Raw genomic sequence first — 56,541 nt, 5'->3', positions numbered from 1 at the left:
TGAAGAAGCCCGCCGCCGCATGCACACCAATCCGCTGCGCGTGCTGGACACCAAGAATCCCGCCATGCAGGACATGGCCAACAGTGCGCCGCGCCTGTTCGATTTCCTGGGCGAGGCGTCGCTGGCCCACTACCGCGGTCTGTGCGACCGTCTGGACGATGCCGGAATCGCCTACACTCTGAACCCGCGCTTGGTGCGCGGGCTGGACTATTACAACCTGACGGTCTTCGAGTGGGTCACGGACCGGCTGGGGGCCCAGGGGACTGTCTGCGGCGGCGGCCGCTACGACGGCCTGATCGAACTGCTGGGCGGCAAGCCCGCGCCGGCGGTGGGTTTCGCCATCGGCATGGAACGCCTGCTCGATCTCTGGCAGCAGGATGCGCCGGGCCAGGCCCCGGCCGAATGCCAGGTCTATCTGGTTCACCAGGGCGATGCCGCGCAGCGGCGTGCGGCGCAGCTCGCCGAGGCGTTGCGCGATGCCGGGCTGCGGGCACTTGTCCACGCCGGTTCGGCTGGGTTTAAATCACAGTTTCGCCGGGCCGACGCCAGCGGTGCCGTGGCCGCCGTCGTCATCGGCGAAGACGAACTGGCGTCGGGCCGGGCCAGCGTGAAATGGCTGCGCTCGGGCGCAGCCGGGGACGGACAGCAGGAATCGGTCGCTTTTGACCAGTTGGCCGCACAACTCCAACAAAGGATCTGAATACAGGCATGGCATACGATCTCGAAGAACAGGAAAAAATCGACGCGCTGAAGGCCTGGTGGGAGCGCTACGGCACGCTTACCATGGCCCTGATCTTCGCCGTGATGGCCGCCTTTGCCGGTTGGCGCGGCTGGCAGTGGTACCAGACGCATCAGGCCAGCCAGGCCATGGGCTACTACGAAGCCCTCGAATCCGCCGCCGCCCAGCCGGGCGAAGACGCCGTGGCCCGCATCAAGGCGGCCAGCGAAGCATTGCGGGACGGCTATGCCGGCTCGGGCTATGCCTCGCGCGGCGTGCTGGTGGCGGCCTGGGCTTTGCAGGAGCGCAAGGATCTGGACGGTGCGCGCGAGCAGCTTGAATGGCTGGCGGGCAACCAATCGGCGCCGGCGCTGCAGGCCGTGGCCCGCCTGCGCCTGGCGGGCGTGCTTCTGGCCCAGCAGCAGTACGAACCCGCCCTGGCCCAGCTCGAGGGCACGCCGCCCGCCGGTTTCGACGGCCTGTATGCAGACCGGCGCGGCGACATCCTCGCCGCCCAGGGTCGGCACGAACAGGCCGTCCAGGCCTGGAAAGAAGCGCTCACGTCTCTGGGCGCAGATCCCGCCGCCCAGATCGTCCAGTTGAAAATCGATGCCCTGAACGGAGCCTGACCCCTATGCGATCCTCCTCCCGCCTGTTTCGCGCGGCGCTCATCGGCCTGCTCGCCGCCGGCTTGTCCGGCTGCGGCCTGTTTTCTCAAACCGACGCCCGCTTCGATCCCGCGCCGCTGACCGACTACACGCCCTCGCTGGCGGTGTCGGCACGCTGGTCGGCCTCGATCGGCAGCGGAGGCGGTTACGGCTTTTCTCCCGAACTGGTGGGCGATACTTTGTATGCGGCGACCCCCTCGGGCACCGTGGCGGCGCTGGACGCCGCCTCGGGCGCGCTGCGCTGGCGCGTCGATGCGGGCCCGTTGTCGGCCGGCGCCGGCAGCGATGGGCGCGTGGTTGCCGTAGCCACCCAGTCCGGCGGGGTCGTGGCCTACGACGCCCAGGGCCGCGAGCTCTGGCGCAGCCAGGCGGCCAGCGCCATCAATGTGCCGCCTGCCGTGGGCAACGGCATCGTCGCGGTGCGCACCACTGATTATCGTATTCAGGCTTTCGATGCGGCCACCGGCAAGCTGCGCTGGAATGTGCAGCGCCCCGGCCCCGCCCTGGCGCTGCGCACCAGCATCCGCATGCTGTCGGTGCCCAATCTGCTGATCGCCGGCATGCCCAACGGCCGCCTGATGGTAATCGATGCGGCCTCCGGCGCCGTGCGCTGGGAAGGCTCCGTCTCCACCTCGCGCGGTGCGTCCGACCTCGAACGCATCACCGACGTGGTGGGCGCGCCCGTGATCGTCGGCCCCCTGCTGTGCGGTGTCAGCTACCAGGGCCGCACGACCTGCTTCGATGTGTCCCAGGGCGGCCGCGCCGTCTGGTCCCAGGAAGTGTCCTCCGCGACCGGCATGAACACCGATGGCCAGCGCCTCTATCTGGCGGATGCGCGCGACACGGTCCGTGCGCTGGACCTGCGGGACGGCCATGAGGCCTGGAAGCAGGCGGCGCTGCTGAACCGGCGCCTGGGCGCCCCCGTGCCGGTGGGCAACGCCGTGGCCGTGGGCGACCATGAAGGCTACGTGCACTTCCTGTCGCGCGCCGATGGCGCCTTGATGGCCCGACTGCAGGTGGGCGGGGGGGCGGTCGTGTCCGCCCTGGTGCCCACCGCGCGCGGCGTGATCGTCCAGACGGGCGATGGCAAGCTGATCCTGGTGGGTGTCGGTGGCTGATACGCGCTTCAAGCCGGTCGTGGCCCTGGTCGGGCGCACGAACGTCGGCAAATCGACCCTGTTCAACCGCCTGACGCGTTCACGCGCGGCGCTGGTGGCGAACATCTCCGGGCTGACCCGCGACCGCCATTATGGCGAGGGGCGGGTGGGCGACTACCCCTACATCGTGGTGGATACCGGCGGTTTCGAGCCTGTCGCCACACGCGGGATCCTGGTCGAGATGGCGCGCCAGACGGCCCAGGCCATCGCCGAATCCGACGTCGTGATCTTCCTGGTGGACGGGCGCGAGGGCATCAATGCCCACGACCACGAAATCGCCCGCCTGCTGCGCAAGTCGGGTCAGCGCGTGCTGCTGGCCGTCAACAAGGCCGAGGGCATGCGCGATCATGCCGGGCTGGCCCAATTCCATGAGTTGGGGCTGGGCGAGCCGCATCCGATCTCGGCGGCGCACGGCGACGGCGTGTCGGCGCTGGCCGACGAGGCGCTCGCTCCGCTGCTGGCCGAGCAGGCCGCCGAAGCGGACGGTCCGGATTCCGGCGCGGCGGGCGAAGAGGGGGCGCCCGACCATCGCATCAAGCTCGCCATTGCCGGCCGGCCGAACGTCGGCAAATCCACGCTCATCAACACGCTTGTGGGTGAAGAGCGCGTCATTGCCTACGATCTGCCAGGCACCACGCGCGATGCGATCGAGATCGAATTCGAGCGCGGTGATCGCCGCTACACGCTGATCGACACCGCCGGCCTGCGCCGCCGCGGCAAGGTCTTCGAGACGGTGGAGAAATTCTCGGTCATCAAGACGCTGCAGGCCATCGAGGCCGCCAATGTCGTGCTGCTGTTGATCGATGCCAGCGACGGCATTTCCGACCAGGATGCGCACATCGCCGGCTTCATCACCGAGACGGGTCGCGCCCTGGTGGTGGGCTTGAACAAATGGGACGCGATAGACCGCGAGCAGCGTGAGTGGGTGCAGCGTGAATACGAACGCAAGCTGCGTTTTCTGTCGTTCGCCCGTGTGCTGAACCTATCCGCCCTGAAAGGGCAGGGGGTCGGCCCCGTGCTCAAGGCCGTGGATGCCGCGCACGCCGCGGCCTTTGCCAAACTCTCCACGCCCAAACTGACCCGCACGCTGCAAGCGGCCGTCGAGCAGCAGCCGCCGCCGCGCAAGGGGATCTTCCGGCCCAAGATGCGCTATGCTCACCAGGGCGGGCAGAATCCGCCGCGCATCATCATCCACGGCAACGCCCTGGACGCCGTGCCGGACTCCTATCGCCGCTATCTCGAAGGGCAGTTCCGCGAGGCCTTCAAGCTGGCCGGAACGCCCCTCTCGGTGGAATTCAAAACCTCGCACAACCCCTATCTGAAGGACGAGTCGTGAGCACGCTCTGGAGCGATCACATCGCCGGTCTGGTGCCTTATGTGCCGGGCGAGCAGGCCCACATTCCGAACCTGCTGAAGCTCAACACCAACGAAAACCCGTATGGGCCTTCGCCCCGGGCGATCGAGGCCATGCGCGCCGCCCTGACCGACGACATGCGCCTGTATCCCGACTACCAGGCGCTGGCGCTGCGCGGCACGATCGCAGGCCGTTTCGGCCTGGCGGCCGATCAGGTGTTCCTGGGCAACGGCTCCGACGAAATCCTGGCGCATGTCTTCAACGGGCTGTTCCTGCGGGGCGGCCGGCCCCTGTGGCTGCCCGACGTCACCTATAGTTTCTACAAGACCTACTGCCGCCTGTACGACGTGCCGCACCGGCTGATTCCGTTGGACGAAGCCTTCATCCTGCGCGTGGCGGACTACACCGGCCCGGCCGATCCCGAACCCGCCGGGATCATCTTCGCCAATCCGAACGCTCCCACCGGCCGCGTGCTGTCCCTGGACGAGATCGCCGCCATCGCGCAGGCGCGGCCCGACAGCGCCGTGGTGGTGGACGAAGCCTACGTCGATTTCGGCGCTGAATCGGCGGCGGCCCTCATCGGCCGGTTTCCCAATATCCTGGTGATCCATACCCTGTCCAAATCCCGCTCGCTGGCCGGCCTGCGGGTAGGCTACGCATTGGGCCACGCCGATCTGATCGCCGGCCTGGTGCGCGTCAAAGACAGTTTCAACTCCTATCCCATGGACCGCGTGGCCCTGGCGGGCGCCCAGGCGGCCATCGAAGACGACGCCTGGTTCGACCGTACCCGGCAGGCCGTCATCGACGCCCGCGAGCAACTGGCGCTGGATCTGCGGGCCTTGGGCTTTCACGTGCTGCCTTCGCGGACCAATTTCGTCTTTGCACGCCATCCGGACCATGATGCCGCGCGCATTGCGGCCGGCTTGCGCGAGAGCGGCATCCTGGTGCGGCATTTCCGCGCGCCGCGTATCGATCAGTACCTGCGCATCACCGTCGGCACGCCAGAGCAATGCCGGCGTCTGTGCGATGCGTTGGGCGCGCTGCTGCGGGCCTGAGCCAGCGGCGGCGGCGCTGCAATGCATCCATATCGAAACGCATTAAAATAGACCCTCCACCATAACTTCAATAACCGGAGCCCCGTCCATGAGCAACAAAGGGCAAATTCTCCAAGACCCCTTCCTGAACGCCTTGCGCAAGGATCACGTGCCCGTATCGATCTATCTGGTCAACGGGATCAAGCTGCAGGGCCAGGTCGAGTCCTTCGACCAATATGTCGTGCTGCTGCGCAACACGGTCACCCAGATGGTCTACAAGCACGCCATCTCTACCGTCGTCCCGGCGCGTCCGGTTTCCTTCCAGGTGGATGACTCTGCCGAATAAGCCGTTGCTGCCTCTTTTACCGGCCCGCCGCGCGCCCTGCCGCGGCGGGCATTCGTTTTGTGGCCTGCGCCTCGTGACGGGCACGATGCCATGAAAGCGCTCGTCATCAGCGTCGACCTGGGCGAGCCCGACTACGCCGCACACGCCGAAGAGTTCCTCATGCTCGCCAGCGGAGCGGGGGCCGACATCGTTGAAGTTCTCACCGCCCGGCGCAGCCGTCCGGATGCCGCCGGTTTCATCGGTTCGGGCAAGGTCGAGGAAGCCGCCGCCCTGGTCAAGGCCACGGGGGCGGAAGTCGTGCTCTTCGATCAGGCGCTGACGCCCGCCCAGCAGCGCAACCTGGAGCGCCAGTTCGAGGTTCGCGTCGTCGACCGGGTTGCGCTGATCCTCGACATCTTTGCCTTGCGCGCCAAAAGCCACGAGGGCAAGCTCCAGGTCGAACTGGCGCAGTTGCAGCACTTGTCCACCCGCTTGACCCGGATGTGGACCCACCTGGAGCGCCAGCGCGGCGGCATCGGCGTGCGCGGCCCGGGCGAATCGCAACTGGAAACCGACCGGCGCCTGATCGGCGTGCGCGTGCGCGCCCTGAAAGAACGCCTGGAGCGCGTCCAGCGCCAGCGCCTGACCCAGCGGCGCGCCCGGGTGCGCGGCAAGACTTTGTCGGTTTCTCTGGTCGGTTATACCAACGCGGGCAAATCCACGTTGTTCAATGCGTTGACCCGCGCCGACGCCTACGCGGCCAACCAGTTGTTCGCCACGCTGGACACCACGACCCGCCGCGTCTGGATCGAGGGCGCCGGCCAGGTCGTCGTGTCCGACACCGTGGGTTTCATCCGGTCGTTGCCGCCGATGCTGATCGCGGCGTTCAGGGCGACCCTGGAGGAAACCGTCCATGCCGATCTGCTGCTTCACGTGATCGACGCGGCCAGCCCGCAGCGCGACGAACAGGCCGCGGCGGTCAATCAAGTCCTGCGCGACATCGACGCGCACGAAATACCGCAGATCCTGGTCTACAACAAAATCGACACGGCGGGATATGAGCCCCGGGTCGAGCGAAATGAACATGGTACGATTGCGCGAGTCTTCGTCAGCGCGCTGCAACGCAGCGGGCTGGACGGTTTGCGGCGGTCGATCGTTGAATTTGGTGGGGAGCCTACGGGAAACAATGCGTTTGATGAAACTGTTCAACCTGAATGATCCGGGCTGGGGACGGGGCAACCAGAACCAGAACGACGACCCTCGCGGCAATAAGCCCGACTCTTCCTCGGGGCCTCCCGATCTGGATGAGGTCTGGCGCGATTTCAGCAAGCGCCTGAACGGCCTGTTCGGCCGTCGGGGGGGCGGACGCGGTCCGCGCCCGCCCTCGGGCGGCGGCATGCCTTCGTTGCCCGGCCCCTCGCCCCGCTTCCTGCTGCTGCTGGTGGTGGCGGCCATCCTGCTGTGGCTGGCCAGCGGCTTCATGATCGTCCAGGAAGGCCAGGTCTCCGTCGTGACCCGGTTCGGGCAATACGTCAAGACGCTCAACCCGGGCCTGCAATGGCGCCTGCCGTATCCCATCGAAGCCTCGCAAGCGGTCAATATCTCTCAGTTGCGTACTTTCGAGGTCGGCTTCCGGGGGTCGTCGCGCAACAAAGTCCTGTCCGAATCGCTGATGCTCACCAACGACGAGAACATCGTCGACGTGCAGTTCGTGGTGCAGTACCGGCTGCTGCCCGACGGCGCGCCCGCCTATCTGTTCAACACCAGCCAGCCCGACGAATCCGTGCGCCAGGCGGCTGAAACCGCCATGCGTGAAATCGTCGGCCGCAAACCCATGGACTTCGTTCTGTATTCGGGCCGGACCGAGGTCGCCTCCGAGGTTCAGGCTCTGGCGCAGTCCATCCTCGACCGCTACGAGACCGGCATCCAGATTTCCACCGTGGCCATCCAGAACGTGCAGCCGCCCGAGCAGGTGCAGGCCGCGTTCGACGATGCCGTCAAGGCCGGGCAAGACCGCGAGCGCCAGGTTAACGAAGGCAATGCCTATGCCAGCAAGGTCCTCCCCGAGGCCGAAGGGCAGGCGGCCCGCATGATCCAGGAATCCGAAGGCTACAGCGCCCGGGTCATCGGCCAGGCTCAGGGCGATACCTCGCGCTTCGACAGCATTGTCGCCGAATACGAGAAGGCGCCCGGCGTCACCCGCGAACGCCTGTATCTGGAAACGATGCAGGACATCCTGAGCGACAGCGCCAAGGTCATGATCGATGCGGCGGTGGGCAACAATATGCTCTACCTTCCGCTCGACAAGATCATGGGCCAGGCCGCGCGCTCGGCCGCAGGCGCCTCCTCGTCGGCGGCGCATGATGCGGCGGGCGGGTCGGCTCCGGCCGCCGCGGGCGCCGCGCAGGCCGCCCAGGGAACGTCCTCCGGCGGCGGCGCCCAGCAGCGGGGCGTGCCGTCCGGCCTGGACGGCCTGATGACCAGCCCGTATTCCAACTAGGAGCCCAAGATGCAACGCTTTTTTCCTGCCCTGGTCGGTCTGGTCCTGCTGGTCGCGGTGCTGTCCTCGTGCATGTTCGTCGTGCGGGAGCGCGACTCCGCGCTTCTGTTCGCTCTGGGCGAGGTCCGCGAGACCATTACCGAACCGGGGCTGTACTTCAAGCTCCCGCCGCCTTTCGAAAACGTCGTCTACCTCGACAAGCGCCTGCAGACCATTGAATCGCGCGATCCGGAGCGCATCCAGACCGCCGAAAAGAAAAACCTGCTGATCGACTCCTTCGTCAAGTGGCGCATCGCCGACCCGCGCCAGTACTACGTCACTTTCGGCGCCAACAGCAATGCGGCGGTCGAACGCCTCCAGGCGCAGATTCGCGATGCCCTGAATGCCGCCGTCAACGTGCGTACCGTCAAGCAGGTCGTCTCCAGCGACCGCGACACCATCATGCGGGAAATCCAGACGGCCGTGGCGCGTCGCGCTCAGCCGCTGGGCGTGGACGTGGTCGACGTGCGCCTGCGGCGCATCGATTTCGCCCCCGAGATTTCCGAATCCGTCTACCGCCGCATGGAAGCCGAGCGCAAGCAGGAAGCCAACCGGCTGCGGGCCAGCGGCGCGGCCGACAGCGAACGCATCCGCGCCGAGGCCGACCGCAAGCGCCAGGAAATCCTCGCCAGGGCCTATGCCGAATCCCAGGCCAAGCGCGGCGAGGGCGATGCCACGGCGGCGGCCATCTATGCCAAGTCCTATGGACAGAATCCCGAGTTCTACAGCTTCTATAGAAGCCTCGACGCCTATCGTTCGGCCTTCGAAGGCCAGGGCAACACGCTGGTGCTGAGCCCGGATTCGGACTTCTTCCGTTTCTGGGACCGCGCCCAGGGCGACAAGCCCGCCGCCCGCTGAACGAGGAACGACAGACCATGATGTCAAGCTGGCTGCTGCCGGAAAATCTGTCGGACGTTCTGCCCGCCGAAGCGCGCCGCATCGAAGAGTTGCGCCGCGAGCTACTCGACCTGTACCGCACCTACGGTTTCGAGCTCGTGGCGCCGCCCATGGTGGAATACCTGGATTCCCTCATGCCCGCCGACGACGAAGCCCTGCGGCTGCGCACCTGCAAGCTGGTCGACCAGCTTTCGGGCGTGACCATGGGTGTGCGCGCCGACATGACCATCCAGGTCTCTCGCATCGACGCGCACCTGCTCAATCGCGAGGGCGTCACCCGGCTGTGCTACTGCGGGCCCGTGGTGCATGCGCGGCCGGCGGGCCTGATGTCGGATCGCGAGCTGCTGCAGATCGGCGCGGAAATCTTCGGCCATGCGGGCGTCCAGGCCGATATCGAATCGATCCGCCTGGCGCTCGAATCCGTGCGCCGGGCGGGCGTGCGCGAGCCGCGCCTGGATTTGAATCATCCCGGCGTGGGGCGGGCGCTGGTGGACGACGATCCGGCGCTGGCCGACGTCGCGGAGGCCATCTTCGAGCTGCTCAGCGCCAAAGACGTCCCCGGCCTGGCGGCGCTGTGCGCCGAGGTCGACGCGCGTCCCGGCAGCCTGACGGCGTTGCGCACCCTGACCGGCCTGTATGGCGATCTGTCGGTGCTGGACCGCGCCCGCGCCAGCCTGCCCGACCTGCCGGCCGTGCGGGCCGCCCTGGAGGCGCTGCAGACCTTGTGCGCCGCCTTGCCCGATGCCCCCATCGCGCTGGATCTGGCGGATATGGGGGGCGGCTACGGCTATCACTCGGGCGCCGTGTTCGCCATCTATGCGGCGGGCTGGCACGACGCGCTGGTGCGCGGTGGCCGCTACGACGGCATCGGCCGCAAGTTCGGCCGCGCTCGCCCGGCCACCGGTTTCAGTCTTGATTTGCGCAAACTGTCGGCTGGCTTGCCGGACGCACGGCCCGTCCAGGCCATCCGCGCCCCCTGGTCGGAGGATCCCGCCCTGGCCGAGACCATCCGCGCTTTGAGAGGCCAGGGGCGCATCGTGATCCAGGCGCTGCCGGGCGAACGCCAGTGTCCGGACGAATTCTTCGTGGATCAGGAGTTGGTCGCGATCGGCGGCGGCTGGGAGCTGCGGCCCCTGGATGGCGCCGCCTGAGGTGCGGCGTTCGTCGCACATTGCTACTGATGGTATAAACTAACCCGTTTCCCATGGCGGCATTCCGCCGCCTATCGCAAGGCTTATGAGCAAGAACATCGTCGTGATCGGCACCCAGTGGGGTGACGAAGGCAAGGGCAAGATCGTCGACTGGCTGGCCGAGTCGGCCCAGGGCGTCGTGCGCTTCCAGGGCGGGCACAATGCCGGTCATACTCTGTGGATCAATGGCCGCAAGACCATCTTGCGCCTGATTCCGTCGGGCATCATGCATCCGCACGTCACCTGCTACATCGGCAATGGCGTCGTGCTTTCGCCCGAGGCCCTGCTCGCCGAGATCGGCGAACTCGAGGCCGCCGGGCTGGATGTGCGCTCGCGCCTGCAGATTTCCGCCGCCTGCCCGCTGATCCTGCCCTATCACGTGGCCCTGGATCAGGCCCGCGAGGCCCGCAAGGGCGAGGGCAAGATCGGCACCACGGGCCGGGGCATCGGCCCGGCCTACGAAGACAAGGTCGCGCGCCGCGCCTTGCGCGTCCAGGATTTGTACGATCCGGCCATCTTCGACGAAAAGCTGGCCGAAGTCCTCGATTACCATAACTTCGTGCTCACCCGGTACCTGGGCGCCAAGCCGGTGGACGCCGCCCAGGTGCGCGACCTCGTCATGGCCCTGGCGCCGCAACTGGAGCCGATGGTGGCCGATGTCTCCAGCAATCTGCACATCGCGCGCCGCGCGGGCCACAACCTGCTCTTCGAAGGCGCGCAGGGCACCTTGCTGGATATCGACCACGGCACCTATCCCTTCGTCACCAGCAGCAACTGCGTGGCGGGCGCCGCGTCGGCGGGTTCGGGCGTCGGCCCCCAGGCCCTGGACTACGTCCTGGGCATTGCCAAGGCCTACACCACGCGCGTGGGTTCAGGGCCGTTTCCGACCGAGCTGCTGGACGACACCGGCCTGCGCCTGGCGACGGTGGGCAAGGAGTTCGGCTCGGTCACGGGGCGTCCGCGCCGTTGCGGCTGGTTTGATGGCGCCGCCATGAAGCGCTCGGTCATGATCAACGGCCTGACGGGCCTGTGCATCACCAAGCTGGATGTGCTGGACGGCGTCGAGCAACTCAAGATTGGCGTGGGTTACCGCTACAAAGGTGAATTCCTCGACGTGCTGCCCTATGGCGCCCATGCTGCCGCCGAAGCGGAGCCCGTGCTCGAGGAAATGGCCGGCTGGTCGGAATCGACGGTGGGCATCACCGAATACGACAAGCTGCCCGTCAATGCACGCCGCTATCTCGAACGCATCGCCGAAGTCTGCGATGTGCCGATCGACATGGTCTCGACCGGCCCCGACCGGCTGGAAACCATCGTCCTGCGCAACCCTCTCCAGGGTTGATACGCCAGAAAGAAATCAGAACCGCAAGCCCGCTTGCGGTTTTTTCATCACCGATTTCAATATCCTTCACTCGAACGGGGAACACCGATGAGCATGCCGCCAAGCACGGAACGCGACCTATGGGTCAGTTGGGAACAATATCACGGTCTGATCGAACGCCTGGCCCTGCAAGTGCATGAGTCTGGCTGGGCTTTCGACAAGATCCTTTGCCTGGCGCGCGGCGGGGTGAGGGTGGGTGACGTGCTGTCGCGCATCTTCGACCTGCCGCTGGGCATCCTGGCGACGAGCAGCTACCGTGAGGCGGCCGGAACGGTCCAGGGCCAGCTCGACATCGCCCAGTTCATCACCATCACGCGCGGCACGCTGGACGGCCGTGTGCTGCTGGTGGACGACATGGTCGATACGGGCCTGACGTTCACCCGGGTGCGCGACCATCTGGTCAGGCAGTTTCCCGGCATCACGGAGCTGCGCACGGCGGTGCTCTGGGTCAAGGGGCACTCCCAGGTGCAGCCGGACTATCATGTCGAGCACCTGCCGACCAATCCCTGGATTCATCAGCCTTTCGAGGATTATGACAGCCTGAGGCCGCATCAGCTCGAATCCTGGATCCGCAAGGGCGTGCGCACGGCGTATCCCGATTCAGAGTGAGCCTGCGCCGGCCGGCGGCCTGGTTGCCGGCTTCGAAAACATGGCTACGGCCATGAATTCATGCTAGAATCTTTCGTCTAACCAGGGATTTTTTAAGATTCCTTGGGGTTTTCCAATCTCAACCATGCGCGCACCGATTGCTTTTGCTTTCGACGCCCATGAATTTACAGGCTTTCAAGGATTTACATGCCGATTGTCCGCCTCAAAGAAAACGAGCCTTTCGAGGCTGCCCTGCGGCGCTTCAAGCGCACGATTGAAAAGACCGGTCTGCTGACCGAGTTGCGTTCGCGCGAGTTTTACGAAAAGCCCACGGCCGAGCGCAAGCGCAAGCATGCCGCCGCCGTCAAGCGTCACTACAAGCGCATCCGCAGCCAACAACTGCCGCCGCGACTCTATTGATTGATTCCTGAATCCTTCATTCAGGAACTGCTTGCGCGCGTCGATATCGTCGACGTGGTCGGCCGGTACGTCAAGCTGCGCAAAGGGGGCGCAAACCTGCTGGGTTTGTGCCCTTTTCACAATGAAAAGACGCCGTCGTTCACGGTCAGCCCGTCCAAGCAGTTCTACCATTGCTTCGGCTGCGGTGCGCACGGCACGGCGCTGCGGTTCTTGAGCGAGCATACCGGGGCGCCGTTCCCGGAGGCCGTGCGCAGCCTGGCGGCCAGTGTCGGCATGACGGTGCCCGAAGAGCCCCGCAGCCCTCGTCAACGCGCAGCCGATCGCGAGCGGCGCGAAGAAGGTTCGCGCCAGCAGCGCATCCTGGATCAAGCGCAGGCGCATTATCGCGCCGCCCTGAAGCAGACGCCGGAAGCCATCGAGTACCTGAAGCGCCGGGGGTTGAGCGGCGAGGTCGCCGCCAGGTTCGGCCTGGGTTGGGCCAGCCGCGACCGGCGAGGCCTGGCGGCGGTCTTCGACCACTACGAGGATCCCGCGCTGCTCGAATCGGGGCTGGTCATCGAATCCGAGGATGGACGGCGCCACGATCGCTTTCGCGGCCGGGTCATGTTTCCGATCCATAACCAGCGCGGCCAACTGATCGGCTTCGGCGGCCGGCTGATCGAGCCGGGCGAGCCGAAATACCTGAATTCCCCCGAGACCAGCCTGTTTTCCAAAGGCCATGAACTCTACGGGCTGCATGAGGCGCGCGCCGGCATTCGCGCCGAAGGCTGCGTGCTCGTGGTGGAAGGCTACATGGACGTGGTCGCCCTGGCCCAGTACGGGCTGAACAACGCCGTGGCGACTCTGGGCACGTCCACCACGCCGGAGCACCTGCGCAAGCTGCGCCGCGCCAGCGACCGCATCGTGTTCAGTTTCGATGGCGACGGCGCCGGGCGCAAGGCCGCCTGGCGGGCGTTGCAGGCCTGCCTGCCCTGGGTGGCCGAAGACATCTCGATGCGCTTCCTGTTCCTGCCGGAAAGCCAAGACCCGGATTCCTATGTGAGGGCGTACGGGGTCCAGGCCTTGCGCGCCTACCTGGATGAAGCCATGCCCCTGTCGCGCTTCATGCTCGACGAGTTGGCGGCCCGCCATGATCTGAACGAAGCCGAGGGCAGGGCGTCCTGCGTGCATGAGGCCCGTCCTTTGTTCGCGCAGATGCCCGAGGGGGGATTTCGCCTGCAGATGGAGCGCGAGTTCGCCCGCCAGGTCCGCCTGACCCCGGAAGAACTGGCGCAGCTTCTGGGCGCCGCGGGGCCGGGGCCGGGCCATGCGGGGCCGATCGCCGGGGCGGGGCAGCGTCCGTCCGGGCAGGGCGTCGCTCCAGGCACCGGCCTGGCGGGAAGGGGCGGCCCCTTTGCGTCGGAGGGCGGGTACGCGCCGGAGCCGGAGGGCGCTCCGTGGCCGGGCAGCGAGAACCCCGGGGCGGGCATGGATCTTGAGGCGGCGCCGCCCTGGCAGGATGCGGCATTGCATGGCTCCGGACGGGCGCGCCGGCGAGGCGGCGGCTCGCGCCAGGTCACCCCCATGGCGCGCCGGCTGCTGCGGCTTTTGCTGGCCCATCCCGCCCTGGTATCGGGCCTGGGGGACCAGCAGCTTGAATTGTTGGCCCATCATCCCCATCTGGGTCTGGTGAGGCAGTTGATCGGTCTGGCCAGTACGTGCGGTGCCGCCCATGCGGGCGCTCTGTTGCAGGCGGCCGATCCCGAATCCGATCTCGCGCGGGCGATCAAGGATTTGTCCACCGAGCTGATGGCTCAGGATCTGCCCGATCCGCAAGCCGAATGGGACGATGCTCTCAGGACCATCGAACGCCAGACGGTGCAGGAGCAGTGCGACAGGCTGATCGAGTCCGGCTTGGCGACGGACGAAGACCGCCGTCGATACCAGGAGCTCAGCCGTCGGCTGGCCCGGCTGAAGGCCGGGGCGGGGTGATTCTTCCCCGCAAGTGCAGTAAACTATATGGTTTTCAATAAGTTGTCGCGTCTACGGAACCCACACATGACCCAAGGAACTGGCAAGGCCCCTGCGGCCGCCAAAAAAACGGCTGTCAAGAAAACCAAGGCGGCGGGCGTTGCGCCCGAAGCCGAGGTGAAGTCGGCCAGGGCGGCTGCGGTGCCCGAAGCTGCGGCAGCGAAAAAGACTGCTCGCAAGGCCACGGCCGTCAAGACGGCGGCCGAGAAGCCGGTCGTTGAAAAGGCGGCAGCCGGAAAAACGGCGGCAAAGACGGCAGCCGCGAAGACGGTGGCCGCGAAGGCCACGGCTGAAAAGCCCGCCGCCAAGAAGGCCGCCGCGGCCAAGCCGCGCGCCGCCAAGGCGGTGCCGTCGGGGCGCAAGCCCGGCCGGCCGGCCAAGAATGCCGGCGGCGATGGGGGCGACTATGTGAACGATGACGCCGAGGACGGCGAGGTCATCCCTGACCTCAAGCCGTTGCCCAAGCGGGGCGGCAAGCGTGCCAAGGGCGAAAAGGACAGTCCTTCGCGCAGCCAGATGACGCCCGAGGAGCAAGAAGCCCGGCGCAATCGCCTGAAGATCCTGATCAAGCTCGGCAAGGATCGCGGCTACCTCACCTACGGCGAGATCAACGATCACCTGCCCGACGATCTCGTCGATGCCGAAGCCATCGACGGCATCATCAGCACCTTCAGCGACATGGGGATCTCGGTCTACGACCAGGCTCCGGACGCCGAAACCCTGCTGATGAGCGACAACGTGCCCTCGGCGGCCAGCGACGACGACGTCGAGGACGAGGCCGAGGCCGCCCTGACCACCGTGGATTCGGATTTCGGCCGCACCACCGATCCCGTGCGCATGTACATGCGCGAAATGGGGACGGTCGAACTCCTGACCCGCGAAGGCGAAATTGAAATCGCCAAGCGCATCGAGGATGGCCTCAAGCACATGGTCATGGCCATCGCGGCCTGCCCGACGACCGTCAACGAGATCCTGGAGCACGTGCGCCGCGTACGCGAGGGCTCCGCCCAGATCGACGAGGTCGTGGACGGCCTGGTCGACGAGGAAGGCGAAGACTACGCCGGTTCCGGCGTGGCCTCGGACGAGGACGATGGTCCGGCCGGCGGCATGAGCAGCAAACAACTGGAATACCTGCGCACCAAGGCCCTCAAGATTTTCGACGAAGTCGAGTCCTGGTTCGACAAGATGCGCCTCGCCTTCGAGGCCGAAGGCTATCGTTCGACGGCCTACGTCCAGGCGCGCGAGGCGATCCACGCCCAATTGATGGGCGTGCGTTTCACGGCCAAGATGGTTGAGCGCCTGGCCGACGCCTTGCGTGCCCAGGTCGCCGAAGTCCGCGCCCAGGAGCGCGCGGCCATGACGTTGTGCGTCACGCGCGCCGGTATGCCGCGCACCCATTTCATCAAGTCCTTCCCCGGCAACGAGACCAATCTCGACTGGGTGGAGGCCGAAATCGCGGCCGGTCATCCGTATTCCGAAACCTTGGCGCGTCATGCGCCGGCCATTCAGGAAGTCCAACAGAAGCTGATCGAGCTGCAGCGCAACGTGGTCCTGCCGCTCAAGGATCTCAAGGACGTCAACAAGCGCATGGCCACCGGCGAGGCCAAGGCCCGCAAGGCCAAGCGTGAAATGACCGAGGCCAACCTGCGCCTGGTGATTTCCATTGCCAAGAAATACACCAACCGCGGCCTGCAGTTCCTGGATCTGATCCAGGAAGGCAACATCGGCCTGATGAAGGCCGTGGACAAGTTCGAATACCGGCGCGGCTACAAGTTCTCCACCTACGCCACGTGGTGGATCCGTCAGGCCATCACCCGTTCGATCGCCGATCAGGCCCGCACCATCCGCATCCCGGTGCACATGATCGAAACGATCAACAAGATGAACCGGATCAACCGCCAGATCCTGCAGGAAACCGGCGCCGAGCCCGATCCCGCCACGCTGGCGCAAAAGATGGACATGCCGGAAGACAAGGTCCGCAAGATCCTCAAGATCGCCAAGGAACCGATTTCGATGGAAACCCCCATCGGAGACGACGATGATTCCCATCTGGGCGATTTCATCGAGGATACCGGCACGGTGTCGCCGTCGGATTCGGCACTGCATGGCTCCATGCGCGACGTCGTCAAGGAAGTCCTGGATTCGCTCACCCCGCGCGAGGCCAAGGTTCTGCGCATGCGCTTCGGCATCGAGATGAGCACCGATCAGACCCTTGAAGAAGTCGGCAAGCAGTTCGACGTCACCCGCGAACGCATCCGCCAGATCGAGGCCAAGGCCCTGCGCAAGCTGCGTCATCCCAGCCGCGCGGACAAGCTCAAGTCCTTCCTCGAAGGGCAGTAGCGGCCTGCGCGGCCGCAGACCGCGCAGCGTGGGGGCCGCCTTTTCCGCCGGGCCGCCCCAAGGAAAAAACGCCCTCTCGGGGGGCAGCAAGCGGCCGCAGGCCGCGCAGCGTGGGGGCCGCTTTCAGCGGCCCCCGCGTCATTTCAGCTTGCGGTACAGCGTGCTGCGATGAATCCCCAGGCGGCGCGCGGCACGGCTGACGTTGCCCTGGCAGGCTTGCAGGGCCTGTTCGATCGCATGGCGCTCGAGCGCGCGCAAGCCGGTGCCCGGATTGGGCCGCGCGCCGGGCGGATGATCCGGCTCGGCGGCGTGGCCCGGGCCGTCCGCCGGCGCGGTCGGCGCCGCGTCGGCCGGCTGCCCGATGTCCACGGGAAGGCTGCCGGCCATCACCGGCACAGGCTCTGGATGCTGGCAGCGCAGCCGCCGCAGCACGCTGAAGAGCTCGCGGTAATTGCCGGGCCAGTTGTGGCGGGCCAGCGCATGCCGGGCGTCGGCCGCCAGGCGGCCGCCCAAGGCCCCGTAAGCTTCGTCGATGAAGGCAGCCAGGTCGTGACGGTCGCGCAACGGCGGCAGTTGCAAGGGCATGTCCTGCAGCCGGTAGTACAGGTCGGCGCGGAAACGCCCCTGGGCCACCAGCGCCTTCAGGTTCTGGTGGCTGGCGCTGACCAGGCCGAATGACAAGGGAACGCGTTTGTCCGACCCCAGGGGCTGCACTTCGCGTTCTTGGAGGACGCGCAGCAGCCGGGTCTGCAGCGCCAGCGGCATGTCGCCGATCTCGTCCAGAAACAACACCCCGCCTTGCGCCTGCCGCAGCAGCCCGCGCGCGCCCTCGCGCCGCGCGCCGGTGAAGGCGCCCGGCTCGTAGCCGAAAAGCTCGGACTCGACCAAGTGTTCAGGCAGGGCGGCGCAGTTGATGGCGACGAAGGGGCCGTCGCGCCAGGTGCTGCGAGCATGGATATGCCGCGACAGGACCTCTTTCCCCGTGCCGGTTTCCCCGCATAGCAGCACGGCCAGGCCCGCATCCAGGGCGCGCACGGCCTGGTCCAGCAAAGGCGCGCTGACGGCGTCGGGCGCGGGCAGGGGGCGTGCTTCGGGGCGCAGGCTGGCCGAAGGCGCCGGCCTGGGGGCGGGCGGGGCGGACGCCGGGCGCGCCGGCATGCGGGGCGGCGCGATGAGACGGCCCGTCAGGGGGCGGCCGTCGTGCCGGTGCAGCGGGGCGTCGCGGGTATGCAGCGGCCCGTCGATCCACTGTGCGCACGGCGTACCGATCAGCCGCTCCCAGTCGGCGTCCAGCGCGTGCAGGGCGGCCTCGTTGGCGCCCGCGATGCGGGCGTCGTCGTCCAGCAGCAGCAGGGCATGCCCGCCGTCCTCCGGCCCCTGGCCGAGGCGGAAGTCCAGTCGGCGCAGCGGGCTCTCGCCGAGGATCTGGTCGGCGATGCCCCGCGCCATGCGCTGCACCAAGGCCAGGACGTAGTCGCGCATGGCGTCGGCCGGGCCGGAGAGGTCGAGAATGCCGAGGATCTCGCCCGTGGCGGAAAAGATGGGCGCGGCATGGCAACTGAGGATGCTGTTGCAGGCCAAGAAGTGCTCCGCGCCGTGGATGCGCACGGCGCGGCCGTCGTGCAGGGCCGTGCCGATGGCGTTGGTGCCGCGCAGAGGCTCGGCCCAACTGACGCCGGGCTGCAGCGCCACGCGGCGCGCCTTGTCCTGAAAGCTGCGGCTGCCGCGCTCGTGCAGGATCAGGCCGCTGGCGTCGGCCAGCAGCACGACGTTGTGCGCCGCGTCCGCCAGGGCTCCCAGCGCCTCAAGGCTGGGCTCGGCGGCATGCAGCAGATGCCGGTGGGCTTCGCGCCGCACGTCCAGATCCGCGCGGGGCAGGGGATTGGGGTCGGCGAGCAGGGCGGGGTCGAGGTCGGCGCAGCGCGCCCAGGACTGGTGGATGCGTGTCGCCGCCTGCGGGCGGGGACCCATCGTCAAATGGATCGAGGGCGGTGTCTGCATGGAATCCTCCGTCCGGGCGACGCGGACTTGTTGCAGTTCGCGCCTCAGGCTGTCGCCGGTTGCGGCGAGACTTGTCGCAAAATGCGACAAGTCCATGTTTTGAAAGCCGTTTCGGGTCCAGTATGCCACCGCTGCACGGTCTTTGAAAGCGGCAGGCGGACAGCCGCGCGCTGCGTGCCGGAGCGCCCGCCGGAGGTCGTCCGCCCGCGCCGGGACGTGCGCTCTTCCGTGAGCGGAAAGCAGGTTGGCACGCTCTTTGCTTGAAGAGAAGAGCGCGCCGCCGCGCCGTGCGGCGGCGCTCCCGGCTCCCGCTCGTGCGGGAGCGGCTCATCGACCCAGGAGACAGACATGAACATGACCGACCTGAAGCACTTTGGCATCGATATCGGCTTTCCCTACAAGAAGCACTACGAGAATTACATTGGCGGACGTTGGGTGGCGCCGGTTTCGGGGCAGTATTTCGACAATCTGTCGCCCATCACCGGGCAGGTATTCTGCGAGGTGCCCCGTTCGGATGCCGCCGATGTCGAGGCCGCGCTGGATGCCGCCCATGCGGCGCGCAAGGCCTGGGGGGAAACCTCTGCGGCGGAACGCGCAGGCGTACTGCTGCGCATCGCCGACCGCATGGAGCAGAACCTGCGCCTGCTGGCGGTGGCCGAGACCATCGACAATGGCAAGCCGCTGCGCGAAACCATGGCGGCGGACCTGCCGCTGGCCATTGATCACCTGCGCTATTTCGCCGGCTGCATCCGCGCCCAGGAGGGCGGGATTTCCGAAATCGACAAGACCACGGTGGCCTACCATTTCCACGAGCCCATGGGCGTCGTGGGGCAGATCATCCCCTGGAACTTCCCGTTGCTGATGGCTGCCTGGAAGCTCGGCCCGGCGCTGGCCGCGGGCAATTGCGTGGTGCTCAAGCCCGCCGAGCAGACCCCGGCCTCGATCCTGGTGCTGATGGAACTGGTCGGCGACCTGTTGCCGCCGGGCGTGCTGAACATCGTCAACGGCTTCGGCAAGGAAGCCGGCGCGGCGCTGGCCTCCAGCAAGCGCATCGCCAAGATCGCCTTCACCGGCTCGACACCGACGGGCAAGCACATCCTGCACGCCGCCGCCGACAGCCTGATTCCCAGCACGGTGGAACTCGGCGGCAAGAGCCCCAATATCTTCTTTGCCAATGTGATGGACCAGGACGACGCCTTCTTCGACAAGACCCTGGAAGGCCTGAGCATGTTCGCTCTGAACCAGGGCGAAGTCTGCACCTGCCCCTCGCGCATCCTGATCCAGGAATCCATCTACGAGCGCTTCATCGAGCGCGCCATCAAGCGGGTCGAATCCATGAAGACCGGCCACCCCCTGGATTCCAGCACCATGCTGGGCGCCCAGGTCTCCAAGGCGCAGATGGACAAGATTCTCGGCTATATCGACATCGGTCGCGAGGAAGGCGCGCGCTGCCTGACGGGCGGCGCCCGGAACGCCCCCGGCGCGGGCCTGGACGAGGGCTTCTACGTCAAGCCCACGCTGCTGTTCGGCGACAACGACATGCGCGTCTTCCAGGAAGAAATCTTCGGCCCGGTGGCCTCGGTGATGACTTTCAAGGACGAGGACGAGGCCATCGCCATCGCCAACGATACCGACTACGGCCTGGGCGCCGGGGTGTGGACGCGTGACGGCTCGCAGGCCTATCGCGTCGGACGCCAGGTCCAGGCCGGCCGGGTCTGGACCAACTGCTACCACCTGTACCCGGCGCATGCGGCCTTCGGCGGCTACAAGCAGTCGGGCATCGGCCGCGAGAACCACAAGATGGCCTTGAACGCCTATCAGCAGACCAAGTGCCTGCTGGTCAGCTACAGCCCCGACGCGCTGGGTTTCTTCTGATGTCGTGAGGCCGTCGGACGGTCATCGGCAATTCCGGCCTTCGGGCCGGCGTTTTTTTTCCGGGGACAGGGCAGCGTGCGGGCGCCGCCTGGGTCAGGCGGCCTGCGCCTGGCCTTCGACTTCGGCCGGAAGGGACGGGTGGACGTCGGTGCCCGGTTCCAACGGCATTTCGCCTGAAGCCAGAGTCGCATCCAGCCGGCGCTTGTCCAGTTCGCCTTCCCAGCGGGCCACGACCACAGCGGCTGTGGCGTTGCCCACCAGATTGGTCAGGGCGCGGCATTCGGACATGAAGCGGTCCACGCCCAGGATCAGGGCTATGCCGGCCACCGGCACCGAGGGGATGACCGACAGTGTGGCCGCCAGCGTGATGAAGCCCGCGCCGGTGACGCCGGCCGCGCCCTTGGAGCTGAGCATGGCCACCAGCAACAGCAGGATCTGGTCGCCCAGGCTCAGGGGGATGTCGCAGGCCTGGGCGATGAACAGGGCCGTCATGGTCATGTAGATGTTGGTGCCGTCCAGGTTGAAGGAGTAGCCCGTAGGGATCACCAGGCCCACAACCGACTTCGAACAGCCGGCGCCTTCCATCTTCTGCATCAGGGTCGGCAGGGCGGCTTCCGACGAACTCGTACCCAGTACCAGCAGCAGTTCTTCGCGGATGTAGCGCGCCAGTTTCAGGATCGAGAAGCCGTTGTAGCGGGCCACGGCTCCCAGCACGAACAGCACGAACAGCACGGCCGTGACGTAGAAGGTGCCCACCAGCAGCGCCAGATTGAGCACCGAACCGATGCCGTACTTGCCGATGGTGAAGGCCATGGCGCCGAAGGCACCGATGGGTGCGGCCTTCATCAGGATTTCCACGATCTTGAAGACTGGGGCGGCCAGGGCGGTGAGCAGGTCCAGCACTGGCTTGGCGCGTTCTCCGATGATGGCCAGGGCGATGCCCGACAGCACGGCGATGAACAGAACCTGGAGGATGTCGCCGCTGACGAAGGGACTGAGCATCGTGTCCGGGATGATGTTCATCAGGAAGCCGCTGATGGTCGAGTCGTGGGCTTTGGACACGTAGGTAGCCACGGCGCCCTGGTCCAGGGTTGAGGGATCGATGTGCATGCCGGCGCCGGGCTGCACGACGTGGCTGACGATCATGCCGATGATCAGGGCCAGGGTCGAGAACGTCAGGAAATACAGCATGGCCTTGCCTGTGACGCGGCCGACTTTCTTCAGGTCGCTCATGGCGGCGATGCCGGTCGTCACGGTCAGGAAGATCACGGGGGCGATGATCATCTTGACGAGCTTGATGAAGCCGTCGCCCAGGGGCTTCATGGCTTCTCCCAGGCCGGGCGCGTAGTGGCCGAGCAGGATGCCGACCGCGATGGCGAACAGCACCTGGACGTAGAGGATCCGGTAGAACGGCAGTGCGCGCGGGGGAGCGGCATGGGGCGGGATGTCGATCATGGTCTGTGTCTCCAGACAAGGCCGGGCGAAAGCCTGCGCAGTCATCGGTCCGGCATTTCTTTGAAAGGGCGGTGGCGCCGGTTTACCGGTGTGCCGGGAAGGATCAAAGCAAACGACATGCCAGTTTTCTTCCGTCCCAGTATTTCTCCTTTATCTATTTGATCTGAAAAGTTATTTCATATCTGTGCGCCGAGCTCTCCGGGGGCTGATGCCATTTTTGTGCGAAATATCGCACAGAGGTGCGTTAAAATGTCCGAAATTCCGCTCATTTTTCTCATGCGCCTGCCCGACCCTTCCGCTTCTTCACGCACCGCGCGACGCCGCGCGCTTGCCTGGGCGGCGCGCTGGCTGCTGGCCGCGGCCGGAGCCGCCCTGCTGGCGGGGGCGCTCTGGGGCGCCGGCCATTGGGCGCGAGAGCGCGCTTTGCGGGATATCGAAGCCCAGGCGCGCGCCTCGGCCCAACTGAGCCTGACCGCGCTCAATCACAAGCTCGACAAGTACTGCGCCATTCCACGTGTGCTGGCGCAGGACACGGCCCTGGCGGGCGTGCTCGAGTCCCCCGAGCCGCGCGCTCTGGAAGACCTGAGCCGCCGGCTGGAAGTTCTGGGGCGGGATCTGGGGCCGGCCATCGTCTATGTGCTGGATGTGACCGGCTGGACGGTGGCGGCCAGCAACTGGCGCGCACCCGATTCCTTCGTCGGCCATGATTACCGCTTCCGGCCCTATTTCACGGAGGCCATGGCGGGTCGGGATGCCGCGCATTTCGCTCTCGGGGTGGTGAGCCACGAGGCGGGCCTGTATCTGTCGCGCCGGATCGATGGCGCGCACGGGCCGCTGGGTGTGGTCGTGCTCAAGATCGGTTTCCGCGATCTGGAATCGGCCTGGGCCCGTAGCGGCATGCCGCAGTTCGTGACCGACAGCCGCCAAGTGGTGCTGCTGGGTTATCCGGACGATTGGCATTACCGGGTGGCGCAGCCGATGTCTCCGGAGGAGGACGACCGGGTTCGGGCCAGCCTGCAGTTCGGCGCGGCGCCGATGGACCTGCTGCCCCTGTCTTCGATGCTGGTGGACGAGGATTGGTCCTCGGCGCCCCTGTGGCGTCTGACGCGCGCGGCGGCCGGCCTGGAAAAGGGCACGCGCGTTCTGCACATCGAACAGCCGGTGGCGCGCATGGACGGCTGGCGCCTGCACCTGCTCAGCCCCGTGTCGGCCGCGCTCACCCAGGCTGTGCTGGCCGCCCAGGCGTTGACCCTGCTGATGCTGGCCGTCCTGTTCATGGCGGGGTGGTGGGCCGCGCAGCGGCGCCGCCGGGCCCGGGCGTTACTGGCCGCGCGCGATGCGCTCGAGGCCGAGGTCCGCACGCGCACCGACGAGTTGCGGCATGCCAACGAACGGTTGCGAGACGAGATCGAGGAACGCCGCCGGGCCGAGGCGTGCCTGCATGAAATGCAGGACGAACTGGTCCAGGCCAACAAGCTCTCGCTGCTGGGGCAGGTGGTGGCCGGCGTGGCCCACGAGATCAACCAGCCGGTCGGCGCGATCCGGGCCTATGCCGACAATGCCGGTGAATTCCTGCGGCGAGGCCGGCCGGACCGCGCGCATGAGAACCTGTCGACGATCGCCCGCCTGACCGAACGGATCGGCAGCATCACCCAGGAACTGCGGGCGTTTTCACGCAAGCGGGCCGCTTGTGTCGAGGCCGTGGATCTCGACGCGGCGCTGGATGGTGCGCTGATGCTGGTCGGCCCGCGCCTGGGCCGGCAGGGCGTGCACCTGGAGGACCGGCGCACCGGGCCGTCGCCCCGGGTGCGGGCGGACGCCATGCGCCTGGAACAGGTTTTCGTCAATCTGCTGCACAACGCGCTGGAGGCGCTGGCGGACACCGGACAGCCGCGCATCTGTCTGAGCGTCGAGCGTGGCGGCGGACGGGTCCGGGTGCGGATCGAGGACAATGGGCCGGGCATCGCCCCGGAGGTGCGCGAACACCTGTTCACACCGTTCTTCACCACCCGCCCGCAGGGCGTGGGTCTGGGGCTGGTGATTTCGCGCGACATTCTCGTCGAGTTCGGCGGCTCGCTCGGTGCGCTGGACGTCTCTTTGGGGGCGGCGTTCGAGGTGGTGCTGGAGCCGATGGAGGAAGCGGCATGAGTCCGATGAATGTGGTGTTCGTGGACGACGACGCGGACGTGCGCCATGCCAATGCGCAGGCGCTCGATCTGCAGGGGGTGTCCGTACAGGCCTGCGCGGGCGCGCGCGAAGCGCTGGACATCCTCACCGACACTTTCCCGGGCGTCCTGGTCACGGATGTGCGCATGGCCGACATGGACGGCCTGGCGCTGTTCAGGCACGTGCGGCGGCTCGATCCCGAAATCCCCGTGATTCTCATCACCGGCCATGGCGACATCGAGATGGCTGTGGGTGCCATGCGCGAGGGCGCCTACGATTTCCTGTCCAAGCCGTATGCGCCCGAACGGCTGCTGGCCGCCATCCGGCACGGCACGGCGCAGCGGCGGCTGGTCCTGGAAAACCGCCGGCTGCAGGCGCAGGCCTCGGGCGCGGGCGGGGCCGATGCCGCCGAATCGATGCTGATCGGCGATGCCCCGGCCATGGTGCGGATCCGCGAACTGCTGCGCCATGTGGCCGATGCCGATGTGGACGTCCTGATCCATGGTGAGACCGGCAGCGGCAAAGAAGTCGTGGCCCAGGTTCTGCACCGGCTCAGCCGTCGGCGGGATGCGCCTTTCGTCGCCATCAATTGCGGCGCGCTGCCCGAATCGGTGGTCGAGAGCGAGCTGTTCGGTCATGAGGCCGGTGCGTTCACCGGCGCGCAAAAGCGCCGCGTGGGCCGCATCGAACATGCGCACGGCGGCACCCTGTTCCTCGACGAAATCGAGAGCATGTCCGCTGCGATGCAGGTGCGGCTGCTGCGGGTGCTGGAAACGCGCCAGGTCGCGCCGCTGGGCACCAACGAGCAGCGGACCGTGGATTTGCGGGTGGTGGCCGCTACCAAGGCCGACCTGGGCGATCCGGCGCTGCGCGCGCAGTTTCGAGAGGACCTGTACTACCGGCTCAATGTCGTGACGGTGAACATCCCGCCCCTGCGTGAACGCCGCGAGGACATCCCGCTGCTGTTCACTCATTTTGCGGCCCTGGCCGCCCGGCGCTTCGGCTGTCCGGCGCCGCAGCCCGATCCCGCGCTGTGGCGTCGCCTGATGGCGCACGACTGGCCCGGCAATGTGCGCGAACTGGCGCATGTCGCGGATCGCTGCGTGCTGGGCGTGCAGCCGATGCCGGCTGGTGCTTCCTGCACAACGGCGCCGGATGCGGGCAGCCTGCCCGAGCGGATCGAGCGCTACGAGGCCGAACTGATCCGCGAGGCCCTGGCCGCGCACGACGGTGACATCCGGGGCGCGCTGGCCGCCCTGGGGCTGCCGCGCAAGACGTTCTACGACAAGCTGCGCCGTTACGGCATCGACCGGCGGGCTTATGTGCGCGGCGAGCCCCGGACCGGGGCCGCCTCGGGCGGCACCTCGTCCTGATCCCAGGCGTGCTGGCGGAACGCCCGGGGCGATTCCCCGGCCGCCTTGCGAAAGAACCGCGTGAAATGGGCTGGCTCTGAAAATCCCAGGGCATCCGAGATCTCGCCGATGGTCATGGATGTGTAGATCAGGCTGCGTCCGGCTTCCAGCGCCAGCCGCTCGTGGATCAGTTGCAGCGGAGATTTTCCGGCGTGGGCGCGGGTGATCACGTTCAGGTGGGCGGCGGTCATGCCCAGCCGGGCGGCGTACCAGGCCACGTCGTGATGCACAGCGTACGAGGCCTCCAGCAGTTCGCCGAAGCGCGTGTGATGTTCCAGGCCCCGGGCCCGGCGCGGGCCTTCGGGATCTGCGCCAGGATGGCGGCTGCGCAGCCGCGCATAGATCAGGGTCAGCCAGGCCTCGATGCGCGCGTCGCGGAAATCGTCGCGGGACAGATACTGGGCGTTCAGGTGCGCGAAGGCGGCGCGCAGGCCGGCGCCGTCATGGCGGTCGAGGGTGTGGATGACCGGCTGGGAGGGCGGGACGGCGCGCGGCCCGAGCAGGTGGATCAAGTGTTGCAGCAGGGGGTAGGCGATCGTGACGACGTGGCCGGCGCAGTCCTCGTCGAACTCGAAGCCATGCACGAAAGCCTGCGGGATTTCGACCCACGCCGGCCCCTGCACGGCGTGCCGCGCCTCGTCCAGGCAGACCACGGCGCGGCCCCGGTGCAGATAAAGGATCTGGTAGAGCCCGGCGTGCCGGTGCGGGCGGATATGCCAATGATGCAAGCGGCTGCGCGAAGCAATGGTTTCGCAATGCACCCGTTCGGACCGGGACCACTCGTCCCGGCCGCCATAGAGCTTGAAGATCGGGGCCTGATCAAAATATTTCATATTGGCAAGTTTAATCCTCAAAAGTCCATTCAAAAAACGGCCGGACCGGTGCACTATCTCTCGCATGCCCGATTCCCGGGGATCCGCAGCGCCGGATCCGGCCTGCGGAGCCTGCGCCTCCCCGGAAGGCCGGGAGCCCTCATCTGAAACAAGCACGGAGAAGACATGAACATCAAGACACAAGTCGCCATCATCGGCGCCGGCCCTTCGGGGCTGCTGCTGGGTCAACTGCTGCATCGCTGCGGCATCGACAATGTCATCCTGGAGCGCCATACCCCCGAATACGTGCTGGGCCGCATCCGCGCCGGCGTGCTGGAATACGGCTTCGTCGATCTGATGCGCGAGGCTGGCGTGTCCGAGCGCATGGATCGTGAAGGCCTGGTGCACGACGGCTTCAATCTGGTCTTCCAGGGACGGCGCCAGCATGTCGACATGAAGGCGCTCACCGGGCAGTCGGTGCTGGTTTATGGGCAGACTGAAGTCACGCGCGATCTGATGGATGCTCGCAAGGCCAGCGGTGCGCCCATCTACTACGAAGCCGATGATGTGCAACTGCACGATTTCCTGGAGGGCAAACCGCGCGTCACCTTCACCCATCAGGGCCAGAAAAAGACGCTGGAATGCGATTACATCGCGGGCTGCGACGGTTTCCATGGCGTATCGCGCAAATCGGCGCCCAAGGACAAGATCAAGGAATTCGAGCGCGTGTACCCCTTTGGCTGGCTGGGCCTGATGTCCGATACGCCGCCCGTCGAGGAAGAACTGATCTACGTCCACAATCCGCGCGGGTTTGCGTTGTGCAGCATGCGCTCGCCCACGCGCAGCCGGTACTACATCCAGTGCAGTCTGGCGGAGCATGTCGATGAATGGTCGGACGACCGGTTCTGGGCGGAGCTGTCGGCCCGCCTGCCCGAGGACGTCGCCGGCAAGCTGGTGACCGGCCCTTCTCTCGAAAAGAGCATTGCGCCGTTGCGCAGTTTCGTGGCCGAGCCGATGAAGTTCGGCAATCTGTTCCTGGTGGGCGATGCCGCCCATATCGTGCCGCCCACCGGCGCCAAGGGACTGAATCTGGCCTCCAGCGACGTATACACGCTCTATCACGCCTTGCGCGGGGCCTGCCTGGACGGGCGTCCCGAGTTGTTGGACCGCTATTCGGAAATCGCCTTGCGCCGCGTCTGGAAGGCCGAACGCTTCTCCTGGTGGATGAGCATGCTGTTGCATACCTTCGATGACGATGCGTTCAGCCAGCGCATCCAGAAGGCCGAGCAAGACTACTACACCAGTACCCGCGCCGGCCTGACCACGATTGCGGAGAACTACGTCGGCCTGCCCTACGAACCGGTGGTCTGATCGTCGCCGGGCGTCAGCGCCCGGCGACGGAAATCCTTGGGCGAAACGCCCGTCAGCCGCTTGAAGAACCGCGTGAAATAGCCCGGGTCCGCGAACCCGAGCGAATCGGAGATCGCGCCGATGGTGCGCGGGGTGTAGATCAGTTCGCGGCGGGCTTCCAGCAGCAGCCGCTCGTGGATCAATTCAAGCGCCGATTTGCCCGCCAGGGCCTGAACGATGGTGTTCAGGTGGGCGGGCGTCACGCCGATGCGCTGCGCATACCAGGCCACCCGGTGCTGGTGCGCATGGTGCTCCTCGATCATCCGGGCGTAGCGCGCCAGGTGCTGGCTGCCGGGATCGGAGCCCGTGGCCGCCGTATCGGCCGGATAGCCTCGCCGATGGATCCAGACCAGGATGCCCGCCAGCAGCGACTCCAGCAGCGGCCCGCGTTGCGGACTGTGCAAGCTGCGGTATTCACGGTCCAGTTGATGGAAGCTCAGGGCGGCGTGCCGGCCTGAATCGTCTTCGTCCATGGCCAGCACGGCGGGATCGGTGGCGGCGCTCAGGGCCAATCCGAAGCGCATGCACAACGCATGCAGCAGCGCGTAGGTCAGCGTCAGGATGTAGCCGCCGGAGCCGGGGCGGAAAATGAACTCGTGGACGACCCGCTGCGGAACCAGCACCAGCCGTCCCGGCCCCAGCGTGCTGGCTTGCCCATCCAGGATCACCGTGACTGCGCCGGATTCCAGGAACAGCACCTGGAACAGGTCCGTGTGCTTGTGGGCCGACACATGCCAATTGTGCAATTTTTCTTGTGCCGCGATGGTTTCGCAATAGAGCGGGTCCGAGGTCGTCCAGACGTTGCCGTAGCCATATAACTTGTAGATGGGGATGGCGGTATGGTCGCGGGCCGGGGGCGCCGGAGTCAGGGATTCCATGGAGGCCTCCGGTTGGTAGGGCGGTTATCTGCGAAATGTACATTTTTAAAAATCAAAAGTCCATTCTCCAGTTTCTCGTCCTGGGTCACCATGAATCCGTCCGTACCCGCCGCGATACCGGCGCGGCGGCACCCTTCTCAAGGAGACACTCATGACAACATCCATCCGCGCGCGCCGGCGCCAGATCCCCGGCACCGTGATCTTCGACGGCGACCTGGCCCGCATCGGGTACGCCCTGAACCGCATGTGCTTCAGCTTCAATGCGGCTGAATGCCGCAAAGCCTTCCTGCAGGACGAAGAAGCCTACATGACGCGCTATCACCTGACGGAAGCACAAAAAGAAGCCGTCCGCAGCCGCCAGGTCCTGCGCATGATGGCCGCTGGCGGACATCCGTACTATCTGGCCAAGCTGGCCGGCATCTTCGGTCTGGACATGCAGGATATCGGCGCGCAGCAGACCGGCGTCACCAAAGAGGCCTTCCAGGCCAAACTCGTTGCAGCAGGAGCTTGATCATGGCACACATCATCGGCAGCATCAGCACATCCCACGTTCCGGCCATCGGCGGCGCGCTGGCCCGCCAGAAGCAGCAGGACCCGTACTGGAAACCCTTTTTCGACGCCTATGGCAAGGCGCGCGAGTGGCTGGGGCGCGAACGGCCGGACGTCGTGGTCGTCGTGCACAACGACCACGGCTTGAATTTCTTCCTCGACAAGATGCCGACTTTCGCAGTGGGCGCTGCGGACGTCTACCGCAACGCCGACGAAGGCTGGGGCATTCCGCCGCTGGCGGCCGCGCGCGGCTGCGTGGATCTATCCTGGCATATCGTCGAGACCCTGGTGGCCGACGAGTTCGACATCACCACTTGCCAGGAAGCCCTGGTCGACCATTCGGTCTCGCTGCCGCTGGCATTGCTCTGGCCGGAAGACAAGGAGGCCGGGGAGTGGCCGGTGGAAATCGTGCCGGTGTGCATCAACACCGTTCTGGCGCCGTATCCCTCGGCGGCGCGCTGCTACCGGCTGGGGCAGTCGCTGCGCCGTGCGATCGAGTCCTGGGACGATGACCGGCGCGTGCTCATCATCGCCAGCGGCGGCCTGTCGCACCAGCTCGACGGCGAACGTGCCGGTTTCATCAACAAACCTTTCGACCTGCAGTTCATGGACAGCCTGGTGGATGATCCCACCTGGATCACCCAGTATTCCAACGAGGATCTGGTCGAACTGACCGGAACACAAGGCATCGAGCTGCTGATGTGGGTGGCGGCGCGCGGCGCGCTGGATGATACGCCGGTCAGGCAGCACCATGCGCACTATCACGTACCGATCTCCAACACCGCTACCGGGCTGCTGGTGCTCGAGCCGGCCTGATCCGGGAAACTCAGCCGGCCAGCCGCCGCCGCGCCAGCCAGCGGGTGATCGCGGACAGGCAGGTCGCCGGCGCCTCGAAGGGCGCCATGTGGCCGGCCCCTTCGATGGCCTCGAGCGCCGCGTCCGGCACCCTGGAGGCCATCTCCGCATGGCGATCGAGCGGGCTCCACCGGTCTTCGGTCCCGCTCATCAACAGCACGGGGCAGGCGAGCCGCCCCAACAGTTCGGTCGCGTCGCGGCGTTCAATCAGCGCCTGGATCTGGCCGGCAAACGAGGCCGGCGTCGAACGCAGGATCATGGCGCGCATCCTGCCCAGCAGGGCCGCGTCGTTGCGGGTCCGGGGCGCGATCATGCCGTCGAGCCACGGTTCGGCGATGGCCTGGATGCCTCCAGCCTGGGCGGTGCGCACCAGGTCCATTCGTTTTTCGGTTTCGCCTTCGCCCAGTCCCTGATAGCCCGTGTTCATCAGGATCAGGGCGCGGCAGCGCTGCGGCGCCTGGCGCGCCATTTCCAGGGCGATGCGTCCGCCCATCGAGTGTCCCGCCACGATCAGGGGGCCCGTCGTGCGGGCCAGCACGTCGCGCGCGGCATCGTGCAAGGCGCCGATGCCGCTCAGGTCGGCGGCCAGGACGTGGCCCAGGCGCGAGAGCGGGCCGATGAAATCGGCCCAGGTGTCCGCGTCGCACAGCAGACCGTGCAACAGGACGAAGGTGGGGCGTTCGTGGTTCATGGAGGGGCTCCTGAAGGCGGGAAAAAGGGCTGGCGCGCGCCGGCGGGTTCGCGCGCGCGGCCCGGTCTGAACGATAATCGAATGCGGGCGCGGGGGTGGCGCCCGCCGGTTTTCTTTTTTGGGTCGCGTGCCCGGCGGCCCCAGGCGAGATGCCCGCATGCCCGATCCGATCTTGCAAGAACCTCTTTATATCCAGCCCGGCCATTTGCTGCGTCGCGCTCAGCAGATTTCCGCGTCGATTTTCCACGATGAGATCGGCAGCCAGGTCACGCCCATGCAGTATGCCGTGTTGTGCGTGCTGCTGGACAACCCGGGGGTCGATCAGGTGTCCGTGGCAGGGCTGGCGGCGATCGATACGTCCACGGCGGCCAGCGTGGCGATGCGGCTGGAGGAAAAAGGCCTGCTCTCCCGGCAGGTGGATCCGGCGAACCGCCGCCAGCGGATCCTGACCTTGACTGGGCAGGGGCGGGATTTGCTGCGGTCGCTCAACGACGCGATCGCCCGCCTGCACCGGCGCATTTTCGAGAAGTTCTCCCCCGAGGAAGAAACCCAGTTCATGACTTTGCTGCAGAAGCTCGTGGATGTGAACAATCACCAGAGCCGGGCGCCGCTGACGACGGCGCGGTCCAGGCTTGCCGCGGAGGCCGCGAAAAACCCTGTTCCAGACAAGGTCTAAGGGAAAGCACCGATAGGGCATCGTGAGATGGGGAAATAAGATACTTCTAAATATTCAGTGTACTGAATGTTGTCTTGAACGAAAGTCCGGGCCGCGCGATCGCAGCCGGCCCGCCAGGAGATCGACGATGTTCCCCAAGAATGCCTGGTACGTGGCCTGTACCCCCGATGAGATTGCCGAAAAGCCTCTGGGCCGCACGATCTGCGGTCTCCCCGTCGCGCTCTATCGGGGCGCGGAGGGCAAGGCCGCGGCGCTGGAGGATTTCTGCCCCCACCGGGGCGCCGCCCTGTCGTTGGGCGTCGTCGTGGACGGCCACCTGATGTGCGGCTATCACGGCCTGGTCATGGGCTGCGACGGCAAGGCCGTCTCCATGCCCAGGCAGCGGGTGAACGGGTTTCCCTGCATCCGCAGCTACCCGGTGGTGGAGCGGCACGGCTTCGTCTGGATCTGGCCAGGCGATCCCGAACGGGCCGACGAAGCATCCATCCCCGAACTGTTCTGGGCCGATCATCCGGAGTGGGCCTATGGCGGAGGGCTTTATCATATCGGCTGCGACTATCGGCTGATGATCGACAATCTGATGGACCTGACCCACGAGGCCTATGTCCATGCCGACAGCATCGGCCAGGGAGAGATCGACGAAGCGCCGGTCGTGACCCGGATGGAAGACGGCCATGTCGTCACCAGCCGTGTCATGGAAGGCATCGTGGCGCCGCCTTTCTGGCAGGCGGCCATGCGCGCCAACGGCCTGGACGACCAGGCGCTTGTCGACCGCTGGCAAGTGTCGCGGTTTTCCGCGCCGGGCCACGTGCTGATCGATGTGGGCGTGGCGCTGGCGGGCAAGGGCGGCATGGAAGCCGATCCCCGCGACAAGGTTTCGGCGATCGTCGTCGATTTCATGACGCCCGAGACCGAGTCCTCGCATTGGTATTTCTGGGGCATGGCCCGTCATTTCAAGCCCGACGACGCCGCCCTGACCCATGCGATCCGCGAGGGTCAGGGCCGCATCTTCAGCCAGGATCTGGCCGTGCTGGAGGCGCAGCAGCGCAATCAGCAGAATTTTCCCGGCCGCCGGCTGCTGGCCTTGAACATCGATGCCGGCGGCGTGCGGGCGCGCCGGGTGCTGGATGAACTGATCCAGGCCGAAGCCGCGGTCGCAACCCGTTGAGGGCTTGATGGCAGGCCCGGCTTGCGCCGGACCGATTGGAAAGAGAAAGACATGATCACCGAATCCCTGTCCGTGCGGGTCGCCGGCAAATACCAGGTGGCTGAGGATGTCGTCGGCCTTGAGCTTGTGGATCCCGACGGCGGCCTGCTGCCGGAGTTCTCCCCCGGCGCGCACATCGATGTGCACCTGCCGGGCGGCTTCATCCGCCAGTATTCCCTGCTCAACGATTGCCTGCAGCGTGCCCATTTCCTGATCGGTGTGCTGCGCGAGCCGCAGTCGCGGGGGGGCTCGGCCGCCGTGCACGATCAGGTGCGGGTGGGGGATCTGTTGCGCATCAGCTCGCCGCGCAACCGTTTTCCGCTGGTGCCGGCCGCGCGCAGCCTGCTGTTCGCGGGCGGGATCGGCATCACGCCCCTGCTGTGCATGGCGCGCCGTCTCCTGGCGACCGGCGCCGCCTTCGATCTGCACTACAGTTGCCGCACCCGCGAGCGGGCCGCCTTCCTGGACGAGATCCAGGGCACGGCCCTGGCGGCCCATGCCCGCGTGCATTTCGACGACGAACCTCAAACCGCTCTGGATGCGCGGGCCGTCCTGGCGGGGGCCGGTGCGGATACGCACGTCTACGTCTGCGGGCCATCGGGCTATATCGATTTCATTCTCGGCCAGGCCCGCGGCGCGGGTGTGGATGAAGCCCGCCTCCATTTCGAGCGTTTCGCCCTGGACGAGGATCAGCGCCCCGCCGCCCCGGCCGAGGGAGACACGGCGTTTCAGGTCAGGCTGGCCAGCACCGGCGAGGTCTTCGACATTCCGGCCGACGAGACCATCACATCGGCGCTGGACCGGCAGGGCGTGTTCATCCCGGTGTCGTGCGAGGAAGGTATCTGCGGCACCTGCCTGACAGGGGTGCAAGAGGGCATCCCCGATCATCGGGACACCTATCTCACGGACGCCGAACACGCGGCCAATGATCAGTTCACGCCGTGCTGCTCGCGTGCGCGAACCCCCATGCTGGTGCTGGATCTCTAGATGCGGGACCGGCGCCTTCGGCAGTGCACGCTTTTCACGATGACAAGACAAGGAGACAACCGTGAAGCATATGATCGGTAAATTGCTGGCCGCCTGCGTCTTTGCGGCCGGCGGGCTGGGCGCGGCCCAGGCCCAGGTCCGGGATCTGAAGGTCGGCATGATCCTGCCGCTCTCCGGGCCATTCGCCTCGACGGGGCAGCAGATGGTCAACGGCGCCCGGCTGTACCTGAAAGAGCACGGCGACACGGTGGCGGGCCGCCGGATCGTATTGATCGAGAAGGACGACACCGGGGTATCGCCGTCGATCAGCAAGCGCCAGGCGCAGAACCTGCTCATCCAGGACAAGGTCGAAGTGCTGGCCGGCTTCGGCCTGACCCCGGGCGCGTTTTCCGTGGCGCCTCTGGCGACGGAGGCCAAGGTGCCGATGGTGGTGCTGAACGCAGCCACATCCTCGATCACCGAGAAATCGCCCTACATCGTGCGCACCTCCATGACCTTGCCGCAGGTGGCTGCGCCGATGGCGAGCTGGGCGGCGGCCAACGGTATCCACAAGGTGTACGTCGCCGTGGCCGACTACGGGCCGGGGCATGATGCGGCGGCCCAGTTCAAGAAGACCTTTGCCGAGGCGGGCGGCGAGGTGATCGGCGAAGTGCATACCCCGCTCACCAGCCCGGACTTCGCCCCGTTCCTGCAAAAGATCAAGGATGCCAAGCCCGACGCAATCTTCCTGTTCGTACCCAACGGCGAGCAAGGCGTGGCTTTTGCCAAAAGCTACACCGAGCGAGCGCTTGCCGATGCCGGCATCCGGCTTCTGGCCACGGGCGACGTGGTCACCGAAGACGTGCTCGCGGCCATGGGCGACAATGCGCTGGGCATGATCACTTCGTTTCACTATTCCCAGGCGCATGATTCGGCGGAAAATGCGGCTTTCGTCAAGGCCTATGCCCGGGCCTATCCCGGCACGCGCCCCAATATGGTGGCTGTGGCGGCCTACGATGGCATGCGGCTGATCAGCGCAGCGTTGGAAAAGACCGGGGGTGACGCCGGAGGCGATGCCTTCATGGCGGCGGTCAAGGGCTTGGCGTGGGCCAGCCCGCGCGGGCCGGTCGAAATCGATTCGCGGACCCGCGACATCATCCAGAACGTCTACATCCGCAAGGTGGAGCGCGTGGACGGCCTCTTGCAGAATGTCGAGTTCGACACGATCGAGGCGGTCAAGGATCCGGGTAAGCAATAACGAAAGGATTGAGTCGGCTTCCATCGCAATCCGGCATAGCTGCTAGTCGGGCGTCAGGCCTTACCGGGCCGGGCGGATACAGGGATAATCGGGTCATGACGACGATCACGACGACACGCGTGCTGGCCGGCCGCCCGATTTTTTCCATTGGCCTGGGCTGCATGAGCCTGAGCCACGGCTACGGCCCGGCGGCCGATGCGGCCGCCGCCGAGGCTCTGCTGCTCGGGGCGCTGGACCGGGGGGTGACGCTGTTCGACACGGCGGCGCTTTACGGCTTCGGCCACAACGAAGAACTGCTGGGCCGGGTGCTGGCCCCGCATCGCAGCCGATTCATGCTGGCGAGCAAATGCGGGATTTTCCGCGAGAACGGCCAGCGCCGCATCGATGGCCGGCCCGACACGCTTCGACAGACGTGCGAAGACGCCTTGCGCCGTCTGCGTACCGACGTGATCGACTTGTACTACCTGCACCGCTGGGACAAGTCGGTGCCGATCGAAGACAGCGTCGGCGCTCTGTCGGATCTGGTTCGGGCGGGCAAGATCCGGCACATCGGTCTGTCCGAAGTTTCCGCCGCCACATTGCGCCGGGCGCACGCCGTCCATCCGGTCGCCGCCGTGCAAAGCGAGTATTCCCTGTGGTCGCGCGAGGTCGAAATCGCCGTCCTGCAAGCCTGCCGTGAACTGGGTGCGGCGTTGGTCGCCTTCAGCCCGCTGGGGCGGGCATTCCTGGCCGATGGCGTGCCGGATGCGGCCGCGCTGGACGCCGCCGATCTACGGCGGCGCATGCCGCGTTTTCAGCCCGGCGCCTTCGAGCACAACCAGGCGCTCCTGACGCCGCTGAGGCAGATGGCCCGCGAGCGGGGCTGCACGCCGGCCCAACTGGCGCTGGCCTGGCTGCTGCACCAGGGCGAACACATCATTCCCATTCCCGGCACCACCCGGCTGGCGCACCTGGACGAGAATCTCGCGGCGGCTGGCGTGCAACTGGACGCCGAGACCTGCGGCGTGCTGGCGCGGCTGTTCAGCCGCGACCGGGTCGCCGGCGCGCGCTACGCAGCCGCGACCCAGGCGGAAATCGATACGGAACAATTCCCGGCGTCCTGATGACGCTTCGCGGTCCGCCGCTTGCGCCGGGCCAGTTTCTGACTCATTGAATGGAGCATCGAGCGCTATGCAAGAAACCCGATTGGGCCTGATCGGCTACGGCGAGGTCGGCGGTATTTTCTGCGGCGGCCTCAAGGCGCAGGTGGGCAGCGTCCACGCCTGGGACATCAAACTGGCCGATGCGGCCATCGCGGCCCCGCTGCGCGAGCGTGCGGCGCACGATGGCGTCGTCCTGTGCGATTCTGCGGCGGCATTATGCGCCGCCGCCGACCTGGTCGTTTCCGCCGTCACGGCGTCGAACACCGTGGCGGTGGCGCGCGAGGCGGCCGCGCACTTGCAGCCGGGCACGGTCTTTCTGGACTTGAATTCCGCTTCGCCGGGGGCCAAACGCCAGGCCGCCGAACTGATCGAAGCGGCGGGCGGCCACTACGTCGAGGCGGGCGTGATGACCTCTGTGCCGCCCTACGGCATCCGGGTGCCGATGCTGCTGGGCGGGCCGCATGCCGAGGCGCTGGCCGGAAGGCTGCGCGCCTTTGGCATGGACGCCACGGCCGTGTCTCCCGAACTGGGCGTGGCTTCGGCCATCAAAATGTGCCGCAGCGTGATGATCAAGGGGCTGGAAGCCCTGGTGATCGAAAGCTATACGGCGGCGCGCGCCTACGGCGTCGAGGACTACGTGCTGCCCACGCTGCAGGAAACCTTCCCCTCGATCGACTGGACGGAACAAGGCCGCTACTTCTACAGCCGCGTCGTGCAGCATGGCCGCCGTCGCGCCGAGGAAATGCGCGAGGTCGCCAATACCGTGCGCGAAGCCGGGTTCGAACCCTGGATGGCCGCCGCGACCGCTGAAAAGCAGGACTGGGTGGCCGGGCTGGCCTCCCGGGGGCTGTTCGCGGATGTCGAAGCCGAGGAGGGGTGGCAAGCCTATGCGGACCGCCTGATCGCCCAGGCGCGCCACTGACGGGGCGCGCGGGCGGGGGCGGACGAGGAGGCCGCCATCCATGACAGAACAGATTCATGTCACGGGGCGCGAGCGTGCCCTGGCGGTATCCGACCGTATCGTCCTGGCAACGGACCTGGACGGCCGCATCACCTACGTCAACCAGGATTTCCTGCGGATCAGCGGCCATGAGCCGCATGAGGTTCTGGGCGCCTCCCAGGCCATCCTGCGCCATCCCGACATGCCGCGCGAACCCTTCGCCGATCTGATGCGCACGGTGCGCGCCGGCCGCACCTGGTCCGGCCTGATGAAGAACCGCTGCCGGGATGGCGATCACTACTGGGTCCGCATCGATGCGGCCCCATTGTTCCGCGACGGGCGGGTTGCGGGCTTCACTTCGATCCGGACGCGGCCGGCTCGCGCGGAAATCGAGCACGCGGACCGCGCCTACCGGGCGCTGGCCCAGGGCGCCGGCAAAGTGCGCATCCACGAGGGGCGCATTCGCGAGGGCGCTGACCGCCTGCGTCGGCCCTGGTCCCTGCGCGCACGGCTGGTCCTTTATGTGGCCGGCGTGCTGGCGGCCCTGGTTGCGCAGGCCGGGTCCGTCCGGACGGACGGATTTTCCGCCTGGCTGCCGGCGGTGGCCGGCGGGCTTTGGGCGGTGCTGGGCGGTTTTGCGCTGCACAGGGCCACGGTCGGGCCTTTGCGCATGATGCGGGTTGAAATCGAGCGCATCGGCGCGGGCGATCTGTCGCGCCGCCTGCCGGTGGACCAGCCGGAAGAGCTTGCGAATCTTGCGCATGGGCTGCGGATCCTGCAACTCAATATGAAGCTTCTGCTGGTGCGCATTCTGGAGTCCACCGACATCGTGGTGGCGGGGGTGCGCGATATCGCGCGCGGCAACGACGATCTGGCGGGACGCACCGACGCCCAGGCCGGTTCGCTGGAGCAGACCGCGGCTTCGATCGAGGAGCTGGCGGGCACGGTGCAACAGAATGCCGGCCATGCGCGCCAAGCGGCGGAACTGGCGGACGGGCTGGAGGGTTTGGTGGGGCGGGGCGAGGCATCCATGGGCGACGTGGCGCGCACCATGGAAGGCATCCAGGGCGAAGCGGGCCGGATCGCGGACATCTCGGGGGTCATCAACAGCATTGCGTTCCAGACCAACATCCTGGCGCTGAATGCGTCGGTCGAGGCGGCGCGCGCGGGTGAACGGGGCAGGGGATTCGCCGTGGTGGCCGGCGAAGTGCGCAGTCTGGCGCAGCGCACCGGCGAGGCGGCGCGCGAGATCGAGGCGCTGGTGGCCGCCTCGATGCGGGCCATCGGCGCCGGCACCGGGCAGGTGGCACAAGCGGGCCGCGTGTCGGCCGGCATCCGCGAGTCGGCCGAGCGGTTCGCCGCGCTGGTGCGCGAAATCGCGCATGCCAGCCGGGAGCAGGAATTGGGCATCGGCCAGGCCAGCCAGGCGGTGGGGCAGATCGACCAGGCGACCCGCGCCAATGTCGCGCTGGTCGCGCAGGCCGCCCAGGCGGCGGATCACATTCGCAGCCAGGCCGAGGCGCTCGGCGTGCTGGTGGATTCCTTCAAGCTGTTTGAGTCATCGACGCGGGATACATCTGCCGCACTGTCTCGCGGATCAGGTCCAGCATCGCTTTCTGCGTCAGGGTCGTGATCCGGCCCGAAGCCGTGGCCAGGTACAGGCGGCTCGGCAGTTCGGGTTGAACGATCGGACGGATATGGTAGCGGTCCGGCTGGGCCGAGGTCAGCACCGCGTGTTCCGTCAGGATGGCATAGCCTTCGCCGTCGGCCACCAGGTCCAGGATGGCGGGCACCCCGTCGATTTCCAGGCGGATGTTCGGTTTGCAGCCGATGAGGGCCATTTGGGATTCCAGCAGCATGCGCACCGTATGCGGGCGGTTGGGGATCACCAGCGGGATGTGGACCAGCGAGCGCAGCGGCATCGGCTGGTTTGAGGGATGCGGCCCCCGGGGGCCGACCAGATACAGCAATTCGCTGGTCAGGGGGCTGAGATCCAGGTCCGCGGATGCGGAAGGGTTGTAGAGCAGGGCGATGTCCAGCCGGCCCGCCAGCAGCCATTCCTGCATCACCAGCGACAGGCCTTCGCTGATCGAAAGCGTGGCGTTGGGCAACTGCTTGCGGAACTGCCGCGTGAGCCGTACGGTCATCATCTTCGAGGCGCTGGGCGCGATGCCCAGCGCCACCCGGCCGGCCAGCGCGCCCTGGACGCGGCCCATGTCTTCTTTGGCGCGCTCCACCTGGTGCAGGATGCCCCGGCAGTGCTCCAGCAGCAGTTTGCCGGCCTCGGTGGTGGTCACGCCGCGTCCGTTGCGATTCAGCAGGTTCTGCCGCAGCTCGACTTCCAGCATGCGGACCTGGCGGCTGAGGGCGGGTTGGGCGATATTCAGCGCGTGCGATGCCTGAGTGAAGCTGCCCAGTTCGGCCACGCGCATGAAGTATTCCAATTGCTTGAGATCCATCCTGGGGTTTACCCTAGTTTTGTGATTGCGCGATCCATATCATAGCATTTCGGCATAGCTGATAGTGGACGTATGCCCTTATGTATTGCATTGCGCCCGTCCATAATGAGCCTCATCAAGCACAGCATGGTGATGTGATGCAGAAGCCCATTCCAGCCTTGTTCATGCGCGGCGGCACGTCGCGCGGGCCGTTTTTCCTGGAATCCGACCTGCCGTCGGACCCGGCGGTGCGTGATCGCGTGCTGCTGTCGGTGATGGGTTCGCCGGACCGGCGCCAGATCGACGGCCTGGGCGGCGCGCACCCGCTCACCAGCAAGGTCGGGATCGTGCGGCCCGGCACGGTGCCGGGCGTGGATCTGGAGTTCCTGTTCGCGCAATTGCAGCCCGACCGCGACACGGTCGACACCACGGCCAATTGCGGCAACATGCTGGCGGCGGTCGTGCCCTTCGCGCTGGAGCGCGGCCTGATCCAGGCCCAGGGCGACGAAACTACCGCCCGCGTGCTGACCCGGAACACCGGCATGCAATGCGACATTACCGTGCTGACCCCGATGACGCCCGAAGGGCGCCGGGTGTCCTACGAGGGCGACGCGCGCATCGACGGCGTGCCCGGCCGTTCTGCGCCGATCACCATCAATTTTCTCGATACCGCCGGCTCGGTGTGCGCAGGATTGCTGCCCACCGGGCAGGTGCGCGACCGGGTGCGCGTCGAGCCGCCCGCCGGCGCCGCTTTCGACGCCTTCGAGATCGAAGTCACCTGCATCGACAACGGCATGCCTCTGGTGCTGTTCCGGGCCGGCGACATGGGTTGCACCGGCCGCGAGACTCCGGCCGAGCTCAACGCCGACGAGGCGCTGAAGGCCCGCATCGAAGCCTTGCGCCTGCTCACGGGCAAGCTGATGGGCCTGGGCGATGTGTCGACGCGCAATTATCCCAAGATGACCCTGGTGTCGGAACCTTCCGAGGGCGGGGCGATCAGTACCCGCTGTTTCATCCCGCACGTCTGCCATGAGGCCATCGGCGTGCTGGCGGCCGTCACGGTAGGCACGGCTTGCGTCCTGGAAGGCTCGGTGCCGCACGATCTGGCGCGCTTGCCCGCCGGCGCCGTCAAGACGGTGTCCATCGAACATCCCAGCGGCGAATTCACGGTCGAGTTGGCGCTCGATCCCCAGGACCCCCAGAAGGTCGAACGGGCAGCGCTGCTGCGCACCGCGCGGCTCATCATGCGCGGAGAAGCCATGGTGCCGGCTTCGGTCTGGTCCCAGGCGCGCTGACCCCTCCGGGCCAGGCGCGACATCGAAAGGTAGAAAAGGAAGCGTACGACATGAGCAGAAAACCCCTGATCATCGATTGCCACGGTCACTATACGACGGCGCCCCAGGCGCTGGCGGACTGGCGCGACCGGCAGATCGCCGGCATCAAGGATCCCGCGCTGATGCCCAGCCCCTCGGATCTGCGCATCAGCGACGATGAATTGCGCGAGAGCATCGAGACCAACCAGTTGCGCCTGATGCGCGAGCGCGGCTCGGATCTGACGATCTTCTCGCCGCGCGCCAGCTTCATGGCGCATCACATCGGTGATTTCCAGGTGTCCAGCACCTGGTCGGCGATCTGCAACGAGCTCTGCCACCGGGTATCGACGTTGTTTCCCGACGAGTTCGCCATGGCCGCCATGCTGCCCCAGTCGCCGGGCGTGGACCCGGCCACCTGCATCCCCGAACTGGAAAAGTGCGTCAGGGAGTACGGTGCGGTCGGCATCAATCTGAATCCGGATCCCTCGGGAGGGCACTGGAGTGCGCCGCCGCTGTCGGACCGTTCCTGGTATCCCATCTACGAAAAGATGGTGGAATACGACATCCCGGCGATGGTCCACGTATCCACCAGTTGCAATCCCTGCTTTCACACCACGGGCGCCCACTACCTGAATGCCGATACCACGGCGTTCATGCAGTGCCTGACCTCGGACCTGTTCAAGGATTTCCCGACCCTGCGCCTCGTGATCCCGCATGGCGGCGGCGCCGCGCCCTATCACTGGGGGCGTTTCCGCGGCCTGGCGCAGGCGCTCAAGAAACCCCTGCTCGACGAGCACCTGCTGAACAACGTGTTTTTCGATACCTGCGTCTACCACCAGCCGGGCATCGATCTGCTGACCCGTGTGATTCCGGTCAAGAACGTGCTGTTCGCCTCCGAAATGATCGGCGCGGTGCGCGGCATCGACCCCGAGACCGGTCATTATTTCGACGACACCAAGCGCTATATCGAAGCCGCTTCGACGCTCAGCGACGCCGACCGCTTCCAGATCTATGAGGGCAATGCGCGCCGCGTCTACCCGCGCCTGGACGCCGCCCTGAAGGCCAAGGGCCTGTAACGTCTCACAAGGAAACATCGACATGAGTACTCCCCTCAACCAGCTCGGCATCGTTCATCGCACGATCAAGCGCGCCGATGCGGCCGCCGTCGAACAACTGTCGCATTTCGGCGTCGCGACCATTCACGAGGCCCTGGGCCGCGTCGGTCTGATGAAGCCCTACATGCGTCCGATCTGGCGCGGCGCGCGGATGTGCGGCACGGCCGTCACGGTGCTGCTGCAGCCGGGCGATAACTGGATGCTGCATGTCGCGGCGGAGCAGATCCAGCCCGGCGACGTGGTCGTGGCCGGTTGCACCGCGGACAGCACCGACGGCTTCTTCGGTGACCTGCTGGCGACCTCGTTCAAGGCGCGCGGCGCGCGCGGCCTGGTGATCGACGGCGGCGTGCGCGATGTGGATACGCTGGAATCCATGGATTTCCCGGTATTCAGCCGCGCCATCAGCGCCAAGGGCACCATCAAGGCCACCCTGGGATCGGTCAACATCCCCGTGGTGTGCGCCGGCGCGCAAGTGAACCCGGGCGACGTGGTCGTGGCCGATGCCGACGGTGTGGTGGTGGTGCCCGCCGCCGCCGCCGCCGCCGTCGCCGCCAAGGCGCAGGCCCGCGAGGACAACGAAGGCGCCAAGCGCGACATCTTCGCCTCGGGCGTACTGGGCCTGGATTACTACAAGATGCGCGAAGGCCTGGAAAAGGCCGGTCTGAAGTACATCGACTGAGGAGCCACGATGACGACCGCCGAAACGTTCACCAAGACACCCGGCTGGCTGGATTACTACGACGGTCCGAGCCGTCCGCGTTTTCGCCTGCCCGCCGGGGCGGTGGATGCGCATTGCCACGTCTTTGGCCCCGCCGCGGTGTTTCCCTACGCGCCGGAGCGCAAGTACACCCCTTGCGATGCGCCCAAGGAGGCCCTGTTCGCCTTGCGCGACCACCTCGGGTTCGAGAAGAACGTGATCGTGCAGGCGACCTGCCACGGCACCGACAATCGCGCGCTGGTCGATGCGCTGCGCGCCGCCGGCGGCCGGGCGCGCGGCGTGGCGACCGTCTCGCGGGACGTATCCGACGCCGAGCTGCGCGACATGCACGAGGCCGGGGTGCGCGGCACGCGGTTCAATTTCGTCAAGCGCCTGGCCGATTTCACGCCGCGCGAAGTGCTGGCCGATATCGCCGCGCGCATCGCCCCCCTGGGCTGGCACGTGGTCGTTTATTTCGAGGCGCAGGATCTGCCCGAACTGTATGATTTCTTCACCACCCTGCCGACCACGGTGGTGGTCGACCACATGGGCCGGCCCGACGTGGCCCAGCCCGTGGACGGCCCGGAATTCGGTCTGTTCGTGCGGATGATGCAAGAGCACCCGAACATCTGGAGCAAAGTCAGTTGCCCCGAACGCCTGAGCCGGTCCGGTCCGCCGGCGCTCAATGGCGAGCAGGCGGCGTACCGCGACGTCGTGCCCTTCTCCCGGCGCCTGGTGGAAACTTTCCCCGACCGCGTCCTGTGGGGCACCGACTGGCCGCACCCGAATCTGAAGGACCACATGCCCGACGACGGCCTGCTGGTGGACACGATTCCCCACATTGCGCCGACGCCCGAACTGCAGCGCAAGCTGCTGGTCGACAACCCGAACCGCTTGTACTGGAGTTGAGCCATGTCTCTGAACAAGCCCTATACCGATGTGCCAGGCACAACCATTTTCGACGCTGATCAATCCCGCAAGGGATACCACCTGAACCAGTTCTGCATGTCGCTGATGAAGGCCGAGAACCGTGAACGGTTCCGCGCCGATGAGCGCGCCTACCTGGACGAGTGGCCCATGACCGAAGCGCAGAAGCAAGCCGTGCTGGCGCGCGACCTGAACCGCTGTCTGGAATTGGGCGGCAACATTTATTTCCTGGCCAAGGTCGGCGCGACCGACGGGCGCTCCTTCCAGTACATGGCTGCCAGCATGACCGGCATGTCCCAGGAAGAATACGCCGCGATGATGCTGGCCGGCGGCCGAGGGATCGAAGGCAACCGACGCACCGGAGAGAAGAAATGAATCAGACGCATGCCCGCATCACCGCGAGTGTCTATACCTCGCACGTGCCTGCGATCGGCGCCGCCATCGACCTGGGCAAGACCGGCAACGATTACTGGTCGCCCCTGTTCAAGGGCTATGAGCCGTCCAAGCAGTGGATGAAGGACAACCGCCCCGACGTCATCTTTCTGGTCTACAACGACCACGCCACGGCGTTCAGCCTGGACTTGATCCCGACCTTCGCGATCGGCTGCGCGGAACGCTTCAATCCGGCCGACGAAGGATGGGGCGCCCGTCCGGTGCCGCCCGTGATCGGCCATCCGGAACTGGCCGCGCACATCGCCCAATCGGTGATCCAGCAGGATTTCGACCTGACCATCGTCAACAAGATGGACGTGGATCACGGCCTGACGGTGCCGCTGTCGCTGTTGTGCGGCCAGCCCGACGCCTGGCCTTGCCCGATCATCCCCTTTGCGGTCAACGTGGTGCAGTATCCCGTGCCGTCGGGCCGCCGCTGCTTCGAGCTTGGCCGCGCCATCCGCCGCGCGGTCGAGAGCTTCGACCAGCCCCTGAACGTGCAGATCTGGGGCACCGGAGGCATGAGCCACCAGTTGCAGGGGCCGCGCGCCGGCCTGATCAATCGTGAGTTCGACAATGCCTTCCTGGACCGGCTGATCGCCGATCCGGCCGGCCTGTCGCAGATGCCGCACATCGATTACGTGCGCGAGGCGGGTTCCGAGGGCATCGAACTCGTCATGTGGCTGATCGCCCGCGGCGCCATGGCCGATGCGGCGGGCGGCCCGGCCCCGCGTGTTGCGCACCGCTTCTACCACGTGCCGGCTTCGAACACGGCCGTGGGCCACCTGATTCTGGAGGAACAATCGTGACGGAACGCACCCTGAAAGTCGCGCTGGCCGGCGCCGGCGCCTTCGGCATCAAGCATCTGGACGGCATCGCCCGCATCGACGGCGTGGAGGTCGTCTCGCTGGTCAGCCGCGATCTTGCCAAGACTCGCGAAGTCGCGCAGAAATACGGCATCGGCCACGCCACCACCGAACTGGATGAAGCGCTGGCGCGCCCCGAGGTCGATGCCGTCATCCTGTGCACGCCGACGCAAATGCACGCCTCGCAAGCCATGGCCTGCCTGCGCGCGGGCAAGCACGTTCAGGTTGAAATCCCGATGGCGGATTCCCTGGCGGATGCCGAGGCGCTGGTCGCTCTGGCGAGGGAAACCGGCAAGACCGCCATGTGCGGCCATACGCGCCGCTTCAATCCCAGCCACCAGTACGTGCACCAGCGTGTCGAACGCGGTGAATTCCACATCCAGCAGATGGATGTGCAAACGTATTTCTTTCGCCGCACCAACACGAACGCGCTGGGCGAGCCGCGCAGTTGGACCGATCATCTGCTGTGGCACCACGCGGCGCATACGGTGGACTTGTTCGCCTACCAGTGCGCCAGCCCCATCGTGCGCGCGCATGCGGTGCAAGGCCCGCCCCATCCGGAACTGGGCATCGCCATGGACATGTCCATCCAGCTTCAGGCGGCCAATGGCGCCATCTGCACCTTGTCGCTCAGCTTCAACAATGATGGCCCGCTGGGCACGTTCTTTCGCTACATCGGCGATACGGCGACCTATATCGCCCGCTACGACGATCTGTTCACCGGCCGCGACGAGGCCATCGATGTCAGCCGCGTGGCCGTGTCGATGAACGGCATCGAACTGCAGGACCGCGAATTTTTCGCAGCCATCCGCGAAGGGCGGGAACCCAATGCCAGCGTGGCCCAGGTTCTGCCGTGCTACCGGGTGCTGCATGACCTCGAGCAACAATTGTCCGCCCAGTCCGGCCGGACGTGATAGACCTTTCATCCCTATAAACAGGAGCGAGACCATGAAATTCAGCAAAACCCTGATGGCGTCTGCCTTGGCCTTCGGCCTGACCACGGCCTTCGGCGCGGCTCAGGCCGCCGATCTGAAGATCGGCGTCGTGATGCCGATGTCCGGGCCGTTCGCCGCCCACGGCAAGCAGATCAAGAACGGCATCGACGTATTCCTGGCCGAGCACGGCGACACGGTCGCCGGCCGCAAGGTCAAGATCATCATCAAGGACGACACCGGCATCGCGCCGGCGGTGGCCAAGCGCCAGGCCCAGGAACTGCTGATCAAGGACAAGGTCGACATTCTGGCCGGCTTCACGCTGACGCCCAATGCCTTCTCGGTCGCCCCCCTGGCGACGGAGGCCAAGGTGCCGATGGTGGTGTTGAACGCCGCCACGTCTTCGATCACCGAGAAGTCCCCCAACATCGTGCGGGTGTCCATGACCCTGCCGCAGGTCACCGCGCCGATGGCGCAGTGGGCCTATGCCAACGGCATCCACTCCGTCTACACCCTGGTGTCCGACTACGGCCCGGGCCATGACGCCGAGCAGCAATTCCAGAAGACCTTCACCAGCCTGGGCGGCAAGATCACCGGCGAGGTGCGCACCCCCGTCAACACGCCCGACTACGCGCCGTTCCTGCAACGCGTGAAGGACGCCAAGCCCGATGCCGTGTTCCTGTTCGTGCCCAATGGCGAGCAAGGTGTGGCGCTGGCCAAGGGCTACAAGGAACGGGGGCTGGACGAAGCCGGGGTCAAGGAACTGGCCACGGGCGACGTGACCGACGAGGACGTGCTCGACGCCATGGGCGACGCGGCCATCGGCATGATCACCTCCTTCCACTACTCGGCTGCGCACGATTCGCCGGAAAACAAAGCCTTTGTGAGCGCCTACCACAAGGCCTTCCCCAACGACCGCCCCAATTTCGTCGCGGTCGCCGGCTATGACGGCATGTCCATGATCTACCAGGCGCTGGAAAAGACCAACGGCGATGCCGGCGCGGACGCCTTCATGGCGGCCGTCAAGGGCATGCAGTGGACCAGCCCGCGCGGTCCGGTGCAGATCGATCCCGAAACGCGCGACATCGTCCAGAACGTCTACATCCGCAAGGTGGAGCGTGTGGACGGCGTGTTGCAAAACGTCGAGTTCGACAAGATCGAGGCCGTCAAGGATCCCGGCAAGCAGAAGTAATCGCCGGCCCGGACGCGCGCCCCCGCCCGCCAGGGCGGGGGCGCGCGCCCCGGCTGTCCGGAACCGGAACTTTCCCAGTCCTGGAATCAATCATGACCATTATTTTCGACGGCATTGCCGCAGGCATGCTGCTGTTTCTGATCAGTGTCGGCCTGTCGGTCACGCTGGGCCTGATGAATTTCGTCAACCTGGCACATGGCGCCTTCGCCATGCTGGGCGGCTACTCCTGCGTCATCCTGCTCAACAGCTACGGCGTGCCGTTCCTGGCCACGCTGCCGGCGGCCATCCTCGTTCCCGCCCTGGCCGGGATCGTGCTGGAACGCACCCTGTACCGCCGCCTGTACGCGGCTTCCGAACTCGACCAAGTGTTGTTTTCCATCGGCCTGGTGTTCATGTCCGTGGCGGCCGCCCATTACTTCTTCGGCGCGCAGCAGCAGCCGCTGCATCTGCCCGAATTCCTGACCGGACAGATTCATCTGCCCGGCGTGGACATCGGCGTCTATCGCCTGTTTCTGATCGTCGCCGGCCTGGCGGTGGCCCTGCTGCTGCAATGGTCCGTGATCCGGACGTCCTTCGGCGCGCGCCTGCGGGCGGCCGTGGACAACCAGCGTGTCGCGCGCGGCATGGGCATCGACGTCAATCGCGTCTTCAGCCTGACCTTCGCCCTGGGTTCCGCCCTGGCGGGCCTGGGCGGGGCGCTGGGGGTCGAGATGCTGGGCCTGGATCCCGAATTTCCCGTGAAGTACATGGTGTATTTCCTCATCGTCGTTTCGGTGGGGGGCAGCGGCAATATTCTCGGGTCGCTGTATGCCGCCATCCTGCTCGGCGTGGCCGATGTGGCCGGCAAATACTACGTGCCGCAGATCGGCGCCTTCATCATTTATGCCGTCATGGTGGCGACGCTGATCTACCGCCCCCATGGCCTGTTCGGCCGCTCCCATAAATAGGCCCCGACATGACGACTTCTACCTCGATCGGGACCCCGTCCCATCCGCACCCCGGCGCGGCGGACGCCTTGGCCCGCTATCGCCGCTCGGCCCGCTGGAAGCCGCTGGAGTACCTGTTCTGGTGCCTGCCGGTCCTGGCGTACTTCGCCTTTCCCGGCAATTACCTGTTGCTCAGCCAGATTGCGATCACCAGCCTGTTCGCCTTGTCGCTGGATTTGATTTTCGGTTATGCGGGCATCATTTCCCTGGGCCATGCCGCCTTCTTCGGCGTGGGCGCCTATACCGTGGGCCTGCTGGGCTCGCACGGCCTTGGGGATCCGTTGCTGGGCCTGGCCCTGGCGGCTGTGATCGCCGCCGTGGTGGGCTTTCTCAGCAGTTTCCTGTTGCTGCGCGGCAATGATCTGTCGCGCCTGATGGTGACGCTGGGCGTCGCCCTGATGCTCTACGAGCTGGCCAATAAATTCACCAGCGTCACCGGCGGGGTGGATGGCATGCCGGGCGTCGAGGTCAAGCCGATCCTGGGCATGTTCAGCTTCGACATGTACGGCCGCGTCGGCTATGTCTACTCGGTCATCGTGCTCTTCGTGCTGTTCTGGTTCGCCCGCCGCATGGTGCATTCGCCCTTCGGCCAGAGCCTGCGCGGCATCCACATGAACGCCTTGCGCATGCCGGCGCTGGGCGTGCCCGTGAACCGCCGGCTGGTCATTGTCTATACCATCGGCGCGGGCTATGCCGGCGTGGCCGGCGCCCTGCTAGCGCAGACGAACTCCTTCGTCTCGCTGGACGTGCTCAGCTTCCAGCGTTCCGCCGATCTGCTGCTGATCCTGATTCTCGGCGGGGCGGGGCACCTGTACGGCGGGCTGCTGGGATCCATCGCCTTCGTGGTGGCCCACTATCTGCTGTCCGATATGAATCCCCAATACTGGCAATTCTGGCTGGGCCTGATCCTGGTGCTGGTCGTGCTGTTCGCCCGGGGCGGCATCCTGGGAACCGCCCGGAAGTGGATCGAATCTTCCCGCCATCGCGCCGAGTCGCGCGCCCGCTCGGAGACCCCGTCATGAGCCCCGTTCTGCAGACCCACGGCCTGGTGCGCCGCTTCGGCGGCTTCGTGGCCACCGACCACGTCGACTTGTCGGTTGCGCCCGGCGCACGGCATGCCCTGATCGGCCCCAATGGGGCCGGCAAGACCACGCTGATCAACCTGTTGACCGGCTACCTGGAACCCAGCGCCGGCCGCGTCGAACTGATGGGCCGCGACGTCACGCGCATGCCGCAGCACGAGCGCGTCCAGCAGGGGTTGGTGCGCACGTTCCAGATCAATCAGTTGTTCATGGACATGACCGTGCTGGAATCCGTCGCCCTGGCCGTCAGCGAACGCCGGGGTCTGGGCACGCGCTGGTGGCAGCCTCTGGCCACCCAAGGTGAAGTCATCGACGAGGCCGCCGCGATCCTGGAGCGCCTGAAGCTGCTGCCCGACGCGCACGAAACCACGCGCAACCTCGCCTATGGCCGCCAGCGTCTGATCGAGATCGCCCTGGCCCTGGCGCTGCAGCCCAAGGTCCTGCTGCTCGACGAACCGGCGGCCGGCGTGCCGACGGGCGAAAGCCAGGAACTGTTCGAGACCATCGCCCAGTTGCCGCGCGACGTCACCATCCTGCTGATCGAACACGACATGAATCTGGTTTTCCGTTTTGCCGAACGCATTTCCGTCCTTGTGTCGGGCGCGCTGCTGCTTGAGGACACCCCCGAGGTGATCGCGCATCATCCGCGTGTCAAGGAAGTCTATTTGGGAGAAGCCCATGTCTGAGCTCTTGCGTTTGGAAAACGTCTGGGCGGGCTATGGCGACGCCGTCGTCCTGGAAGACTTGTCCCTGACCCTGGAGTCCGGCGAGAGCCTGGCGCTGCTGGGGCGTAACGGCATGGGCAAGACGACGCTCCTGGCCACGCTGATGGGCGTCACCCGGTTGCGGCGCGGCAGCATCATCTTTCAGGATCAGGACATCGCCCAGGTACCCAGCCACCGCCGCGCACAGGCCGGCCTGGGCTGGGTGCCCCAGGAGCGCGACATTTTCCGTTCGCTGACCGTCGAAGAAAACTTGAGCGTGGTCGCCCGTCCCGGAGAATGGACGCTGGAACGGGTCTATGCAATGTTTCCCCGGCTGAAAGAACGCCGCGCCAATCTGGGCAGCCAGTTGTCGGGCGGCGAGCAGCAGATGCTGGCCATGGGGCGGGCGCTGATGCTCAACCCCAAGATCCTGCTGCTGGACGAGCCGCTCGAGGGCCTGGCGCCCCTGATTGCCCAGGAGTTGCTGCACATCATCGACCGCATGGTGTCCGAAGGCCGCATGGCCGTGATCCTGGTCGAACAGCACGCCCGGCAGATCCTGCCGATCACGCGGCGGGCCCTGATCCTGGAGCGCGGCAAGGTGGTCTATGCCGGCGAGAGCGCCGAACTCTTGCGCGATGGCTCCGTGCTGGACCGCTGGCTGGGCGCCGGCGCGACCGACCAGGCCGATGGCGCGGCGCCGCGCAAGGCGCCGGCCGAACGCATCCCCGCCATCGAGGCCATTCAGGACGAGCATCGGGCCCTCGCGGCCATCCTCAACGGCCTTTCGCACATCGTGCAGGAAATCGAGGAAGGCCGGCTGGAGCCGGACTACACGCTGCTGGCCAGCATGATCGAGTACATTGCCGAGATGCCCGACAAGCTGCATCACCCCAAGGAAGACCGGATCTTCGCCTTGCTGCGCGGCAAGACGCAGGAAGTCGACGCACACCTGGACAAGCTGGAAGCCGAGCACCTGGACACGACCCACGCCACCGCGCGGCTGGATCGCGCCCTGGTCAGCTACGTGCAGGGCGGCGCGGCGAATTTCCCGGGATTCCGGGATGCGGTGCGCGCCTACATTGCCGATGAGTGGGTACACCTGGGCACCGAAGAGCGCTACATTCTGCCTGCGGCCCGCCGCTTGTTCAGCGCGGACGAATGGGAAGCCATCAATGCGGATTTCATCCGCAACGGGGATCCCTGGTCCGGTCCGGGCAATCGCTATGCCGATCTGTTCCGGAAGATCACCAGCCTGGCGCCGGCGCCCGTCGGGGTGGGCGGGGCGCCGGCCCGCTGAGCGCCTATTTTGCGTGCGCCTGGCGCGGGTCCGGCTCAGTGGCGGCGGCCCAGCGCCAGGTGGCAGGCGCCGCCCAACACCAGCCCCCAGAACGCACTGCCGATGCCCAGGAGGCTCATGCCCGAGGCCGTCACCAGGAAAGTCACCAGCGCGGCATCGCGACCTCCGGGCGCCTGCAGCGCATCATGGATGCCGCTGCCCAGTGTGCCCAGCAGGGCAAGTCCGGCGATGGCGGCGACCAGCTCGTGCGGGAAGGCGGCGAACAGGGCGACGACCGTGGCGCCGAAGATCCCCGTAAGCAGGTAGAACACCCCGGCCCAGACCGAGGCCTTGTAGCGTTGCGAGGCGTCGGGGTCGGCGTCCGGACTCATGCAGATGGCGGCCGTGATGGCGGCCAGGTTGAAGGCGAAGCCGCCAAAGGGTGCGAGCACCATGCCCGTGGCGCCGGTCCAGGAGATCAGCGGCGAGGCGGGCACCCGGGCGTAGCCGTTGGCCTGCAGCACGGCCAGGCCCGGCACATTCTGCGAGGTCATGGTGACGATGAACAGCGGCAGGGCCACGCCCACGAAGGCCGGAAACGAGAATTCGGGCGGCATCCAGACCGGCCGGGCGGGCGCCCAGTCGAGCCCGCCCAGGGGCAGTCCGCCCTGCGCGGCGGCGCAGGCAATCCCGGCGGTCAGCGCCAGTGGGACGGCGTAGCGCGGCAGGACGCGTCTGGCCAGCAGAAAGGCGGCCAGCATGATGCCCACCAGCAGGGGGCGGCCCTGCATGGAGACGAACAGATCCATGCCGAAGCGCAGCAGAATGCCGGCCAGCATGGCCGAGGCCAGATGCCGGGGAACCCAATCCATGATCTTCTGGAACCCGCCGGTGAGCCCGCACAATGTGATCAGGGCCGAGCAGGCCAGGAATGCGCCGATGGCCTGGGCCAGGCCGATGTCGCCCAGGCTCGTGGCCAGCAGGGCGGCGCCCGGGGTGGACCAGGCCGTCAGGACGGGGGCGCGCCAGGCCAAGGCCAAGCCAATGCAGGTGAGGCCCATCCCGATGCCCAGCGCCCACATCCACGAGGCCAACTGGACGCCTTGCGCGCCGGCGGCCGCCGCGGCCTGGAATACGATCGCGACGGAACTGGTATAGCCGACCAGGACGGCGATGAAGCCGGCCGAGATGTGCGACACCCGCAGCCAGCCGGCGATGCCTCCGGCGGCTGCGCGTGCGCTCATTGCGCGGCCTGAGTGATGCTGTGCGCCCAGGTGAACGCCTGCTGGACGAGCGGGTCGAGCTGTTCGGCGGTGATGCCCAGCTCCCGCAGCAGGGGGGCGGGGTTTTCCTCGACGTCGCGATCCGAGGGAAAGATCAGTGTGGCCAGCCGCAGGTCAGGTCCCAGGAGGCCTTCATGCCGCAGCAGCGCCTCGCGCACAGGCACGTCGACCTGAACTTGCGACAGCAGATCCTGCATGGTGCCTTGGAACAATTGATCCATGATGGACAGGATGCCCGTGGTGAAGGCGGTCTCCGCGCGCACGGTCTGCTCGGGATGAAGCAGAGTGGACATGGCCTCCATCAGATGCGCGCGCGCGCTGGCCTGCAGCAAAGAGGGCGAGAGGTAGCCGGCCGGCCGGCCGGCTTCGGTGTACATCAGGACCTGGATCCAGCGCTGCAACTGCCGGCGGCCCAGCAGCATGATGGCCTGGCTCAGGGATTCGACTTCCTGGCTCAGGCCGAAGGCCGGCGTATTGACCATGTCGAGCAGTGTCTTGACCAGCTCATCGTCCTGCTGCAGGCAGGCCTGGATTTCGGGGGCCTCGCCTTCGCCCATGATCAGCGTCATCAGACGCAGCAGTGTTTTCTGGCGTGCCGAAAGGGCCGCCGGGGCGACCAGATCCCTGGGCCAACTGCCTTGAAACAGCGTGAAGCCCAGCAGCATGAAGTTGTCGTGGGTGGCCTTGTCGGGCGTATCCACGGCCATCAATTGCCGGCCGGCCTGCTTGTGCTGGAAGCTCTGGCGGAAAATATCCGCCTTGCTGCTGAGCTTGGGATCGAAGCGCACCACTTTGCAGAAAGGCAGCAACGCCTCGCGTTCGGGCTGGACCGCGAGATCGCCGCGAATGGAGAACTTCGTGCCGCCGTGGGCCAGGCTCTGCAACGACTGGATCAGTTCCGGCGTGATTTCGAGCGCTTCCGGGAATTCGATGTAGATGCGGTTGCGCGGCAGCATATGCGTAAAGGTGTTCTGCAGTAGGCTCGCCGTGCCGTCGATCCAGTGCGGGGCGTAGGCAAAAAAGGCGCTGGCGCCGTGCGCGCGCGCGGTTTCGATCAGGGCTGCGCCGGTGTCCGTCTCGGGCTCTTGTGGTTCGGCCCAGAGCACGCGCAGCCGGTAGCCGGCCAGGCCGCGGTTCTGATCCAGGATCGGCTCCCGGCGGATCAGGCGGGGGGGCGGGGGCGCCGCCGCGTCGGTTGCGGCATCCGCGGACGAATCGGTCGTCAGGTGGGGTTCCATCGAGTCTCCTTGTTGCGGCGCTGGCAGCCCGTCCCGCGTGAGGACGTTCTTGTGCTGGGGCAGTCCCGTTATCTCTTGCAAATCGGTTTTGGTCTTGCTGCGTGAGTGCGTTCGTTATTGTTGTGCTGCGTCCGGCTCCGGCCGGTGAATTCTACGTGCCGGGCGCCGCCAGCATTGTACTGTGACTGAGGCGCCCGGTCAGCATCCGGCTGTGTCGTTGCCGGCACGCCCCGGACGGCTGCCCCCCCCCATGCGGGGGTGGACTACAATCTGGGCGTCATTTTGCCGGAGAAAGCCATGTCTGGATTGTTGCCCGACGTCGACCCCGATGGGCTGCTGGAATACTCGGTGGTCTACACCGACCGCGCCCTGAACCATATGTCCTCGTCGTTTCAGCAGGTGATGCGCGATATCTCGCGCACCCTCAAGTCGGTGTATGGGGCGCATTCGGCCATCGTCATCCCGGGCAGCGGCACTTTCGGCATGGAGGCCGTGGCGCGCCAGTTCGCCACCGGCCGGCGCTGTCTGGTGATTCGCAACGGCTGGTTCAGCTACCGCTGGAGCCAGATCTTCGAGGCCGGCGGCATCCCGTCCGAAGAACGCGTGCTCAAGGCGCGCGCCATCGAAGCCGGCGATCAGCCTTTCTTCGAGCCGCCCCCGGTCGCCGAGGTTGTTGCGGCGATCCGCGACTTCAAGCCCGACGTCGTCTTTGCCGCGCATGTGGAAACCGCCTCGGGCATCATGCTGCCGGATGACTACATCCGCCAGGTCGCCGATGCCGTGCATGCCGAGGGTGGCTTGTTCGTGCTGGATTGCATCGCTTCGGGCACGATCTGGGTCAATATGCAAAACGTGCGCGCGGACGTGCTGATCTCGGCGCCGCAAAAGGGCTGGACCTCGTCGGCCTGCTGCGGCCTGGTCATGCTGGGCGAAGCCGCCCGCGAGCACATCGAGACTACGCAGAGCACCAGCTTCGCCTGCGATCTGCGCAAATGGCTGGGCATCATGGAAGCCTACGAAAAGGGCGGCCACGCCTACTACACCACGCTGCCCACGGATTCGCTGAGCGTGCTGCGCGACGTAATGGCCGAAACCGAGGCCTACGGCTATGACCGGGTCAAGGACGAGCAGCAGCAACTGGGTCAGGCCGTGCGCGCGCTGCTGCGCGAGCGCGGCTTCAAGAGCGTCGCCGCCCCCGGGTTCGAGGCGCCGGGCGTGGTGGTGAGCTACACCACCGACGACGGCATCCACACGACGCGCAAGTTTGCCGAGGCGGGGCTGCAGGCCGCCGCCGGCGTGCCACTGGCCTGTGACGAGCCCGCGGGTTTCAAGACTTTCCGCCTTGGTTTGTTCGGCCTGGATAAACTGCACCACATCGAGCGCACCGTGGCGACTCTGGCCCGGGCGCTGGACCGGATCCAAGCATAGCCCCGCGCAGCGCCGTCTTCAGGCGCCGTCCAGCCCCATCTGCCAGAAGTCGATCTCGAGACGGGTGGCGTCGCGAAACGTCGCCGCCAGCCCGTCCAGGCGCTCTTGGGTCTGGCCGGCCAGCCGCGCGTTCAGCCAGTCGCGCTCGGCTTGCGCCGCTGCCTGGAATGCTTCGCTGGCGTACATCGCGATCCAGGCTTCGTAGGGGTTGGCCGAGCCGCGCACCGTGAACGGCTGGGCTTCGATCCAGCGGGCGATATCCGCGTAGCCGACCAGGCAGGGCGCCAGCGCCACGTGCAGGTCGAGCAGGTCGCCGCGGTGGCCGGCATCCAGCACATAGCGGGTGTAGGCCATGGTTTCGCGGGCTTCCGGCAGCGTTTCCAGTTCGGCCTGCGCAATGCCCCACAGGGCGCAATAGTCCACGTGCAGGCCCATTTCCAGATCCACGATGGCTTTCAGGCTGTCCAGTCCCTGGCGCAGTTCCGCGAGGTTGCGGCTCTTATAGACCGCCAGCCCCCAGGCGCGGGCGAAGTGCACCAGGAACAGGTAGTCCTGGCGCAGATAATGGCGGAAAGCCCCGGCGGGCAGAGTGCCATCGGCCAGGCCGCGCACGAACGCATGCTGGCAATAGGCTTTCCATTCGGGGGCGCAGCGGGCCAGCAGGGCAGCGAAGGGCGTCGAATCGGGTTTGGACGTCACGGGAGCCTCCTGAAAGTCTGAAAACAGAGAATCGCGGCCCCGAGTGTAGCCCACGCGGAACGTCATCGGCCGGCCTGCGCGGGCCGCCTACGGTACGATAGCGTGGACGGCGGGGGACGCACCCGCCAGGCGGAAAAGAACGCATGCGCTCCAGCATCACCTTCAAGTTGTTCCTGGCCATTCTTGCGACCTGCATCGTCGTGGCGATCGCGATGGGGGCGGCCGTGCGCTACAGCTTCGACAGCGGTTTCGACGATTACATCCGTGAGCGCGAGAGCCAGCGGCTGGAGAATCTGGCGCAGGCGCTGGCGGCCGACTACCTCGAAGCCGGCGGCTGGGGATTTCTGTCGGAGAGCGGCGACCGCTGGGAGCGCAGCCTGCGCCTGTCGCGCTACCGTCGCGACACGCGTCCGTCCCATCGTGATCGCGAAGGCGGTCCGCCGCCGGGGCCGCCCCCGCGCGTGACGCTGCTGGATGCCGAAGGCGGTTGGCTTGCGGGTCCGCGCGTGGGCGGCGAATCCGGCCTGACGCGCCACCCCGTGACCGTCGAGGGCCGCTCCGTGGGCTGGCTTCTCAGTCCGCCGCCCAGGGCCGTGGCCGTCAATGACGAAATAGACCGCCGTTTCCAGGCCCGCCAACTGCGTGCCACCTGGGTGATCGTCGGCCTGTCCGTGCTGCTGGCCGCCGTGGTCAGCCTGTTGCTGGCGCGGCTGTTGCTGGTGCCGGTGCGGCGCATTGCCCGGGCCACGCGCCGGCTGGCCGATGGCGATTTCGACATCCGGGTGCGGGTCGGAGCGCCCGACGAGCTTGGGCGTCTGGCGCGCGATTTCAACCGCCTGGCGCACAGCCTGGCACGCAATGCCCGCCTGCGCCGGGAACTGATGGCCGACGTGTCTCACGAATTGCGAACCCCGCTGGCGGTGCTGCGAGGTGAGATCGAAGCCTTGCAGGATGGGTTGCGGACGCCGGATGAGGCGGCCCTGGCTTCGCTGGCGCACGAGATCGGGCGATTGAAC

51 protein-coding genes and 1 pseudogene (2 of these 52 running past the window's edge) are annotated in these 56,541 nt (G+C 66.6%); 43 read left to right on the top strand and 9 right to left on the bottom strand.

Going from position 1 to position 56,541, the window contains the following annotated elements; all coding sequences use genetic code 11:
* The 15 genes from hisS to rpoD form a co-directional block, all read left to right on the top strand.
* Positions 1-700, top strand: the 3' portion of a protein-coding gene (gene hisS, locus ABRZ00_RS13855) for a histidine--tRNA ligase (protein WP_368641567.1). It extends 584 nt beyond the left edge of the window; the window shows 700 of its 1,284 coding nt (coding positions 585-1,284); its start codon lies off the left edge, out of view; the stop codon is at positions 698-700.
* 8 nt (positions 701-708) lie between these two features.
* A complete protein-coding gene (locus ABRZ00_RS13850; RefSeq protein WP_343835461.1) occupies positions 709-1,347 on the top strand; it encodes a tetratricopeptide repeat protein in 639 nt (212 codons plus the stop codon).
* A 5-nt stretch (positions 1,348-1,352) separates the two neighbouring features.
* Positions 1,353-2,504, top strand: a complete 1,152-nt coding sequence (gene bamB / locus ABRZ00_RS13845; RefSeq protein ID WP_368641568.1) for an outer membrane protein assembly factor BamB — start codon at positions 1,353-1,355, stop codon at positions 2,502-2,504.
* Complete coding sequence (gene der, locus ABRZ00_RS13840) at positions 2,497-3,879, top strand: ribosome biogenesis GTPase Der (protein WP_368641569.1); 1,383 nt, start codon at positions 2,497-2,499, stop codon at positions 3,877-3,879. Before bamB ends, der begins: the two co-directional genes overlap by 8 nt.
* On the top strand, positions 3,876-4,952 hold the full coding sequence (hisC, locus tag ABRZ00_RS13835; RefSeq protein WP_368641570.1) for a histidinol-phosphate transaminase: 1,077 nt from the start codon (positions 3,876-3,878) through the stop codon (positions 4,950-4,952). Before der ends, hisC begins: the two co-directional genes overlap by 4 nt.
* Positions 4,953-5,040: 88 nt before the next feature.
* Positions 5,041-5,277 carry an RNA chaperone Hfq gene (gene hfq / locus ABRZ00_RS13830; protein ID WP_043681925.1) on the top strand — a complete coding sequence of 79 codons (237 nt, stop codon included), beginning with the start codon at positions 5,041-5,043 and terminating at the stop codon, positions 5,275-5,277.
* Positions 5,278-5,367: 90 nt separating this feature from the next.
* Positions 5,368-6,474, top strand: coding sequence for a GTPase HflX (gene hflX, locus ABRZ00_RS13825; RefSeq protein ID WP_343835457.1), 1,107 nt, complete (start codon positions 5,368-5,370; stop codon positions 6,472-6,474).
* Positions 6,443-7,756 carry an FtsH protease activity modulator HflK gene (gene hflK / locus ABRZ00_RS13820; RefSeq protein WP_368641571.1) on the top strand — a complete coding sequence of 438 codons (1,314 nt, stop codon included), beginning with the start codon at positions 6,443-6,445 and terminating at the stop codon, positions 7,754-7,756. The genes hflX and hflK overlap by 32 nt, the downstream gene beginning before the upstream one ends.
* A gap of 9 nt (positions 7,757-7,765) precedes the next feature.
* Positions 7,766-8,653, top strand: a complete 888-nt coding sequence (gene hflC, locus ABRZ00_RS13815; RefSeq protein ID WP_368641572.1) for a protease modulator HflC — start codon at positions 7,766-7,768, stop codon at positions 8,651-8,653.
* Positions 8,654-8,673: 20 nt separating this feature from the next.
* Entirely contained in the window at positions 8,674-9,843 is a 1,170-nt protein-coding gene (locus tag ABRZ00_RS13810; RefSeq protein ID WP_368642829.1) for an ATP phosphoribosyltransferase regulatory subunit, read from the top strand.
* A gap of 85 nt (positions 9,844-9,928) precedes the next feature.
* Positions 9,929-11,224, top strand: a complete 1,296-nt coding sequence (locus tag ABRZ00_RS13805) for an adenylosuccinate synthase (protein ID WP_368641573.1) — start codon at positions 9,929-9,931, stop codon at positions 11,222-11,224.
* 87 nt (positions 11,225-11,311) lie between these two features.
* Complete coding sequence (locus tag ABRZ00_RS13800) at positions 11,312-11,872, top strand: phosphoribosyltransferase (protein WP_343835452.1); 561 nt, start codon at positions 11,312-11,314, stop codon at positions 11,870-11,872.
* A gap of 186 nt (positions 11,873-12,058) precedes the next feature.
* Positions 12,059-12,271, top strand: a complete 213-nt coding sequence (gene rpsU, locus ABRZ00_RS13795) for a 30S ribosomal protein S21 (RefSeq protein ID WP_006218592.1) — start codon at positions 12,059-12,061, stop codon at positions 12,269-12,271.
* Complete coding sequence (dnaG, locus tag ABRZ00_RS13790) at positions 12,272-14,242, top strand: DNA primase (RefSeq protein WP_368641574.1); 1,971 nt, start codon at positions 12,272-12,274, stop codon at positions 14,240-14,242.
* 66 nt (positions 14,243-14,308) lie between these two features.
* Entirely contained in the window at positions 14,309-16,621 is a 2,313-nt protein-coding gene (gene rpoD, locus ABRZ00_RS13785; protein WP_368641575.1) for an RNA polymerase sigma factor RpoD, read from the top strand.
* A gap of 138 nt (positions 16,622-16,759) precedes the next feature.
* On the opposite strand, the gene ABRZ00_RS13780 is transcribed toward rpoD, so the two are convergent.
* Positions 16,760-18,622: a sigma-54-dependent Fis family transcriptional regulator gene (locus ABRZ00_RS13780; RefSeq protein ID WP_368647770.1), complete on the bottom strand. Its 1,863-nt coding sequence runs from the start codon at positions 18,620-18,622 to the stop codon at positions 16,760-16,762.
* Positions 18,623-18,970: 348 nt separating this feature from the next.
* Here ABRZ00_RS13780 and ABRZ00_RS13775 point away from each other — a divergent pair, with 348 nt between their 5' ends.
* Positions 18,971-20,497: an aldehyde dehydrogenase family protein gene (locus ABRZ00_RS13775; protein WP_368641577.1), complete on the top strand. Its 1,527-nt coding sequence runs from the start codon at positions 18,971-18,973 to the stop codon at positions 20,495-20,497.
* 93 nt (positions 20,498-20,590) lie between these two features.
* On the opposite strand, the gene ABRZ00_RS13770 is transcribed toward ABRZ00_RS13775, so the two are convergent.
* Positions 20,591-21,952 carry a dicarboxylate/amino acid:cation symporter gene (locus ABRZ00_RS13770; RefSeq protein WP_368641578.1) on the bottom strand — a complete coding sequence of 454 codons (1,362 nt, stop codon included), beginning with the start codon at positions 21,950-21,952 and terminating at the stop codon, positions 20,591-20,593.
* A 249-nt stretch (positions 21,953-22,201) separates the two neighbouring features.
* Between ABRZ00_RS13770 and ABRZ00_RS13765 the strand changes: the two genes are divergently transcribed.
* Complete coding sequence (locus ABRZ00_RS13765) at positions 22,202-24,100, top strand: ATP-binding protein (RefSeq protein WP_368641579.1); 1,899 nt, start codon at positions 22,202-22,204, stop codon at positions 24,098-24,100.
* A 5-nt stretch (positions 24,101-24,105) separates the two neighbouring features.
* Positions 24,106-25,491 (top strand): sigma-54-dependent transcriptional regulator, encoded by a 1,386-nt coding sequence (locus ABRZ00_RS13760; RefSeq protein WP_368642830.1) that lies wholly within the window; start codon positions 24,106-24,108, stop codon positions 25,489-25,491.
* Here ABRZ00_RS13760 and ABRZ00_RS13755 read toward each other — a convergent pair.
* Positions 25,437-26,363 carry a helix-turn-helix domain-containing protein gene (locus ABRZ00_RS13755; RefSeq protein WP_368641580.1) on the bottom strand — a complete coding sequence of 309 codons (927 nt, stop codon included), beginning with the start codon at positions 26,361-26,363 and terminating at the stop codon, positions 25,437-25,439. The two genes, ABRZ00_RS13760 and ABRZ00_RS13755, sit on opposite strands and share 55 nt — an antisense overlap.
* 171 nt (positions 26,364-26,534) lie before the next feature.
* Here ABRZ00_RS13755 and pobA point away from each other — a divergent pair, with 171 nt between their 5' ends.
* Positions 26,535-27,713 (top strand): 4-hydroxybenzoate 3-monooxygenase, encoded by a 1,179-nt coding sequence (pobA, locus tag ABRZ00_RS13750; RefSeq protein ID WP_368642831.1) that lies wholly within the window; start codon positions 26,535-26,537, stop codon positions 27,711-27,713.
* Here pobA and ABRZ00_RS13745 read toward each other — a convergent pair.
* A complete protein-coding gene (locus ABRZ00_RS13745; protein WP_343835442.1) occupies positions 27,695-28,630 on the bottom strand; it encodes a helix-turn-helix domain-containing protein in 936 nt (311 codons plus the stop codon). The genes pobA and ABRZ00_RS13745 overlap by 19 nt on opposite strands.
* 151 nt (positions 28,631-28,781) lie before the next feature.
* On the opposite strand from ABRZ00_RS13745, the gene ABRZ00_RS13740 reads away from it, so the two are divergent.
* Together ABRZ00_RS13740 and ABRZ00_RS13735 are read left to right on the top strand one after the other, a co-directional pair.
* A complete protein-coding gene (locus ABRZ00_RS13740) occupies positions 28,782-29,141 on the top strand; it encodes a protocatechuate 4,5-dioxygenase subunit alpha (protein WP_368641581.1) in 360 nt (119 codons plus the stop codon).
* 2 nt (positions 29,142-29,143) lie between these two features.
* Positions 29,144-29,995, top strand: a complete 852-nt coding sequence (locus ABRZ00_RS13735; protein WP_368641582.1) for a class III extradiol dioxygenase family protein — start codon at positions 29,144-29,146, stop codon at positions 29,993-29,995.
* A gap of 10 nt (positions 29,996-30,005) precedes the next feature.
* On the opposite strand, the gene ABRZ00_RS13730 is transcribed toward ABRZ00_RS13735, so the two are convergent.
* Positions 30,006-30,725: an alpha/beta fold hydrolase gene (locus ABRZ00_RS13730; RefSeq protein WP_368641583.1), complete on the bottom strand. Its 720-nt coding sequence runs from the start codon at positions 30,723-30,725 to the stop codon at positions 30,006-30,008.
* Positions 30,726-30,882: 157 nt separating this feature from the next.
* Between ABRZ00_RS13730 and ABRZ00_RS13725 the strand changes: the two genes are divergently transcribed.
* The 7 genes from ABRZ00_RS13725 (at position 30,883) to ABRZ00_RS13695 (ending at position 38,547) form a co-directional block, all read left to right on the top strand.
* Positions 30,883-31,401 carry a MarR family winged helix-turn-helix transcriptional regulator gene (locus ABRZ00_RS13725; RefSeq protein ID WP_368641584.1) on the top strand — a complete coding sequence of 173 codons (519 nt, stop codon included), beginning with the start codon at positions 30,883-30,885 and terminating at the stop codon, positions 31,399-31,401.
* A 127-nt stretch (positions 31,402-31,528) separates the two neighbouring features.
* Complete coding sequence (locus tag ABRZ00_RS13720) at positions 31,529-32,569, top strand: Rieske 2Fe-2S domain-containing protein (RefSeq protein WP_368641585.1); 1,041 nt, start codon at positions 31,529-31,531, stop codon at positions 32,567-32,569.
* 51 nt (positions 32,570-32,620) lie between these two features.
* Entirely contained in the window at positions 32,621-33,595 is a 975-nt protein-coding gene (locus ABRZ00_RS13715; RefSeq protein WP_368641586.1) for a 2Fe-2S iron-sulfur cluster-binding protein, read from the top strand.
* 70 nt (positions 33,596-33,665) lie between these two features.
* Complete coding sequence (locus ABRZ00_RS13710) at positions 33,666-34,832, top strand: ABC transporter substrate-binding protein (RefSeq protein WP_368642832.1); 1,167 nt, start codon at positions 33,666-33,668, stop codon at positions 34,830-34,832.
* A 95-nt stretch (positions 34,833-34,927) separates the two neighbouring features.
* The gene (locus ABRZ00_RS13705; RefSeq protein ID WP_368641587.1) at positions 34,928-35,935 is read left to right on the top strand and encodes an aldo/keto reductase; all 1,008 of its coding nucleotides are present in this window, start codon (positions 34,928-34,930) and stop codon (positions 35,933-35,935) included.
* Between the two features lie 67 nt (positions 35,936-36,002).
* Positions 36,003-36,896: a DUF1932 domain-containing protein gene (locus tag ABRZ00_RS13700; RefSeq protein ID WP_368641588.1), complete on the top strand. Its 894-nt coding sequence runs from the start codon at positions 36,003-36,005 to the stop codon at positions 36,894-36,896.
* 40 nt (positions 36,897-36,936) lie between these two features.
* Positions 36,937-38,547, top strand: coding sequence for a methyl-accepting chemotaxis protein (locus ABRZ00_RS13695; RefSeq protein WP_368641589.1), 1,611 nt, complete (start codon positions 36,937-36,939; stop codon positions 38,545-38,547).
* On the opposite strand, the gene ABRZ00_RS13690 is transcribed toward ABRZ00_RS13695, so the two are convergent.
* A complete protein-coding gene (locus ABRZ00_RS13690) occupies positions 38,459-39,373 on the bottom strand; it encodes a LysR substrate-binding domain-containing protein (protein ID WP_343835429.1) in 915 nt (304 codons plus the stop codon). The genes ABRZ00_RS13695 and ABRZ00_RS13690 overlap by 89 nt on opposite strands.
* Before the next feature lie 137 nt (positions 39,374-39,510).
* Here ABRZ00_RS13690 and ABRZ00_RS13685 point away from each other — a divergent pair, with 137 nt between their 5' ends.
* The 13 genes and pseudogenes from ABRZ00_RS13685 to ABRZ00_RS13625 all read left to right on the top strand — a co-directional run bounded on the left by ABRZ00_RS13685 (position 39,511) and on the right by ABRZ00_RS13625 (position 50,898).
* Entirely contained in the window at positions 39,511-40,647 is a 1,137-nt protein-coding gene (locus ABRZ00_RS13685) for a 4-oxalomesaconate tautomerase (RefSeq protein ID WP_368641590.1), read from the top strand.
* A gap of 65 nt (positions 40,648-40,712) precedes the next feature.
* Positions 40,713-41,741, top strand: coding sequence for an amidohydrolase family protein (locus ABRZ00_RS13680; protein WP_343835910.1), 1,029 nt, complete (start codon positions 40,713-40,715; stop codon positions 41,739-41,741).
* Between the two features lie 22 nt (positions 41,742-41,763).
* Positions 41,764-42,459 (top strand): 4-carboxy-4-hydroxy-2-oxoadipate aldolase/oxaloacetate decarboxylase, encoded by a 696-nt coding sequence (ligK, locus tag ABRZ00_RS13675; RefSeq protein ID WP_368641591.1) that lies wholly within the window; start codon positions 41,764-41,766, stop codon positions 42,457-42,459.
* A gap of 9 nt (positions 42,460-42,468) precedes the next feature.
* Positions 42,469-43,386, top strand: a complete 918-nt coding sequence (locus tag ABRZ00_RS13670; RefSeq protein WP_368641592.1) for an amidohydrolase family protein — start codon at positions 42,469-42,471, stop codon at positions 43,384-43,386.
* A gap of 3 nt (positions 43,387-43,389) precedes the next feature.
* Positions 43,390-43,779 (top strand): protocatechuate 4,5-dioxygenase subunit alpha, encoded by a 390-nt coding sequence (gene ligA / locus ABRZ00_RS13665; protein WP_368641593.1) that lies wholly within the window; start codon positions 43,390-43,392, stop codon positions 43,777-43,779.
* Positions 43,776-44,645: a class III extradiol dioxygenase subunit beta gene (locus ABRZ00_RS13660; RefSeq protein WP_368641594.1), complete on the top strand. Its 870-nt coding sequence runs from the start codon at positions 43,776-43,778 to the stop codon at positions 44,643-44,645. The genes ligA and ABRZ00_RS13660 overlap by 4 nt, the downstream gene beginning before the upstream one ends.
* Positions 44,642-45,616 carry a Gfo/Idh/MocA family oxidoreductase gene (locus ABRZ00_RS13655; protein ID WP_343835423.1) on the top strand — a complete coding sequence of 325 codons (975 nt, stop codon included), beginning with the start codon at positions 44,642-44,644 and terminating at the stop codon, positions 45,614-45,616. Before ABRZ00_RS13660 ends, ABRZ00_RS13655 begins: the two co-directional genes overlap by 4 nt.
* A gap of 34 nt (positions 45,617-45,650) precedes the next feature.
* Positions 45,651-46,826, top strand: coding sequence for an ABC transporter substrate-binding protein (locus ABRZ00_RS13650; protein ID WP_368641595.1), 1,176 nt, complete (start codon positions 45,651-45,653; stop codon positions 46,824-46,826).
* Between the two features lie 92 nt (positions 46,827-46,918).
* Positions 46,919-47,773 carry a branched-chain amino acid ABC transporter permease gene (locus ABRZ00_RS13645; RefSeq protein WP_343835421.1) on the top strand — a complete coding sequence of 285 codons (855 nt, stop codon included), beginning with the start codon at positions 46,919-46,921 and terminating at the stop codon, positions 47,771-47,773.
* An 8-nt stretch (positions 47,774-47,781) separates the two neighbouring features.
* The gene (locus ABRZ00_RS13640) at positions 47,782-48,834 is read left to right on the top strand and encodes a branched-chain amino acid ABC transporter permease (RefSeq protein WP_368644340.1); all 1,053 of its coding nucleotides are present in this window, start codon (positions 47,782-47,784) and stop codon (positions 48,832-48,834) included.
* Positions 48,831-49,580, top strand: coding sequence for an ABC transporter ATP-binding protein (locus ABRZ00_RS13635; protein ID WP_368641597.1), 750 nt, complete (start codon positions 48,831-48,833; stop codon positions 49,578-49,580). The genes ABRZ00_RS13640 and ABRZ00_RS13635 overlap by 4 nt, the downstream gene beginning before the upstream one ends.
* Positions 49,573-50,256, top strand: a pseudogene (locus ABRZ00_RS13630) (ABC transporter ATP-binding protein); the annotation flags it as partial. The gene ABRZ00_RS13635 and the pseudogene ABRZ00_RS13630, both read left to right, overlap by 8 nt.
* On the top strand, positions 50,245-50,898 hold the full coding sequence (locus tag ABRZ00_RS13625) for a hemerythrin domain-containing protein (protein ID WP_343835908.1): 654 nt from the start codon (positions 50,245-50,247) through the stop codon (positions 50,896-50,898). The pseudogene ABRZ00_RS13630 and the gene ABRZ00_RS13625, both read left to right, overlap by 12 nt.
* Before the next feature lie 35 nt (positions 50,899-50,933).
* Here ABRZ00_RS13625 and ABRZ00_RS13620 read toward each other — a convergent pair whose 3' ends face one another.
* Both ABRZ00_RS13620 and ABRZ00_RS13615 read right to left on the bottom strand, forming a co-directional pair.
* Positions 50,934-52,121, bottom strand: a complete 1,188-nt coding sequence (locus ABRZ00_RS13620; protein WP_368641598.1) for a benzoate/H(+) symporter BenE family transporter — start codon at positions 52,119-52,121, stop codon at positions 50,934-50,936.
* Positions 52,118-53,398: an EAL and HDOD domain-containing protein gene (locus ABRZ00_RS13615; RefSeq protein WP_368641599.1), complete on the bottom strand. Its 1,281-nt coding sequence runs from the start codon at positions 53,396-53,398 to the stop codon at positions 52,118-52,120. Before ABRZ00_RS13615 ends, ABRZ00_RS13620 begins: the two co-directional genes overlap by 4 nt.
* Before the next feature lie 297 nt (positions 53,399-53,695).
* Between ABRZ00_RS13615 and ABRZ00_RS13610 the strand changes: the two genes are divergently transcribed.
* Positions 53,696-54,826, top strand: coding sequence for an aminotransferase class V-fold PLP-dependent enzyme (locus ABRZ00_RS13610; RefSeq protein WP_368641600.1), 1,131 nt, complete (start codon positions 53,696-53,698; stop codon positions 54,824-54,826).
* A gap of 18 nt (positions 54,827-54,844) precedes the next feature.
* Here the strand turns inward: ABRZ00_RS13610 and tenA are convergent, their stop codons facing one another.
* Positions 54,845-55,525 carry a thiaminase II gene (tenA, locus tag ABRZ00_RS13605; RefSeq protein WP_368641601.1) on the bottom strand — a complete coding sequence of 227 codons (681 nt, stop codon included), beginning with the start codon at positions 55,523-55,525 and terminating at the stop codon, positions 54,845-54,847.
* Positions 55,526-55,668: 143 nt separating this feature from the next.
* Between tenA and ABRZ00_RS13600 the strand changes: the two genes are divergently transcribed.
* Positions 55,669-56,541: the 5' portion of an ATP-binding protein gene (locus tag ABRZ00_RS13600; RefSeq protein WP_368644339.1), read on the top strand. The gene runs 567 nt beyond the window's last position; 873 of the gene's 1,440 nt are visible here — the first part of the coding sequence; it begins with the start codon at positions 55,669-55,671; its stop codon lies off the right edge, out of view.

Origin of the sequence: Castellaniella ginsengisoli (genome assembly GCF_040955415.1) — a bacterium.
GTDB lineage: Bacteria > Pseudomonadota > Gammaproteobacteria > Burkholderiales > Burkholderiaceae_B > Castellaniella > Castellaniella ginsengisoli.
This window is presented reverse-complemented; position numbering and strand designations above follow the sequence as displayed.

What these genes read in the sequence shown, in the direction of transcription:
- ABRZ00_RS13850 (WP_343835461.1), top strand. Translation starts at nt 709, where the DNA reads ATGGCATACGATCTCGAAGAACAGGAAAAAATCGACGCGCTGAAGGCC.
- bamB (WP_368641568.1), top strand. Translation starts at nt 1,353, where the DNA reads ATGCGATCCTCCTCCCGCCTGTTTCGCGCGGCGCTCATCGGCCTGCTC.
- hfq (WP_043681925.1), top strand. Translation starts at nt 5,041, where the DNA reads ATGAGCAACAAAGGGCAAATTCTCCAAGACCCCTTCCTGAACGCCTTG.
- hflX (WP_343835457.1), top strand. Translation starts at nt 5,368, where the DNA reads ATGAAAGCGCTCGTCATCAGCGTCGACCTGGGCGAGCCCGACTACGCC.
- hflK (WP_368641571.1), top strand. Translation starts at nt 6,443, where the DNA reads ATGCGTTTGATGAAACTGTTCAACCTGAATGATCCGGGCTGGGGACGG.
- hflC (WP_368641572.1), top strand. Translation starts at nt 7,766, where the DNA reads ATGCAACGCTTTTTTCCTGCCCTGGTCGGTCTGGTCCTGCTGGTCGCG.
- ABRZ00_RS13810 (WP_368642829.1), top strand. Translation starts at nt 8,674, where the DNA reads ATGTCAAGCTGGCTGCTGCCGGAAAATCTGTCGGACGTTCTGCCCGCC.
- ABRZ00_RS13805 (WP_368641573.1), top strand. Translation starts at nt 9,929, where the DNA reads ATGAGCAAGAACATCGTCGTGATCGGCACCCAGTGGGGTGACGAAGGC.
- ABRZ00_RS13800 (WP_343835452.1), top strand. Translation starts at nt 11,312, where the DNA reads ATGAGCATGCCGCCAAGCACGGAACGCGACCTATGGGTCAGTTGGGAA.
- rpsU (WP_006218592.1), top strand. Translation starts at nt 12,059, where the DNA reads ATGCCGATTGTCCGCCTCAAAGAAAACGAGCCTTTCGAGGCTGCCCTG.
- rpoD (WP_368641575.1), top strand. Translation starts at nt 14,309, where the DNA reads ATGACCCAAGGAACTGGCAAGGCCCCTGCGGCCGCCAAAAAAACGGCT.
- ABRZ00_RS13780 (WP_368647770.1), bottom strand. Translation starts at nt 18,622, where the DNA reads ATGCAGACACCGCCCTCGATCCATTTGACGATGGGTCCCCGCCCGCAG.
- ABRZ00_RS13775 (WP_368641577.1), top strand. Translation starts at nt 18,971, where the DNA reads ATGAACATGACCGACCTGAAGCACTTTGGCATCGATATCGGCTTTCCC.
- ABRZ00_RS13770 (WP_368641578.1), bottom strand. Translation starts at nt 21,952, where the DNA reads ATGATCGACATCCCGCCCCATGCCGCTCCCCCGCGCGCACTGCCGTTC.
- ABRZ00_RS13765 (WP_368641579.1), top strand. Translation starts at nt 22,202, where the DNA reads ATGTCCGAAATTCCGCTCATTTTTCTCATGCGCCTGCCCGACCCTTCC.
- ABRZ00_RS13760 (WP_368642830.1), top strand. Translation starts at nt 24,106, where the DNA reads ATGAATGTGGTGTTCGTGGACGACGACGCGGACGTGCGCCATGCCAAT.
- ABRZ00_RS13755 (WP_368641580.1), bottom strand. Translation starts at nt 26,363, where the DNA reads ATGAAATATTTTGATCAGGCCCCGATCTTCAAGCTCTATGGCGGCCGG.
- ABRZ00_RS13745 (WP_343835442.1), bottom strand. Translation starts at nt 28,630, where the DNA reads ATGGAATCCCTGACTCCGGCGCCCCCGGCCCGCGACCATACCGCCATC.
- ABRZ00_RS13740 (WP_368641581.1), top strand. Translation starts at nt 28,782, where the DNA reads ATGACAACATCCATCCGCGCGCGCCGGCGCCAGATCCCCGGCACCGTG.
- ABRZ00_RS13735 (WP_368641582.1), top strand. Translation starts at nt 29,144, where the DNA reads ATGGCACACATCATCGGCAGCATCAGCACATCCCACGTTCCGGCCATC.
- ABRZ00_RS13730 (WP_368641583.1), bottom strand. Translation starts at nt 30,725, where the DNA reads ATGAACCACGAACGCCCCACCTTCGTCCTGTTGCACGGTCTGCTGTGC.
- ABRZ00_RS13725 (WP_368641584.1), top strand. Translation starts at nt 30,883, where the DNA reads ATGCCCGATCCGATCTTGCAAGAACCTCTTTATATCCAGCCCGGCCAT.
- ABRZ00_RS13720 (WP_368641585.1), top strand. Translation starts at nt 31,529, where the DNA reads ATGTTCCCCAAGAATGCCTGGTACGTGGCCTGTACCCCCGATGAGATT.
- ABRZ00_RS13715 (WP_368641586.1), top strand. Translation starts at nt 32,621, where the DNA reads ATGATCACCGAATCCCTGTCCGTGCGGGTCGCCGGCAAATACCAGGTG.
- ABRZ00_RS13710 (WP_368642832.1), top strand. Translation starts at nt 33,666, where the DNA reads ATGATCGGTAAATTGCTGGCCGCCTGCGTCTTTGCGGCCGGCGGGCTG.
- ABRZ00_RS13705 (WP_368641587.1), top strand. Translation starts at nt 34,928, where the DNA reads ATGACGACGATCACGACGACACGCGTGCTGGCCGGCCGCCCGATTTTT.
- ABRZ00_RS13700 (WP_368641588.1), top strand. Translation starts at nt 36,003, where the DNA reads ATGCAAGAAACCCGATTGGGCCTGATCGGCTACGGCGAGGTCGGCGGT.
- ABRZ00_RS13695 (WP_368641589.1), top strand. Translation starts at nt 36,937, where the DNA reads ATGACAGAACAGATTCATGTCACGGGGCGCGAGCGTGCCCTGGCGGTA.
- ABRZ00_RS13690 (WP_343835429.1), bottom strand. Translation starts at nt 39,373, where the DNA reads ATGGATCTCAAGCAATTGGAATACTTCATGCGCGTGGCCGAACTGGGC.
- ABRZ00_RS13685 (WP_368641590.1), top strand. Translation starts at nt 39,511, where the DNA reads ATGCAGAAGCCCATTCCAGCCTTGTTCATGCGCGGCGGCACGTCGCGC.
- ligK (WP_368641591.1), top strand. Translation starts at nt 41,764, where the DNA reads ATGAGTACTCCCCTCAACCAGCTCGGCATCGTTCATCGCACGATCAAG.
- ABRZ00_RS13670 (WP_368641592.1), top strand. Translation starts at nt 42,469, where the DNA reads ATGACGACCGCCGAAACGTTCACCAAGACACCCGGCTGGCTGGATTAC.
- ligA (WP_368641593.1), top strand. Translation starts at nt 43,390, where the DNA reads ATGTCTCTGAACAAGCCCTATACCGATGTGCCAGGCACAACCATTTTC.
- ABRZ00_RS13660 (WP_368641594.1), top strand. Translation starts at nt 43,776, where the DNA reads ATGAATCAGACGCATGCCCGCATCACCGCGAGTGTCTATACCTCGCAC.
- ABRZ00_RS13650 (WP_368641595.1), top strand. Translation starts at nt 45,651, where the DNA reads ATGAAATTCAGCAAAACCCTGATGGCGTCTGCCTTGGCCTTCGGCCTG.
- ABRZ00_RS13645 (WP_343835421.1), top strand. Translation starts at nt 46,919, where the DNA reads ATGACCATTATTTTCGACGGCATTGCCGCAGGCATGCTGCTGTTTCTG.
- ABRZ00_RS13640 (WP_368644340.1), top strand. Translation starts at nt 47,782, where the DNA reads ATGACGACTTCTACCTCGATCGGGACCCCGTCCCATCCGCACCCCGGC.
- ABRZ00_RS13635 (WP_368641597.1), top strand. Translation starts at nt 48,831, where the DNA reads ATGAGCCCCGTTCTGCAGACCCACGGCCTGGTGCGCCGCTTCGGCGGC.
- ABRZ00_RS13620 (WP_368641598.1), bottom strand. Translation starts at nt 52,121, where the DNA reads ATGAGCGCACGCGCAGCCGCCGGAGGCATCGCCGGCTGGCTGCGGGTG.
- ABRZ00_RS13615 (WP_368641599.1), bottom strand. Translation starts at nt 53,398, where the DNA reads ATGGAACCCCACCTGACGACCGATTCGTCCGCGGATGCCGCAACCGAC.
- ABRZ00_RS13610 (WP_368641600.1), top strand. Translation starts at nt 53,696, where the DNA reads ATGTCTGGATTGTTGCCCGACGTCGACCCCGATGGGCTGCTGGAATAC.